The sequence below is a fragment of the Segetibacter koreensis DSM 18137 genome, from assembly GCF_000374045.1.
Lineage (GTDB): Bacteria > Bacteroidota > Bacteroidia > Chitinophagales > Chitinophagaceae > Segetibacter > Segetibacter koreensis.
Genome location: NZ_KB893323.1, coordinates 57,672 through 115,342, shown reverse-complemented (window position 1 = coordinate 115,342; position 57,671 = coordinate 57,672). Strand labels below are relative to the sequence as shown.

Genomic DNA, 57,671 nt, shown 5'->3' with positions numbered 1-57,671 from the left:
GATGATTGAGCCGTAGACGAATCTTCTTTTTTAGTCAAATTTCCCATATTAAACCTGTTGTTTTTTCTGCCGATACTGTCTAAAATGCATATTTATCCCAAAGTTATAGAACATTATAGAAGATTATTCTAAAAAGCTACTTTTGCCTTTCTGAAATAACATTTATTCAGACAAAGCCGGTAGCAGAAGAAAACCGGTAAAAACATTTATAACTATTAATTTATAATTTTTATTTTATGCCTACAGCCACAAACAGTCAGATTGATTTTAGTCTGAAGTACAAGGTAGCGGATATGAGCCTTGCAGCATGGGGACGGAAAGAAATACGCCTCGCCGAGGCCGAAATGCCTGGACTTATGAGCATTCGTGCAGAATACGGGGAAGCTCAGCCATTGAAAGGTGCCAGAATTGCCGGTTGTCTTCACATGACCATTCAAACTGCCGTTCTTATAGAAACTTTGATTGCCCTAGGTGCCGAAGTAAAATGGAGTTCATGCAATATTTTCTCTACACAAGATCATGCTGCCGCTGCAATTGCTGCTGCAGGAATAGGTGTATTTGCGTGGAAAGGTCAGAGCGTAGAAGAGGCAGAATGGTGTATAGAGCAGACCTTATTTTTTGGTGGCGAAGATCGTCCGTTAAACATGATTCTTGATGACGGTGGGGATCTTACAAACATAGTCTTTGATAAATATCCGGAGTTGATTCAGCATATTAAAGGTCTTAGCGAAGAAACTACAACAGGTGTTCACCGCCTTTACGAACGTATGGCTAATGGCACATTACCAATTCCCGCCATTAACGTAAATGATAGTGTTACAAAATCAAAGTTTGACAATAAATACGGTTGTAAAGAATCTTTGGTAGATGCTATTCGCCGCGCTACTGATGTAATGATGGCCGGTAAGGTGGCAGTTGTTGGTGGTTATGGTGATGTAGGTAAAGGATCTGCAGCTTCATTGGCCGGCGCTGGTTGCCGCGTTATTGTTACAGAGATTGATCCTATTTGTGCTTTGCAGGCAGCTATGGACGGTTTTGAAGTAAAGAGAATGAGTGATGCAGTTAAAGAAGCAGACATTATTGTTACCGCTTCTGGTTGCCGTGACTTGATAACAGGCGAACACTTCAAATTGATGAAGGATAAAGCAATTGTTTGCAACATCGGCCATTTTGATATTGAAATTGATGTTGCATGGTTGAATGATAACTATGGCAAAACAAAAGATACCATTAAGCCCCAGGTTGATATTTATAATGTAGATGGGAAAGACATTATTTTATTGGCGGAGGGACGCCTAGTTAACTTAGGTTGCGCTACAGGTCATCCAAGTTTTGTAATGAGTAACTCCTTCAGCAATCAAACGTTGGCTCAGATTGAACTTTGGACAAATCACGATAAATACGAGAACAAGGTATACGTTTTACCAAAGCATCTTGATGAAAAAGTTGCTCGTTTACACCTTGCAAAAATTGGCGTTCAACTGGATGAACTTACCGATGCTCAGTCAGAATATTTAGGTATAAGCAAAAACGGACCTTTCAAACCTGAAATGTATAGATATTAGTAGTTAAGGTATCTTGAACCTCTTTCAATATCTTCCACCAAAATAAAAACCCGCTTTGTAAAAAGCGGGTTTTTGGCTTATGTAGAAGAACTAAACCTCTTCTAATCTTCATATTTATTGTACAGCTTTCCATTAAAGCATACATGGTAAATCTACTTTTGGTTGACTTCATTCAATAGCCTATTTTAGTTGCTCATGGCAGAGATTTTAAAATCATATTATAAAATCTATTTGACTACCTTTTCGTATTTATGAGAGTATTACTGTCTGTTTTATTTTTGTTATTGTCTTTCTCCATTAATGCACAGTACGCGTTTAATAGTACCTTTTTAAACAATGTGACTGCTACACCTGATTCTAAATACTTACAATATGCTTTACAATCTTCTTCAGCTAGAAAACTATACCAACATAATACGGGGATGATCCTTGGCGTGGAACGGGGTTTAACTTCGGCTATTGAGCTAGGTGTGGAAGCGCATTGGCGAAAAATAAGCCTTCTAAAGCCTCATATTATTGGCGCCACGGCTAACCTCGCATATGATTTTAGTGATCATGTAATAGGGTATAAGGCAGGATTGTGGATGAAAAGAGGTAGGGTAAACCTAACGTATGGCGCTAACGTAAGTTATTATAATAATTTTAAAAAAGGCAGTCGGTTCGGAATTGGCCCGGCAGTAGGATTTAGGTTAATGGGATTTCATTTAATAAACGGTTATAACTTTTTAACTAAATATGAAAGTATAGAAAAAGAAAGGGCACTGCCAGTAAACTCAATGTATATAACCTTGAGGTATTACTTTCCTGTACAAAATAAATTTACCTGGGACAGAAAGACAATGAAGAAAAAAAAGGAAAGAAGAAAAGAACGCGCTAAAAGGAAAAAGGAACGGGAAAACGGTGATAAAAAAGGTTTTCGCAAGCTTTTCAGTTTTTTGTAATTAATAAACTTAAGTAAAAATGGCAAAAGGGAGGGGTATATTGTAAGCAATCCATCCAACCATACATTTAGTAAACGAGACTCCTTATTGCTCAAATCTTATAAGCAATCATAAGCAAGTTTTTTTTATATGTCAGGGTATCTTATCTTGTCCGATAATTTTTAATTTCTATAAACATTATTTATTACTTTAATTGTACAATGAAAAATTTATTCTTTTCTTTTCTCGCGATTGCGGCTTTTCTTGTTGCGTGCACTTCTTCATCTAAAACTACTTCGTCCTCTAAACCTGGGGCTTTGATTCCTTCTGCGACTGCACTTAAGCAGAATGTTTTTTATGAAATGCGTACATACTATGCGGCGCCGGGTAAACTTGATGATCTTAATGCCCGTTTCAGGAATAATACTATGCGAATTTTTGCTAAACATGACATGGTAAATATCGGTTACTGGATACCCCTTGAAAATCCCGACAATAAATTGATTTATGTATTAGCTTACCCAAGCCGCCAGGCGCGTGAAGATTCATGGAAAGCTTTTGGTGCGGATCCAGAATGGCAGGCAGTAGCCAAAGCATCGGAAGCTAATGGTAAACTGGTAAATAAAGTGGAAACTCTTTACCTTGAACCTACGGATTATTCCCCTGGCCTTACTATGGAAACTAAAGGCGAGCCTAGAACTTTTGAATTACGCACTTATACTGCGTCTCCGGGAAATATCGAAAATTTGCATGACCGTTTTCGCAATCATACTATGACGTTATTTGAAAAGCATGGGATCACCAATATTGCCTACTGGAAACCAACAGATACTGACAAAGAATCAAAAAGCAATTTACTTGTGTATTTGATAGCGCATAAGGACAAAACTTCTGGAGAAGCAGCCTGGAAAGCTTTTCGCGAAGATCCGAATTGGGTAGAGGCAAAAAGTGCGTCAGAAGTTAAAGGTGGAGGTTCGCTTACTACTAAAGTAGAGTCAGTGTTTATGCTTCCTGTAGATTACTCACCGATGAAATAATGATATTAGTATATTCAATATATTAAATAGCAGGAAAAAAATTTAGCTGTTTATTGAAACAGTTTAGTCTGGAATCCCTGTAATTTTTTTACGAGTCCTGATTTGCTTTGCAGATCGGGACTTATTTTTTTGATAACTTTCTGATCACAAAAACGGGTATTGTTAGCGAAATATCTTGATGCTTATTTTTCTTTTAGGATTCTCATGTAAAAAGTATTGATAATAAAAAAGGAGTATTGATGATAATAGATATCTTTCTGAGAGAAGTAATAGATGATATTAAATCATATCGCGCTAATACGAGGTGATATTACATAAGGCTTAAGATTACAAGCTGGAGATGTTGTAGACATAGCAGCTAATAGGTATCTTAATAAGCCACTTATCATAATTAAGAAAGGTAGAATTTTTAGAAAAAACAGATCCATTTATATTTCTTTAGCGCCAATTATTTTATTAAACTTAAAAATTTAAAGTACATTTAAGTCATGGAATCAAGTTATCAGACTCTATCAGCTATCTATGACATTGTAAAATCAGACCCTTCGCCACATACCTATTTATGTACCCCGCAAGCAATAATACTAAGGCAAACTCAAGATTGGGCTTCTATTCAAAAAAACCTTGAAATGCTGGCTGCAGAACAACTGATAACTATGAGGCAGTTGGATAAAATGGTTGTTTGTATAACTGCTGAGGGAATTACTAAGGCAAAATCAATAAGAAACAATTTTGTCAATATGAATTTCTCATTTTCTGAAGAAGAAAATACTGAATTAATTCAGAAGAGTTTGAATCCTCTTTAGACTATATATGGCCTGTAAATGAATTCTAGCCCGCCTCAAACTCAATAATACTGTTAATTCAGCGAATACAAAACTTGCTATTAATATTTTAAAGGACGAATTTTCTTAATTCTTCTATACTTCATATTCGCAAGAATGCTGGTCATTCTTCACACGAATAATTATTGGTAATAGCTGATCTGAACAGGAAATTTAGGATCTATAATCCCCAAATAAGAAGCAGCAGCATTGCTGATACGCAACAGTAATCCATTATTTTCTTTCATTTCAGGCATACTTCCCAATACTTTTGCATATACCACCTTATTTTCCGATGAGGATATTTTTAAAATTGTTCCTGGAGCAACGTCGCTCATTAGTACATAATATTTTTTGTCTTGCCAACCGCTGGTAGATTTAAAAGTTGCAGCTTCGCCGCTTTTTGTATTTAGAGATTTTTGAGAACCGGTTTGGTCGAAAAGATTTGCAAAAAAGCCATCCGTTGTATTACCTGTTTCGCTTGTTACCGAACCTGATCTTTTAATGTTAACGGTTTTAGTTGAAGGACTTTCTGCTTGTTTTACAGGTTCTTCTTTTACTGCGGGATCTGCAGTACTAGTCGTTTGTTGTGTTTCTTCAGGTATTACAGCAAGTGCTGTATCCTTTTTTGAAATGGAAGTAGTTGAACTGGCAGGAGTTTCACCCGCCGATGCTGAAGAACCATCTTGTTTTACTTCATTTGTCGCCTGTTTTGCTTCTGTGTTCTCTACAGGTTTTTCCGATGCACGCGCAATGTTATTTGTTGCGGCAGAATTACTGGTTGCTACAGACGTAGAAGCCTGGCCTGTAGTCATTTTCAAATGTCCTATTACCAGCGGAGTTCCGGGGGCAATGTTATCAGACGAAAGACTATTCCATTTTCTTATTTGCTCAGCAGTTATATTATTGTCATGCGCTATTTTAAAAAGCGTTTCACTCTTTGCCACTATATGTGTAAGCGGAATACCTGCTGTTGTGTTGTCAGCGGCATCAAAGTTTTGAGCATTAAGTGGAATTTTAATGTGTTGGCCAATCGTCAGCCCTTTTTCCATTGTTATCTTATTTAAAGCAGCAATAGTTTTAGGGGCCTGATTATATAATCTTCCGATGCTATAAAAATTTTCTTTAGGTGCAACAATATGGGTTACGTATAAATCAGGTGCAGTGCCCTCAACAGTAAGATTTTGACCTTTAGCTATTAAAATACTATTTAGAAATAATACAACTACCAGCAACTTCCTCATAACAATAAACAGGTTTCAGAATTATTAATTTTTATCAAAAAGGTATCGCGAAGTTAAGGTTTTAAAATTCTCCAGTTGGTGGGGTAATAGTTATTAACACGATTGGGTAAAACTTTTATCCACCCCAGATTGATATGCTCATACCTACAAATAGTCCAACCTTTTCTTACCTGATCCACCCTTATTTCCTGCCTTTTTAAATACAGTAAGGCATCATCTTTAGTAAGATTAACCTGTGGAATATCAGCTGATAACAAATGCGACAAAGCCAACTCATGATGCGGAATAAAATCTCTGCCTTTTACAGTTCCAACTGCAACACCAGACTTTCTTACACTCAGAGTATTTGTAACGGCAGCAATTTCTTTTTCCCATTTTTTTAAAGAAGCTATAACAATTTCTTTTTGATCGCTTAGTATATATTCTTCTGCATTTTTAAGAAAAGGCACTGCAAGTAGTGCGACCTGCTTACCCGCCGGCTTAAGTTTATTGTGATAACTATTGTATTCATCAACAATGTTTGTCTGTCGAAAACATGCGATAAAAAAACCTTCACCTTTTAGTTTATCAGGATAAAAACGAAAACCAGGAGCATGGTGTTTTTTAGAAACTGTTTCAACAATTCCCCATGAAGGGTCCACGGAAATTTTTACAGAATGCAAAGAAAATTGATCAACGATCCAGTCGCAAATCTCTTCATCTTCCTGCACGCTATAACTGCAGGTACTGTATAGCAGATATCCATCCTCACTCAACGACTCTATTGCATCAGTTAATATTCTTTGTTGGCGGTGGCTGCACATTTCTACATTTGCTTCACTCCATTCTTCTATCGCTTTCGCATCTTTTCTAAAAAGACCACTGCCACTGCATGGAGCATCCACTACCATCAGGTCAAAGAAGCCAGGCAATTTTTTAAAATCTTTGGGATCGTTATTCGTAACAATCACATTATCGTTTCCCCATTTACTGATATTTTCTGCAAGAATACTTACACGTGTTTTTATTACTTCGTTAGAAACAATAAAACTGTCTGGAAGTGCCGCAGCCAACAAAGTGCTTTTGCCACCGGGCGCAGCACAAAGATCTACCACGCGCTTGGGGAAAGATTTTTCTTTATAAATCTTTTTGATAAGATAATTAAGAAACATGCTGCTTGCTTCCTGAACATAATAGGCGCCGCCGTGAAAAACGGGGTCTAATGTGAATGAAGGTCTTTTTTGCAGATATTTTCCTTCGGCACACCACGGTACAATACTTTCACCTTCAACGAACAAGTCTTTTATTGCAGGCGAAGGCTTCAGGGGATTTAGACGAATGGAAGTTACCTGTTGTACATTTTCATGAACACTTATAAATGCATCCCTATCAAACCCTTGTATTCCATTCAATGAATCAATAAAATTTTGTGGCAATACTTGTGACAATAGTGGCGAAATTTGTTAATGTAGAATAAAGCAAATATCCGTATAAGCGAGGAAACATGAAATGATTACAAAAAACCGAAAATGGCGTTTTATTATTTTTAATGTTTTAAGTGGAGTTAGTAAAATCAATAAGTGTAGAATTACATTCTTTTCATTATTTTTAGAATTAATTATTGATAATTCTATAACCTTAATTAACTTATGAAAAAAACAATATTTGTTGCAGTTATAGTATGCTTTATTGCTACCTCTTATGCCTTTATGCGCGATGAGACTCCAAAGTACGAAAATTTAAAAGTTTTACCCAAAAACACCAACAAGCATGAGCTGGACAGTATTATGAAACATTTTTCCAGGGCATTAGGTGTAAAATGCAGTCACTGCCACGTCCGTAGTACTGAGGGAAAAAAAGATTTTATCTTTGCAAGTGATGAAAATAAAAACAAGCTTATCGCCCGCAGCATGTTTAAAATGATGAATAAGTTGAATAAAAAATATTTTAAAGAAGATAATGAGGAACACAAAAATAAAGGCGAACTGACTCCAACCATTTCGTGCTTTTCATGCCATCACGGACAGGAGCATCCTGAAAATACGCCTCCTGCTCCTCCTGACCACAAAGGATAATTTTTTTTGAAACTTGATTGAGATGTTATGAAGTTGAATGTAGGTTTCTGGTACGAATAATAAATAATTTTTGAAAAGGCTTGTTGAAACAGGCCTTTTTTAATTTGGTAAAACTGAGGCGCCAAATCGGGTAAGAAGTAGGTGGCATATCGTTTGAACAAATTCATTTAACAAAAATTATTCTATGGAGAAAAGCTCATTCTTTACCGAATTTTTTTACAAAGACAAGTTGATTTTAGCGGAGGTAAAGCCTTGCTGCCAGGAAAACAATGCTTTTTATTACGATATAGCCATAAAAAATCAATATCAGTTTACTATATCTCCAACATTTAAAGATGAAGGAATAACGTGGAAAGTTTCTTTTAAAAATGCTGATAAACAAGTCGATGCTGCGCTGATTGACATAATAGGCAATGAGATAGAAAAGCACATTCTTCAATTAAATTAATTTTTAGAGCAATTTTTCCGTCTCTTTAAATAGATTGGCAATTTATTTATAACTGCCTTTATTTTCCCTCTTAGAAATAAGCTACCAACTTTTTATTCATTTCGGTCTCTAAAATGGTAGTAAAAAAGTTTTATCTAAAAAAAATACAGGCAGAATAAAGCTTACTATTTATTCTTTTTATTCTTTGCTTGTAAATTCAGTTTTCTTAGGTTTGCTTTATCATTGATTTTAATAAATATTGTTATGCCATACCCTCATCAGATTAAAAGTTTTGAAGAATATAAAGCAGCGTATAAAAAAAGTGTAGAAGCTCCGGAAGAATTTTGGGCAGAGATAGCCGAAAATTTTACCTGGAAAAAAAAGTGGGACACCGTTTTAAACTGGAATTTTGAAGAACCTAAAATCGAATGGTTTAAGGGTGGAAAATTAAATATAACTGAAAACTGTCTTGACAGGCATTTGGAAACAAAGGGAGATCAGCCTGCAATTATTTGGGAGGCGAATGACCCCGAAGAGCATCACCGCATTTTAACCTACAAAAGGCTGCATGAGAAAGTATGCATGTTTGCGCATGTATTAAAAAATAATGGTGTAAAAAAGGGAGACAGGGTTTGTATTTACATGGGTATGATACCAGAGCTTGCCATTGCTGTTTTGGCATGTGCAAGACTTGGTGCAATACATAGCGTGATATTTGGTGGTTTTAGTGCACAGAGCATTGCGGACAGACTAATAGACGCACAGGCAGAATATATAATAACATGTGACGGGGCTTTTAGAGGTGCAAAAGATATACCGCTAAAAAGTGTGATTGATGATGCTTTAATTGGAATAAGGTTTGTAAAAAAAGTAATTGTTTACACCCGTACACATACTCCTGTCAGCATGATCAAAGGGCGCGATGTGTGGTGGGATGATGAAATTAAAAAAGTAGAGACATTAGGCCTTCATGATTTTCCTGCTGAGGAAATGGATGCTGAAGATCCTCTTTTTATATTGTACACTTCCGGCAGCACGGGTAAACCAAAAGGAGTGGTACATACCTGTGGTGGTTATATGATTTTTACCAATTACACATTTGTAAATGTTTTTCAATATCAACCTAAAGATGTACATTTTTGTACAGCCGATATTGGCTGGATAACAGGTCATAGTTATATTGTTTACGGTCCTTTAAGTGCCGGCGCAAGTTCTCTCATTTTTGAAGGTATACCTACTTACCCTGATGCATCGAGGTTTTGGAAAATTATAGAAAAGTTTAAAGTAAATGTATTTTATACAGCGCCTACAGCTATAAGAAGTTTAATGGGACATGGAGATGCTCCTTTGGAAAATGCAGATGTAAGTAGCCTCAAAGTGTTAGGAACGGTTGGAGAACCGATAAACGAAGAAGCATGGCACTGGTACGATCAAAAAGTTGGTAAAGGAAAATGCCCTGTAGTAGATACATGGTGGCAAACTGAAACGGGTGGTATTCTGATCTCGAACATGGCAGGTGTAACACCTTCAAGGCCAGGGTGGGCGACTTTGCCGTTACCAGGTATACAGCCGGTACTTTTAGATGAAAAGGGAAATGAAATTCCGGAAACAGCGGGTGAATTAACCACCGGAAACCTTTGTATTAAATTTCCATGGCCTGGAATTTTAAGAACCACTTATGGTGACCATGAAAGATGCAGGTTAACGTATTTTTCTGCATATCCCGGTTTGTATTTTACCGGAGATGGTGCATTTAGAGATAAAGAAGGATTTTTCCGTATCACTGGCAGGGTCGATGATGTACTGAATGTAAGCGGACATCGTATAGGTACTGCAGAAGTTGAAAACGCCATAAACATGCATGCGGGTGTAGTTGAGAGTGCTGTTGTTGGCTTTCCGCATGAAATTAAGGGACAGGGAATCTATGCCTACGTTATTTACAATGGTCGGGAAGACACGGATGATCGCAATCGAAAAGATATACTTGCCACAGTTACGCGGATTATTGGAGCAATTGCCAAGCCGGATAAAATTCAATTTGTGAAAAATCTACCTAAAACAAGAAGTGGTAAAATTATGCGCAGAATATTGAGAAAGATGGCAGAAGGTGACACTCAAAATCTAGGCGATACTTCCACTCTTTTAGATCCGGCAGTGGTGGATGAGATTAAAGACGGCAGGCTGTAGGTATAATAGTATCAGTCAAGGCGAGTTTTAGTAAATGTTCCTGATCCTTTGCAAATACCAAAAAATGTAGTTGTAACTATATTTTTTAATTCGAAAACCTGTTTATAAACGAAGGAAAAAATAACCTGGGTGAGATAAAAATAAATTGATAAATAACCAAGTCGGAAATAGTAAAATAAACTTCTCTAAATAAAACAGGCGTTTTACTAACTCTTTCTACTGGCCCGAAAATGGTAATAAAATATCAGGAATAAAATTCCCGCTAACATTTTAATTGGCGGGAGTTTTATTCCTGATATTTTGAAAAGCGGCCATGCATTGGAAAAGGAAAATCAAGAAATATTTTTTCCTGTTTATTTTTATTGATGGCACAGCATGAGTAAAATTAAAAGGAAGAAGTGCTTTATGTTATAATGAAGTGATAAAACGAGTGCAGTAAATGGATACGACAGCAGCATTGAAATTTAATTATCAAAAAGTAGTAACGTTTATTCGTAAGCTTCATTGGAAAGAACTGCTTGGACTTGTTTTTCTCCTGGTGGCATTTTATTTTTTCAGGCAGCAGAGAAAAGAATTAGTATCACTAAACTCTTCTTTGAAAAATACCAACTTGTTTTGGCTGCTTTCCGGTATAGCTTTTACCGGTGTATATATTTTACTGCAGGCTGGTCTTTATGTTTATAGTTTTTTGTCAATCCGGGGAAAGATATCCTGGATAAACGCTATTGAACTCTTTTTAAAAAGAAATGTAATTTCTGTATTTCTTCCTGCAGGTGGTATTACGGCATTAGCTTATTTGCCTGCCAATATTAGAAAGAGCCAGGTACAGAAACAGCAGGTTCACCAAGCTTCTGTCATCTACGGATTTATTGGTATTTTCTCTGTTTTCATTGTTGCAGTTCCTGTTCTGATGTATCTTTCTGTAACAAACGCAGCAGTGCCGGGCGCTACTGCTGGCCTTTTCACTATAGTTGCGATGTTAGTTGCGATGGCGCTTTTAGCAAGATCAATACAAACGAAGGGCAAACTATATATGTGGGTAATAAAAGGAAGACCAAAGCTTGAAAATCTTCTTACCGAGGTTTTTTCATTCGATCTCTCATGGAAGCAATTTGTGAATGCTACACTCGCCTCTGTTTTTATTGAGATTGTTGGTATCATTCATTTATACATTGCGATGCTTGCTGCAGGCGTTACACCATCTCTTGAAGCGGCTATTACAGGCTATATTGTAGCTACTATTTTTTTGATTATATCTCCTTTTTTGCGTGGAATGGGCGCAATCGAATTGTCTCTCACGGTTATATTAGGCAGGTATGGCTTTACAACTCTTCAGGCGCTGGAAATAACTTTATTATTCAGGCTTTTCGAATTTTGGTTGCCGCTGGTTGCAGGCTTGTTATCCTATGCAGCAAAAGGCCGGTATTTATTTCTTCGTTTGCTGCCACCTGTTCTTATTTTCTTCCTTGGGCTGGTAAATGTATTTTCCGTTCTTACTCCACCGGTCATGTCGCGTTTAAGGCTTTTGCGCACCTTTGTTCCAATAGCATCCATACAGGCTTCTAACTTTCTTATAATAGTTATAGGCTTAACACTCATTATTACTGCCGCATTTCTTATAAAAGGGCTGCGAAGTGCTTGGTTACTTGCCTTTAGTCTCTCTGTTATTTCATGTTTTGGCCATATTAGTAAATCTCTTAGTTATGAAGAATCGGTATTGTCGTTACTTGTAAGCATTGTATTAATAGCTACAAGAAAGCAATACAGGTTAAAGAGTAATCCTAAGTTGATGAATATAGGCATTGTGACGGGACTTGCCACCTTTGCTGCAGTACTCATTTTTGGTAGCATCGGATTTTATTATCTTGATAAAAACCATTTCCAACAAGATTTCACCTGGAAGGAATCAATATATTATGCCTTTGGAGAATTTGTTTTGGTTGGTAGCAGTGATTTAAAACCTTTAACTCATTTTGGTCATGATTTTATCTTTTTTATCAATGCATTAGGAGTAGGAGCGTGGGCGTTTCTGCTATACTGCCTGGTAAGACCACAAATTTATAAAGCATCAAGGCCCGAGGTAAAAAAGGAAGAGGTAGATTATTTGTTAACCCAATTTGGAGATTCTCCTTTAGACTACTTCAAAGTAAGCAATGATAAACTCCTGTATATTTCAGACGCACATCACGGGTTTGTAAGTTATAGAATAACAGGTGGCTTTGCTGTAGTCTTGGAAGAGCCGGTATGTGCTGAAAATAATAAAGTTGTATTAATTGAGGAATTTGAAACATACTGTAATAATAATGGCTTAAAGGTTGTTTATTATCGTGTTGACGAAGACAGTCTGTATCATTTTAATAGGTTTAAAAAGAAAAGAATTTTTATTGGGCAGGAAGCAATTTTAGATATTCCACTTTTTAAGCTAGAGGGAAAAGACAGAAAGTCATTGCGAAATGCTTTAAACAGCTTAAGTAAAAAAGGATACACCACTCAAATACACAAAGCACCAATAACCGGTTTTTTAATCCAGGCATTGGAGCAGGTATCAAACGAGTGGCTTGACACCTTTGAGATGGAAGAGATGATCTTTTCACAAGGTATGTTTGACCGCATTGAGCTTAAGAAACAGGACATAATAACATTGTCAGATAATGAAGGCAGGATTGTTGCTTTTCTTAATATTATTCCTGATTATTCTCCTGACGAATGCACTTATGACATGATAAGAAAGGCAGCAGACGCACCGGGAGGTGCGATGGATGCTTTAATAGTAAGGTTAATTGAATATGCAAGAGAAAAAGGGTACCTGTTTTTAAATATGGGAATGGTGCCTATGGCAGGGATCGAGAAGCCGGAAAACACGGCAGAGCAGGTTGTTAAATTTGCTTATGAGCGGCTAAAGCGTTTTCGCAACTACCAGGGGTTGCGCGATTTTAAGGAAAAATATGCAACAAGGTGGTTGAACAAATACCTGGTTTATGAAGATGATTTTGACCTCGTTCAGTTGCCGGCGGTATTAAATAAGGTTATGCAACCAGTGTAAATTTTTTGATGGATGAAAAGATTGATAATAATATTACTCATGGTTTTTTCTGCTATTGCAAAAGGGCAGAATATTTCATCGTTGCCTGTCGTTCCTTATAATATAAAAAACTATAATGCTCAAAAAGCCATGGTTTTATATATATCAGGTGATGGAGGCGAAAATTCGTTTTCCAAATCATTGATGGAACAGGTGAACGGTAAGGGATATCCTGCCGTTCTTTTTAATTCTCAAAAATACTTTTGGTCAAAAAAAACACCAGAACAAACTGCGGCGGATGTAGAAAAAGTTATTCATTATTATCAAATACAGTGGAGGGTAAAGAACGTGATAATTATCGGATATTCTTTTGGTGCAGATGTAGCGCCTTTTGTTGTTACAAGATTGTCTAAAGATACTTATGATGCTGTAAAAAATATTGTTCTGATGTCTCCGTCACAGGCAACTGATTTTGAAGTGCATGTTGCCCAACTATTTGGATCAGGAAAAAGTACCGGAAGTAGTGTTACGGCAGAAATAAACAAAATAAAACAAAAGCCGTTGCTGATAATTCAGGGATTGAAAGAGTCTGAGAAAATTGAGTCGACTTCACTTAAAGTAAGTTATAAACTTATAGGACTTAAAGGCGGACACAAGTATGACTCAGACACCTCAGAAGTTGCAAATACTATTTTTAAAAATTTACAATAAAGAAATTTATTGGAGAACAAGTTTGTTTTAGTAAAAATCTTAGAAGTTATTTCTAATTCAATATAAATTACCCAGCAAACATCTCCTGACCTTTATTTAATATCTTTTACATAATCAGTAGTTTCATCTGTATCGATCGCAACTTGTTTTTTCATTGCTGTTTTGTATAGCATCCACGCCATCAGCCCAAAGAATACAACTCCCAAAATATCATAACCTGCTTTGCCTAAAAGGCTGTTTAACCCATTTTCTGCACTTAAGGCTTCCAGCTTTTTGGCTATGTTATCGCTTCCTGCCGTCAAAAGGGCTACCGCAACTCCTGCCAGTGCTCCACCTGCTACAAGGCCTGTAGCAAATAAGCTTCCCCGGCCTAAATCATCGTCTTCCATTACTCCTTCTCTTTTAATTTTTTTCAGGTCTACAAGACCGCGTATGGCACCGCCCGCAAAAATGGGAAGCGTTGTTGAAAGGGGTAGGTAAGCACCAACAGCAAAGCTTAAAGATTTTATGCCGCAAAGTTCCATTGTTACGGACAAGGCAACACCCACAAATACAAATTGCCAATCCAGGTTAAATGATAATATTCCTTTTATCAATGTTGCCATCAGAGTCGCCTGTGGAGCAGGAAATTTATCACTTCCGATCGCATGGGTAATACCTTGTCTTGCCATTTCAATAGTAGGTGAATCAAGAATTTTTACTGTTAAGCCAATAACAATAGAAGAAAAAATGGCGCCTATAAACAAAGCAATTTGTTGATATTTAGGAGTAGCCCCGATAATATAACCTGTTTTTAAATCCTGTGAAGTTGCGCCGGCATTTGCCGCTGCAATGCATATCATTCCTCCTACCACAAGTACCATAGGCTCGTATGCTTTTCCACTCCATCCGATGCCTATAAAAACAAGACACGTCGCCATTACCGTGGCTATTGTCATTCCGCTGATCGGGTTGTTGCTAGAGCCTATAATTCCTACAATTCTTGACGAAACAGTAACAAAAAAGGCCCCGAATATGACAACTAATATTCCTAACAATAATTTACTTAAAATACTGTCTCCTGGTATCATAGGAATAAAAGCCATTAAAAGTATCAAAGCTATGCTTCCGAAGAGTACAACTTTAATACTCAAATCTCTTTCTGTACGCAATACGTTACCTGATGCCCGGGTATCTTTTAATGAGCCTACACTTTCCTTAAAAGAAGAAATTATAGTGGGAATCGTTTTTAATAATGTTATAAAACCTCCTGCTGCTACAGCTCCTGCACCTACCTGCCTTATATAAGCACGGTATAGGGCTGATGCAGTATCTGCGAACGTGTGTGTGACAGGGTCCCAGCTTCCCGACCCTCCGGGAGTAGTTATATCTTTTAAATAACCCAGCTTTACTAGTTGATGGGCTATAACTGTCTGGTCCTGTATCAATGTAGCTAATAACGGGTTAAATACCATCCAGCTTAGTACACCTCCCGCAACCAAAACTCCGGCAATCTTGGGTCCTATTATATATCCCACACCAAGATACTCCGGCGTTATTTCGCCGCTTATATGAGCCGCCGGAAAATATTTATTTCTTAAACTTGTGGCATAACCCGGCACTTCACTTATTACATGAAAAATTCTTTGCAGAAAAGCATATGTCAAAGCTACACCTACGCCCATAAAAGCTGTCTTTGACACCTCTCCACCTTTTTCGCCTGCTTTTAAAACAGCTGCACAGGCAGTTCCTTCGGGATAGGGCAGTGTATCATGTTCCTTTACAATTAATGATCTTCTTAAAGGTATCATCATCAATGTTCCTAAAAGACCACCAAATATTGCCAACACCAGAATGGTGATATAATTGAAGTACTGGGAGCCCACACTTTTACCATCTGCTGCTACTGATAAAAATAAAAAACCCGGCAACGTAAATGCTACTCCTGCCGCTATGCTTTCACTTGCTGAGCCAGCTGTTTGAATGATGTTGTTTTCAAGAATAGTTGTTCGAAAAAATTTTCGGCCCAACGTAATGGCAATTACAGCAATTGGAATAGAAGCACTGACAGTCAAACCAGCTTTTAAAGCGAGATATACGGTCGCTGCACCAAAAAGGCAACCCATAATACATCCCATTACAACCGCCTTTACGGTAAATTCCTTCATTTTTGTATCCGCCGAAACAAATGGTTTGAATGTTTTCTTTTCCTGCATGTTATATTATAATTGTTATAATTCTAATCTTTATCACATCGTTTTGTGTCAGGTAGCTAGTTACTGATCATAAACTTAATGGAAAGCTTTCTCATTACGGAATTACGCTTATATTCTACTGATAAGTTTGAAAACTGGTAAACCCTTTTTCAATAAACATTTATTCATCTGCCTGCGTTGCTTCGACAACTATTTTATTTAATCGCTTGGTTAGTGGGAACAATAAAATTCCGGCAACAATGGCTGCAATGGCGCTAATGGCAAAAAACACGGCTTTATTATCAAATGTATCCCAAAAACCAGCTAGTATGCCTGAAATTTTACCGCCAAGTGAAGTGGTAATAAACCACCCGCCCATAAGCAATGCTGTAAATCTTCGAGGCGCAACTTTAGATACAAGAGATAAACCCACCGGACTTACAAATAATTCACTTATAGTAAATACTCCATAGCTGCTAATGATCCACCAGCTTGAGACTTTATTTAAGTAAATATTAGTTGAGAGACACGCAACCACCATAACAACGGATGATAGACCTGCGATAATAGTGCCCCATGCAAATTTTCCAGGCGTTGAAAGTTCCCTGTTTCTCGCTTTCATCCAACCGAAAAAAGCAACAACTATCGGTGTGAGAACAATTATCCAGAAGGGATTAACTGATTGGTATATTTCAGTCGAAATTAATTTTAAATTTTGCCCCGGCGCCGGATATTTTTGTTTTTGCAGGTTCTGAAAATATAAATCACTTCCCTGCTTTGTCAATACTTTCCCACTTGAATCCAATCGCGCCCGGAACTGTTCGTCAACAACTGGCACTTCCGTCGGTTTTGTATTCACGGTCTGCAAAAAACCAAAAGGTGTTAGTATTGGCTGAACAGCTTTTGGAGCTTCACGATCAGTATAAGTTTCTGCCCAGATTGTTAATGCAGTAGAATTTTGATTATAAATGTTCCAAAAAATAATTGCGACACCAAAAAGAATTAATAAAGTGCCCACACGTTTCCTGTCAAAGCCTCGGGCACGATACCAAATGCTAAAATAAAAAATGATAATAGGTACACACGCAAAAATGAAAGCATCGTTGGAATCCGAGCCAATTAAATTTCCCGGTATAAACCAACCAATAGCTCCTGCAACAATAGCCGGAACAAAAACATATAGAAGGATTTTTCCAATAGACAGATCTTCTGGTTTTTTCGGTTTTATTACATCTGCATGCTTGACATGTTTTAAACCAAAAGCAAGCCAGATCATGCTTAAAACCATGCCTACTCCGGCCGCATCAAAAGCTGCGCCCCATGTTATATTATTGCGTAGATAAGCGGCAACGAAATTGCATACAAACGCTCCTATATTTATACCCATGTAGAAGATATTATAAGCAATGTCTTTTTTAGGTTTTAGATCTTTACGGTTATAAATGTTGCCCAGCAAAGTGCTGATGTTTGGCTTGAAAAATCCGTTCCCGATTATAGCAGTCAGCAATCCCGTATACATCACAGCATCACTGCCATTAATGCCAATTAAAAAATAACCAAGAGCCAACAAACATCCACCTAAAAAAATAGACTTGGTATATCCTAAGACACGATCAGCAATCAGACCTCCTATAAAAGGCGTTAAATAAATTAAAGCTACATAGCTGCCTACAATATCCACAGCATTCGCCGTATCTAAACCACGTCCTCCATTTTTCGTTGTATCGGTCAGATACAGAAAAAAAATTCCTATCATCAGATAATATCCAAAACGCTCCCACATTTCAGTAAAAAAAAGCACATATAAACCTCGTGGATGTTTTACTTTTATAGCCGGTGTTTGATCCATTTATCGATTAATATTAATTACGATGAAAATAAGCAGAAATTTCAATAAACGACTTTCAAAAAATTTCATACCGTAAATAGTTTCTACTTTCGCTCTCATTTAGTTGCTTATTAACTTTTACTATGAACATACTTATACTAGGCGCAGGTGGACGCGAACATACTTTTGCATGGAAAATAAAACAAAGTTCACATTGTTCTCAGTTATTTACCGCTCCGGGAAATGCCGGAACGGCCTTATGTGGGGAGAATATAAATGTATCGGTAACGGACTTTGATGCAGTAAAAGAAATTTGTTTGAGCCGGAAAATTGACATGGTTGTCGTAGGGCCCGAAGATCCACTGGTAATGGGCATATATGATTATTTTAAAGAAGATGAATCCCTGAAGAATATAATACTTATTGGTCCATCTGCAGCTGCAGCTCAACTGGAAGGAAGTAAAGCTTTTTCTAAACATTTTATGCAGCGTCATAATATACCCACAGCATCTTATGCAGAGTTTACGGATGCTAATTTTGAAGAAGGTCTTCAATATTTACAGCAACATAGCCAGCCAATTGTTTTAAAAGCTGATGGTCTCGCGGCCGGCAAAGGGGTGGTTATTTGCGAAACGGTTGCTGAGGCACAAAAAGTTTTTACGTCAATGATTAAAGAAAGGCAGTTTGGGGAAGCAAGTGCCAAAGTTGTGATTGAAGAATTCCTGCAGGGAATAGAGGTAAGTGTTTTTGTATTGACAGATGGAAAGGACTATAAAATTATTGGTCATGCAAAGGACTATAAGCGAATAGGAGTGGGAGATACCGGATTGAATACAGGTGGAATGGGTTGCGTTAGTCCTGTTCCGTTTGTTAATGATGTTTTTATGAATAAAGTTGAAAAAACGATTATTGCTCCTACGATTAAAGGAATACATGAAGAAAAGCTTGATTATAAAGGTTTTGTATTTTTTGGGTTGATAAATGTAAACAATGAGCCATTTGTAATAGAATATAATTGCCGGATGGGAGACCCCGAAACAGAAGTGGTACTGCCAAAACTAAAAAATGACTTTGTTGAGTTGCTTAAGGCCGTTGATAAAGGTGGCTTGCAAACATGTACAATTGAAACCGATGAAAGAGCATGTTGCACAGTAATGGCGGTAAGTGGTGGATACCCGGGAAATTACAAAAAGGATATTAAAATAACCGGATTGGAAAATGTGAAAAAAGAAAATGATATTTTAATTTTTCATGCAGGCACAAAGCAAAATAATGGTGATATCCTTACGAATGGGGGGCGGGTGTTAGCAGTTTCTTCATTTGGAAAAAATATAAAAGAGGCAGTGGATAAATCAACGGAAGTTTTAAATGAAATTTCTTTCGAAGGAATGTATTTCAGAAAGGATATTGGCTACGAGTTTTAAGAAAAGTAGCAGGAAGAAGATCAGGAAAATGTTTAAATATAAAAAGAACTATTACTAAAAAAGTATCAGAATATAAAAGATTGGCTTGTTTTCTCAGCTGGTAAACTCCACACATTTTATTTCCGGAGGCTGGCACAAAACTTATCTTTATCACATTAATGTAAAATTCATAATTATGACAAAAATTGCTGTAGCCAAAGGGGATGGAATAGGACCGGAAATCATGGAAGCAGTACTTCATATTTTCAGGGCGGCCAATGTGCCGCTAGAGTATGAATATGTAGATATGGGTAAATGGGTTTTTGATAAAGGGTATAGCAATGGCATGACGCCGCGGGCGCAACAAACAATAGAAAACTTAGGCATTTTGTTTAAGGGACCTATGGAGACTCCTAAAGGGAAAGGAGTGAAAAGTGTTAACGTAACTGCACGCAAAACATGGAATACCTATGCTAACAAACGCGTTTTTCAGACGCTGCATGGAGTAGATACCGTTTTTTCGAAAGCAGGAATTCCCATTGATATTACAATTGTCCGTGAAAATATTGAAGATACTTATGGAGGCATTGAACATATGCTTACCCATGATGTCGCGCTTAGTCGCAGGTTTATAACTCATCCCGGCAGTTTGCAGGTTATAAAATATGCTTTCGAGATGGCTAAAAAGAAAGGTACGAGGAGGATAACCTGCGGACACAAAGCCAACATCATGAAGCTTACAGACGGGCTGTTCCTTCAAACTTTTTATGAGGTTGCAAAAGAATACCCGGAGTTAAAGGCGGATGATATAATAGTCGATGACCTTTGTATGAAATTGGTCACTCGGCCAGATGCATTTGACGTGGTAGTTTTAACAAACCTGCAGGGAGACATTGTTTCTGACCTTTGCGCGGGGCTTGTCGGCGGCCTTGGTTTTGCTCCTTCTGCAAACATTGGCGATCATATTTCTATTTTTGAGGCAGTTCATGGTACCGCTCCTGATATAATGGGGAAAAATATTGCAAACCCTACCGCATTATTGCTTAGTGGTATAGCATTGTTAAGGCATGTGGGACTAATGCGCAGTGCTGCTACTATCGAAAACGCTTTATTGTACACATTAGAGCAAGGTGACCATACCGGCGATTTCGGAGATAAGTCAGTCCCCGCTCTCAACACTACTCAATTTGCAGATGCCATTATAAGTAACTTTGGCAAGGTTCCCGCCAACAATCCGAAGCCTTTGCTCGAGAATATGCCGGTTACTCCAACTGTCTTTAAGCTCGATAAAAATCCAATGCTGGAAAATCGGGAAAATACCAATGAAACTATTATCGGTGTAGATTTTTTTATAGAAAGCAATGAACAGCCTTCTGTTGTCGCAGCCAAATGCCTTGCCCATACATTTGGATTATTTAAACTCGTTACTATCAGTAATCGAGGTACACAGGTCTGGCCAACCGGCAGTATGTTTACCAACCTGGTTAACACTTATGCCTGCCGTTTTGAAAGTGTTGGTGAAGTTTCCATTACACAAACTGATGTTATAGAGCTTTACCGTCACCTTGCTCAGGAGTTTAAAGTATGCTCAACAGAGCTTCTAAATGTTTGGGACGGCAAAAAAGCCTATTCCCTGGCTGCAGGACAATAAATTGCGAACCAAATCTGAGCGTGATCTTATTTTGTTAGCCAGCTTTATAATCACATTGAAGCTTTGATTTGATCTTCAATACAAATAGTAAAATAACAACAAATTTGAAAGTTTGTTGCTTATAAAAAGGATTGTTAGCATTAATACTAACAATCCTTTTTATTTTAATTTTGGAGCAAAATTGAGGCAGTTATTATAAAAGAAATAGTAACAATTAATAGATTATGGCAGAACCAAAAGAAAAACTACGAATAGATAAATATTTATGGTCTATACGGATCTTTAAAACCAGGAGCCTTGCAGCCGAAGCTTGCGAAAAAGGCAAAATAAAATTGCACGGAGATTCGGTAAAAGCTTCCAAACCTGTTAACGTCGGCGATGAATATGAAGTGAAGACTGAAGCAAAAAAATGGATAATAAAAGTGACGGGGTTACTTGCAAACAGGGTGCAATATAGCGAAGCAATAAAACATTATATCGACTTAACCCCCGAAGAAGATCCTGACCTTATAAAAACCCAGGCAGCATCTTTTCATACCGGTAAAAGATTAAGTAAAATTGGACGCCCTACAAAAAAAGAAAGAAGAGATTTAGATGATTTTGTTGAAGACGTATAAAATTTAAAATATCTAAAAATCTGTTAGGATCCAATATTACTAAATTTGCTTAATGAAAATTGACATTCTTAGTGTGGTTCCTGCTTTGCTTGATAGCCCTTTTTCACATTCGATTTTAAAAAGAGCAAAAGAAAAGGGTTTATTTGAAGTGAATGTTATTAACCTGCGCGATTACAGTACTCACAAACAGAAACAGGTAGACGACTACCAGTTTGGTGGCGGAGCCGGAATGGTAATGATGTGCCAGCCGCTGGCGGACGCCATAGAAAAATTGCAGGAGAATTGTAAATACGATGAGATTATTTATATGACTCCCGATGGCAGCCGTTTTGATCAAAAAACTGCTAACCGCTTATCTTTAAAGCAAAATCTTCTTATTATTTGTGGTCATTATAAAGGAATAGATGAACGGATAAGGCAACATTACGTGACAATGGAAATTTCGATAGGAGATTATGTGTTGAGCGGAGGTGAACTTGCGGCGGCAGTAGTAGTGGATGCAATCGGCAGGCTGATACCTGGAGTTTTAAGTAATGAAACGTCTGCCCTTTTTGACTCTTTCCAGGATGATTTACTGGCTCCGCCCGTATATACACGTCCTGCTGACTTTAAAGGGTGGAAAGTACCTGAAGTACTCATTCAGGGAGACCCTAAAAAAGTAGATGAATGGCGGACAGAACAATCAGTAGAGCGAACAAAACAAAGAAGGCCTGACTTATTAAGTGATTAATAAAATCGAATTTTTCTTAAGTTATGTCCGATTGGGGCATTTCAAAACCTTACTGAACTTTAAGATGTAAGAATAAAGGGCATAACTTTGAATCATCAAATACGAAGTACCCTTGATATTTGATATGGCCCCGTTTTATCCAATTTCCGAAGAACCAAAGAAATCCAAAAGAATCCTGAAAGCCAGGAGACAACAATTTTCCTATTACCTTGAAAAACCATGAGGTTAACGGAAAAACAAAAAAGCTGACCCCGCAAAAAAAAGGCGGGGTTAATTGTTTTAGGTTTAATACAGTCTTTTAAATTAATTTAAATAATGTCTTTATGGAGCATTATTTTACCTTCTATAGATAACGCCTTTCAAATTAATTGAGATATTTGCACAAGAACAAGTGGTCGTTACTAACCTATTGAAGTGAATTTGTATTTTCTAAAAGATTTTTAAATTGTAAAAATCTTCTAAAAAGTCTTCTTACCGGAAGACTTTTTTAGTTTTACTACTCCCACAAACAAATTTCTTTTTACCATATGGGTTCTCTCTGCCACGAACTTTATTGGTGGCAATAGTTTCAGACAAGGCTTAAATAGGTTAATTTTAATTATTTATAACTTCATTTACAGTAATTGGCAAAATAATCCTTGTATTTTCTATTTAAATAATTTGAGTATGGTTAATGAATTTACATTTTCTGTAAAAGGCAATCTTGTTGATATACCAAATGAAACAATATATGCTGCGACGATTGAAATTGAAAACGGAATAATAAAAACCATCTCAAAGCTGGAAAATGAAACAGTGAAAGGTTTTATACTGCCAGGATTCATTGATAGTCACGTGCATATAGAAAGCAGTATGTTAGTACCTGTTGAGTTTGCACGGCTTGCCGTTGTGCATGGCACCGTTGCAACAATAAGTGATCCACACGAAATTGCGAACGTATGTGGTTTAAAAGGGGTTGAGTTTATGATCAACAACGGCAGACAGGCACCGTTTAAATTTAATTTTGGTGCTCCAAGTTGTGTACCTGCCACCATTCACGAAACAGCCGGAGCTAAATTAAATGCAAATGACGTAGAAAATTTGCTTGAACGGAATGATATTAGATACCTGAGTGAAATGATGAATTTTCCCGGCGTGTTGTTTAAAGATGAAGAAGTAATAAAAAAAATAGCATCAGCACATAAACTAAATAAGCCTGTAGACGGTCATGCTCCGGGCTTGCGCGGAGAACAGGCAAAGCAATATATTGAAGCCGGTATAAGTACTGACCATGAATGTTTTACAGCAGAGGAAGCTCTCGATAAACTTCATTATGGAATGAAAATTCTTATCAGGGAAGGTAGTGCAGCTAAAAATTTTGAAGTGCTGGCAGATTTACTTCATGAAAATGCAAATAATATAATGTTTTGCAGCGATGACAAGCATCCCGACAGCCTGGTGGAAGGACACATAAATACATTATGTGCAAGGGCTGTAGCAAAAGGCATTGATGTTTATAAAGTTTTACGGGCAGCATGCATAAACCCTGTATTGCATTATAAACTCGACGTTGGGATGCTTCGTCCCGGCGATCCTGCTGATTTTATTATAGCTGAAGACCTTGTAAAATTTAATATTTTACAAACATATATCAATGGAAAACTTGTCGCGGAAAACGGGGTAACAAGAATATTGTCTGTTGCTGCAGAAAGTATAAACCACTTTGATTGTGCACTTAAAGTAGTTGCAGATTTTGCAGTACCTGCAAAGCACAATGCAGATGATGAAATTTTTGTTATAGAAGCATTGGACGGCCAGCTTATTACAAACAAATTAGCCGTGCCTGCCTCAAGGCTTACCAAAGCTAGTGGTTTTTTATACAGTAACATTGATGAAGACATATTGAAAATAGTCGTTATTAACAGGTATAAAAATGCGCCTGTTTCTATTGGCTGGATTAAAAATTTTGGTTTTAAAGAAGGAGCAATAGCATCAACCGTCGCACATGACAGTCATAATATTATTGCCGTAGGGGTAGATGATGAAAGCATTGCTACAGCAGTAAATCTTGTAATAAAAGAAAAAGGTGGAGTAAGTTGCGTCAGCAAAAATGCTACAACGGTCTTAGGCCTGCTAGTCGCAGGTTTAATGAGCGATAAAGATGGTTACCTCGTGGCAAAAAAATATACTGAGATTGACAAGATGGCTGCAAGCCTTGGTACAAAATTATCCTCTCCATTTATGACGCTTTCTTTTATGGCGCTTCTGGTTATACCTCATTTGAAGCTAAGTGATAAAGGATTGTTCGACGGTGACAATTTCGTTCTTATAACACACTAGTATTAACCCTGTGTAAAGTTTCATAAGAATTTGGATGAAAAAGCAATATAATTTTTTATTATCCGCAATAGTGTCTAATAGTGCTTGTAGCACAAAAATATGAAAATGGAATTTTTATACAGCAACAACAGCACTCTATTGCTAATAGATATTACATAGCTCTTGTATATCACTACCTGCCGTATTTTTACGAAGTGAATATCCTATACCATATATAATTCCTTAAGTTATCTTCGGCACATGAGATTTATGAAGCGATCTGAAATACAAGTCCCTTTTTCTTTTATGGTAATGAGCATTGTCTGGATAATTTTCAGTGATAAGTTTTTCTTACATCGTCAAACAAATATCTCTTCATTTCAAATAACGCATATACAAACTATTAAGGGCTGTTTTTTTGTTTGTGCTGTTACCGTTTTTTTGCATCTCATGATTAAATCTTCTAATAAGCAACTTCGGCAATCGCAGGCAGAATACAAAGATTTGTTTTACAATACTCCCACACCGATGTTGTTATATAATTTGGAGACAAAAAAGTTTACCAATGTAAATAAGGCGGCTTTAGAAAAATATGGGTACACAACAGAGGAACTTGCACAAATGTCAATTGATCAATTACGCCTAACAACCGATAAAATAGATGGAAAATGTAATATTCATAAACATCAAAAGAAAAACAAAGAAGTAATTATTTGCCAGGAAACAACAAGAGAAATTGCATTAAAAAATGCACAATCAATACTCTTGTCAGCATATGAAATTACAGAACTGGAAAATGCTAAAGCTGAATTAATCCGGAGAGAAAAACAACTAAGACTTATTCTTAATAGTATTACAGATGGTTTTTTTATACTTGGTTATGACCTGACAATACAAAAAGCCAATGAATTGTTTAAAAGCATGGTAGAAGTGTCGGTAGAAAAAGTTGAAGGTCATAAGTTATTCAATCTTTTTCCGAGTATGAAAGAGAAATTTTTATACAAGCAATATTCATTGGAGTTACAAAAAAGCCGGACACTGCACTTTGAAACATATTATGAAAGAACAAAGGCCTGGTATCGTATATCGGCATATCCTTTTGAGAAGGGAGGATTTTGTGTTTTTTTTAGAGACATTACCAGGCAAAAAGAGGATGAACTAAGGATTTATCAAAACGAGCAAAACCTTTCTGCTTTGATAAACAATACGCAAGATCTTATCTGGTCAATTGATTGTGACTTCAGGTACTTTACTTTTAATGAGCCCTTTAGAAAATGGTATAAACATTATTTTAGCGAAGAAGTATGGATCGGGAAAGTCGCGTTTTGTAATGACAAAGAAAATGCGTTTGATACCAAATGGAAAAGTCTGTATGAAAGAGCTTTGAAGGGTGAAAAATTTTCTGTTGATATGGACTTCGAAATTGATAATAAATGTCGGCATACGAGACTTAGATTTAATCCTATTTACAATGCATCTGGAAAAATTTTTGGTGTAGGTTGTTTTTTGCAAAACATAACAGAAAGTAAACTGCATCAAAGAAAAATTGAACAGCAAAATGCGCAGCTAAAGGAAATAGCCTTTATCACTTCGCACAAAGTAAGAGTTCCGTTGGCGAATATACTGGGACTAACAGAAATTCTGGATATTGAAGACCCGGTCAGTTCATCCAACGTTAAAATAATTGAATACATAAAAACCTCTGCGAAAGAACTTGATAAAAGCATCATAAACATGGTGCAACAAACAATGAAAGCCAATAATTAAAGTTGAACTTCATTAAGAATATTATGAATGGTTTTATAAGTTTTTACCCCAATTATTTACTGAAACTATTGGCTGTCATAATTTTTGTTACTCACTAATTTCCAATTTTTTACTGTTTTTAAAGAAAATCTCTTCTGCTTTCAGCTTTAAGATTAGCGATTTACCTTCGCTCCATGAAATTTTTGATTATTCGCTTTTCTTCTATTGGTGATATTGTTCTTACTACCCCTGTTGTCCGTTGTCTTAAACAACAAGTTGAGGGTGCCGAGATACATTACTTAACAAAAAGAAGTTTTAAAGAAATTATTGAAAGCAATCCTTATATCAGTAAGGTTCATTTACTTGCCGATAATTTAAACGGATTAATCGATGATTTAAAAAAAGAGAATTTCGATTATATTATTGACCTTCATAACAACCTACGCACGCTAAAAGTAAAACGGGCTTTAAAAGGTATTCCTTCTTTTTCGTTCAATAAGTTGAATATAGAAAAGTGGCTGTTGACTGCGGTAAAAATAAATGTGATGCCTAAGGTGCATATAGTTGATAGGTACCTGGCTACCGTAAAAACTTTTGGCGTAAAAAATGATGGAAAAGGTCTTGATTATTTTATCCTGGAAAAAGATATTGTTCCTGATAATGATATACCAGCAGCACAGTCGTTAGGATATATAGGTATTGTAATAGGAGCAGCACTTAATACCAAAAAACTTCCCATACATAAATTGAAAGAGCTGTGTAAAAAAGTAGATCATCCTATTATTTTGTTAGGAGGACCAGAAGATCAAGAGGCTGGTAATGAAATAGCTTCAGTTGACCCTGTGAAAATATATAATTCCTGCGGTAAATTCAGCTTAAACGAAAGTGCTGACCTGGTGCGAAGGGCAAAGCTGATAATAACACACGACACTGGTCTAATGCATATAGCCGCCGCATTTAAAAAGCCTGTTTTAAGTATTTGGGGAAATACCGTCCCTTCTTTTGGTATGACCCCTTACTACGGTAAAATAATGGTTGCAAATGATTTATTTGAAATTAATGGATTGTGGTGTCGGCCATGTAGCAAAATCGGCTACAATAAATGCCCGTTAGGACATTTTAAATGCATGGAAAATCAGAATATTTCAGAGATAGCAAAAACTGTTGAGGAAAGTATTAAATGATGATAACATCTTATTTATTCATTACTGATAAATGTCTTATAAATTGTAAAAATGTCTTTCTTTCTATCATTCTTGCTCCCAGGCTCTCGAGATGCTCTGTATAAACCTGGCAATCTATTAATTGCACACCCTCTTTTTTCAACATACTTACATATTTTATAAATGCATACTTGCTCGCGTTGCTAACATGGCTAAACATACTCTCACCAAAGAAAATATTGCCCATTTTAATTCCGTATAAACCACCCGCCAACTCCTCATTTAGCCATACTTCTGCGCTATGTGCATATCCGGATGTATGTAGTTGTATGTATGCTGATTCTACGTCATCTGTTATCCATGTTCCAGGTTGCCCGATGCGTTGTTTTTCTTTGCACGCTTTTATGACTTCGGTAAAAGCTTTGTTGACAGTAAATTCAAATGCATTCCTTTTTAAAAGAACTTTCATGCTTTTGCTTACTTTCAGTTCATCAGGAAATAGAACAAACCTGGGGTCAGGACTCCACCACATAGGCACATCTCCATCGAACCATGGAAAGATGCCCTGCCGGTAGGCCAGTAATAATCTCTCTACCGACAGGTCTCCCCCAATAGCAAGTAAGCCATCAGGCAAAGCCTCCGTGACAGGGGGAAACCAAAGATTTTTATCAACAACGTACAAAGGCATACAACATGTTTGGTTTTAAAGATTAGAAGGAATATAATTTACAATAACTCGGCCTAAGAAAGCAAAAATCTTTTATAAAAATAGAAAACGTGATTTATAGAATATTCCAATAAAAAAAACGATAGCGAGGTGGCGCTATCGTTTAAAAATTATATCGAACATTAATTATACAATCATCATTTCCTTTTCCTCCTCATATTTCTTTCGTCCGTAGCCCGGTATCACGTGCTTCTCGCTGTGGTATGAAGAACGAACAAGCGGCCCACTTTCTACGTAATCGAAGCCTAATTCGTATCCTATTTCTCTTAATTCAGCGAATTCAGTTGGATGAACAAATCTTTCAACAGGCAGATGCTTTTTTGTTGGCTGAAGATATTGACCAAGTGTCAGTACATCTACGCCTGCGGCTACAAGGTCTTCCATACTTTGAATGACTTCTTCTTTTTTTTCGCCTAGGCCAAGCATTATTCCGGTTTTTGTTCTCATTCCACCTTCCTTCAACATGCGAAGTACTTCCAGGCTTCTGCGGTATTTTGCCTGTATACGAACCTGCCGGCTTAGCCTTTCAACTGTTTCCATATTATGGCTTACCACATCTGGCGCTGCATCTATTATTCGCTGCACCTGGTCTGCGTAGCCTTTAAAATCAGGAATTAGAGTTTCTAAAGTTGTACCAGGATTTAAAGCTCTCACTGCTTTAATAGTATTGTACCATATAATTGAACCGCCATCTTTCAGTTCATCACGATCAACACTTGTTAAAACTGCATGTTTCACTTTCATCAGATGAATCGCTTCTGCGACCCTTTGAGGTTCATCCCAATCAACAGGGTCAGGCCGACCCGTAGCAACGGCACAAAAGCCGCAGCTACGGGTACAGGTATTTCCCAAAATCATAAAAGTTGCAGTACCTTCTCCCCAACATTCACCCATGTTAGGGCAATTGCCACTTTCACAAATGGTATGAAGTTTATGCGTATCTACAAGTCCACGAACATGTTTATAGCTTTCACCAATGGGTAATTTTACCCTAAGCCAATCCGGCTTTTTTATTTTTGAGGTTGTTGTGTCTATTTTAGCTACTACTGGTAATTCTTGCATGGAATACCTATAAAATTAAAAATGAATTAAAATTATTATCGAGCGGTATACTTCTGCCCACTCAATAAATGAATAACAAAGGTCTTACATTTAAATATAAAAAGCTCAAAGTGTGACAAGCGAAATGAACTTTAGCAGATTAGTTTATAACAACAGTTACGAGCATTTACAGAGGAAAAAGAAGAATTCACTAAAAAAAGAATATCTAAAAAATTATATTTATGCAATTTAATTTCCATTCAAACATTTCCTTTTCTTTAACTTCAAACTCCGGCCCCTCCTTATTAACTAATCCAACAATGCACTTATTTTCTTCTTCCAAAGGCAATAGCTGCATAAGCATTAAAAAATAATTGCTTGTCTTTATTCAACAACATCATCGGAATTTTTTTTGAATAAACTTCTACATGCAGGCCCACTTCAATTGCGCTTACGAGTTCATTATAGCGTCCGTAGTCAAAGCGCATAGCAGTTTTTACAAAGGCGCCTGGCGTAAATTTCATTTCACCAAAACCTTTTCCAAAACCTGCAGCGCCTAAAACTAAATTCTGGTTATCTAAAAAAACATCATCATTATTATTGTATTTCACATCTGTGACTTCGTTACTATTAGGATCAGCAACTTTTAGGTAATATGGCTTTAATAAAGCTGCACTAAAGCCTCCACCATAAATTGCCGAGACAGCTACACCATTTTTATTTCCTTTATTTCCAATTAAACGCTGCTGCGCATATCCCAATTTAGCATAGTAAAAGTTGTTAATCTTTCCGAAAATATAGGGATTACTCAAGTAGCCCCCCTGCGCTGATGTGATTTTTTCCTCTTTAGAACTTTTTCTTTCTCCCAGCTCTAAACTAAATAAGTTTGATTTTCGTGCAGTTTTAAAGCGTGCAAACTCTAAAAAAGCTCCATAACCATCTGTATTAAGCTTAACTCCAAAAATAGTCTGCTTTTGATAGATGATGGCCCCCTGCTCTTCCTGCATCATCATCTCCCTTAACTTTTCTTTTTTTTCTTCCTTTTTCTGCTGGCGTATATCTTTGCCCTGGCTGTAACCTAAAGTTATCACCATTGTGCACAATAATGCAAAAACTATCTTCTTCACTTTTATGTAATTAGTTACGTGTAAATTTAATGCAAAATTACTATCAATGACATCACAGATATTATACGAAGGAAATTTAAGAACAGTTGCTACACACCTGCAAAGCGGAACCGTAATTGAAACAGATGCACCGGTTGACAACCAGGGTAAAGGTGAACGGTTTTCACCAACAGATATGGTAGCTACAGCGCTCGGGACATGTATGTTGACGATAATGGGGATAAAAGCAAGAGACATGGGTGTACGGCTGGAGGGAACCAAAGTAGATATTACTAAAATAATGTCTGCTAACCCAAGAAAAATTGGAGAAATTAAAGTTGTGATAAAATTTCCTGAAGATGTACAGACAGATGAAAAACAAAGGACAATTTTAGAAAGAGCAGCGATGACTTGTCCTGTTTTTGAAAGCCTGCATCCTGATATTAAAAAGGATGTAGAGTTTAAGTGGAATAATTAGGGCACAAATTATCGCACGAAAGTTGGAACGGGAGTAAGAATGTAGATTTTTAAATTACTAATTGAGAATTTAAGCACAATAATGGCAGAAAGTAATATACATCCCTCCGTTACCGGAATGAAGACTACTTTAATAGGCATAGCAATAAGTATAATTCTTGTTTTTGTAAAGGGTATAGCAGGACATTTAGGACACTCCTACGCACTTATTGCAGATGCTACGGAGACAGGTGCAGATATTTTTAGTTCTGCACTTTTGTGGATAGGGCTTCGTATTGCTTTAAAAAGTCCCGATGAAGAACATCCATATGGGCATGGCAAAGCCGAGCCTTTAGCCGCAGTAGTAATTGCACTTTTTTTAATAGGTGCTGCTTTATGGATAGCCTATAATTCACTTCAATTTATAACTACCCCTCATGAGTTGCCAGAAAAGTTTACTTTATACATACTTATTATTGTAATCATTATTAAAGAGACAATGTTTAGGTATGTTTTAAACGTTGGAAAAAAAATTAAAAGCCAGGCCGTAAAAGCAGATGCTTATCACCATCGCAGCGACGCGATTACTTCGGTTGCCGCCTTTATAGGCATCAGCATTGCTTTAATCGGTGGCAGAGGTTTCGAAGGTGCAGACGATTGGGCCGCCCTTATTGCCGCAGGATTAATTATATACAATGCGATAGGTTTGCTGAGACCAGCCCTCGCCGAAATAATGGATGCTGCTCCTTCAAATGAAATTGTTATGAAGGTAAGAAGACTTGCAGGAGCAGTACCTCATGTAATCGGTATAGAAAAATGTTACGTCAGAAAAATGGGTTTCGATTATTATGTTGATCTGCATATTGAAGTAGATGGAGAATTTAGCGTTACCGAAGGTCACCGGATATCGCACCTGGTAAAAGACGCACTGTTAAAAAGTGATCTAAGAGTTACGAATGTACTGGTGCATGTAGAGCCATATGAAGAAAGTAATGAGTAAATAATTGAATAAATAACCTGTTTCTGTTTAGATTTTTTTAGAATAAATAATCGTTTAAATCATTCTCCGGGTTTTACTGAAAAAAACCGTTTTGCGACTTCGCTTTATACAATCACAATTTTAATGATGAAGTGGCGTTTTATAGGAAATCTATAAAAATGTATAAAAAAAGGAGCTTCCTATTTTCGGCTTTTTCGGTATTGACTGCTTTAGCTTTATTTTCTGCTTGTAAGAAAAGTAATGAAGCAAATACTCAATTAAGCGTAAAACTTACTGATGCACCTTACAACGCACAGGAAGTAAATGTAGACATCAAAGAAGTACGGGTAAATTTTGCCAAAGATACTTCCGCCTGGGTTTCTCTGAATACCAACGCTAAAGTGTATAATTTACTTAAGTTTCAAAATGGCGTGGATACTGTGCTTGCAACCGGATCATTTCCTGGCGGTACCGTACAGGAAGTCCGGTTTATATTAGGGAATGCCAATTCAATAAAAATTGACAATATTGTTTATCCATTATCTGTGGCAAGCGGAGATGAAACCGGCCTTAAAATTAAAGTAGCTAAGAATTTAAATGCTACGCTTGATAATATTATTATTGACTTTGATGCAGACGTATCAATTATTAAAACAGGATCGGGAAGTTATAAATTAAAGCCGGTTCTAAGGGTGAAATAAAAGAATTTTTTAGATTAAAAAAGCATGAAATGGGGTAAAAGCCTTTCATGCTTTTTTGTATTAAAACTGTATTTCAAATATTCTGCTAATTATAAAATTAATAGTAAAGTTTTTATTATCTTGTATAATCAGAATTGAGTGGCGATACAGTGTTGGAGTTGAATGACAGGCATTTGCCCTACGGGCATGATTATGATAGTAATGTTCATTTAATGTCTGATACAAATCTTTCTCAAACTAATGCCTGCCAATATTTTAGTAAAATCAGTTATTGTATTTTTGGGAGTTTCTGGTGTGGTCCTTTCTGCATGGGGACAACAAGTGAAGCCACAGACAACTATGGACCTTATTGAGGATACAACAAGGCAGATTGACATTATAGATATAGTGAAATCTAATTTTCAACTTAGTCCGAAAAAACTTAAAAGAAGCCCTGGAAAAAAAGTTTACTTTTCATTATTACCTGTCTCGTCGCCCATACCAGGTGGAGGTAAAGCATTAATTACGTCTACTTCTGCCGGTTTTTACCTGGGCAACCGGCGAAATACTTTTCTGTCAAACGTTTCTTTTTCTCCTTATCTCAACTTTAAAGGACGTTATTCATTGGCCTTTCGTTCAAATATCTATACCAATAAAAATACCTGGAATATACAAGGTGATACAAGGTTTTCTTTATATCCTGAATATATATACGGCACTAAAAATAATGTTTATAAAAATGACAAATTATTAGTCAATTATAAATATATCCGGTTTTATCAAACAGTATTGAGACGGGTAAAGCCATTTTTTCTTGTTGGCCTTGGGTACGATCTTGATTATCATATTAACATCAATACTGTTAATGACACGATAGGTTTAGCAAAATTTACGGGCTATAATTACGGCACCGGTGCCAATGAAAATTCTTTATCTTCCGGTATTACGTTTAACCTTTTGTACGATTCACGTGGCAATCCTATTAACCCTTTGCCTGGTGCGTACGCAAATTTTATTTACCGTACAAATCCATACTTTTTAGGAAATGGAGTCCATACCTGGAACTCTCTTTATGTCGACGTAAGAAAGTATATATCAATACCAGACAGAAAAAGAAAAGTTGTGGCCCTGTGGTCCTACATCTGGACTGCCCTTAATAACAACGTACCCTACCTTGATTTACCAGGTATCGGATGGGATTCTTACCAGCGCTCAGGACGAGGAATAGAGCAAAACCGTTACCGGGGAAAATCAATGTGGTATGTAGAAGGTGAATACAGAAGAGATATTACTATTAATGGATTATTAGGCTATGTTGCTTTTGCCAACTTTAATACTATTACAGACCCTGCTACCAAACGACTTCGGGGACCGCATCCGGCAATAGGTGGAGGATTGCGACTTAAATTCAACAAAAGGTCAAATACTAATATTGCTATTGATTATGCCCTTAGTAAAGGTTACTCAAGTATTTATCTTAATTTGGGTGAAGTTTTTTGAAGCTGAAATTAAAATTTTTGACATTCTTCATGTAATATTAGACGCTGTTTCATTTTGTATTATTATTTTTATGCACGCTATCGCTCGCCGGTAAGAATGCTTTATAACTTAATCGTAAAAAGAAAACAACGGTTGCTCAATAAGATACCCAAATACAGCTTTCAAATATTACTTCTATTATTATTTGCATCTTTTCCTTACGCATGTGCGTTTACCCAGTCTTCATCCTCCGCTAATGACAGCGTATTTATGTTTTGTTATTTTAAAAACAATGGAGAGGACGGTCTTCATTTTGCCTCAAGTAAAGATGGTTATAATTGGAATGCTTTGTTTAACGATAGCTGGGTTTTAAAACCTTTGGTGAGTAAAGACAAACTTATGCGCGATCCTTGTATTATCAGGGGCAAGGATGGCAGGTTTCACATGGTTTGGACTGTAAGTTGGAATGATAAAGGCATTGGATATACTTCATCTGCTGATTTGCTTCACTGGTCACCCCAGCGATTTTTACCTGTTATGCAAAACGAGCCGGCAACGAAAAATACATGGGCGCCTGAAATATCGTACGATGATAAAAAAGGTTTTTACATTATTTACTGGGCATCTACTATTACAAATCGTTATCCTCAAAAAGATACTGCTGCAGAAGGCAAATACAATCATCGCATTTATTATACAACTACCAAAGACTTTAAAAATTTCAGCCAAACCAGACTGCTATACGACCCATCATTTAGTGTTATAGACGCCACCATTCAGAAGGATAACGGGCGTTATGTGATGTTCCTGAAAAATGAAACGAGGCACCCTGTCGAGAAAAATTTACATGTTGCTTTTGCTAAAAACATTACGGGACCATACAGCCAGCCGGGAAAATCAATAACGGGCGATTATTGGGCGGAAGGGCCTACGGCGATAAAATCGGGAAATGAATGGATTGTTTATTTTGATAAATATACTTTGCACCAGTATGGTGCAGTGTCTTCAACAGACCTTGTCCGTTGGAAAGATATTTCAGACGAAGTTCATTTTCCGGAAGGCACAAGGCACGGAACAGTTTTTAAAATATCGGGTGAAGAATTTCAAAAACTTAAAAATGGGAAGGCCGCAGAATGATCGTCACTAGGCGAAAGTAAGGAAACAGGTAACTATGTAACAGTTAGTAACTTTTAAAATTTATAATAAAAAAACTGCCAATGTTTAAGTTAGACGGGAAAATAGCTGCCGTTACAGGTGGAGGAAGTGGGATAGGAAGAGCTGTTGCAAAGGTTTTTGCAAAGCAGGGAGCGACTGTTCATATTATAGATCTTTCAGCAGAAAATGCACAACAGGTTTTAGGCGAAATAGAAGCGGCTGCAGGAAAAGGTTTTACTCATGCCTGCGATGTCAGTAACCAGCAGCAGGTAAATGAAATATTTCAGAAGATTGGGAAAATCGATATTTTAGTAAATAACGCAGGCATTTCACATATAGGAAATGTTGAAAATACAACTGAAGAAGATTTCGAAAAAGTATTCAGGGTAAATGTAAAAGGTGTTTACAATTCTCTGCACGCTGTTGTGCCCATTATGAAAGCCAATGGAGGTGGTGTAATTGTAAACCTTTCTTCGATTGCCGCGCTGGTAGGGCTAAGTGATCGTTTTGCTTATAGCATGAGCAAGGGTGCTGTTCACGCCATGAGCCTATCTGTTGCCAGGGATTATCTGCATGCAAATATTCGCAGCAATACTATTTCTCCGGCCAGGGTGCACACTCCTTTTGTTGACGGCTTTATCGCAAAAAATTATGCTGGTAAAGAACAGGAAATGTTTGAAAAACTTTCAAAGTCGCAACCTATCGGAAGAATGGGAAATGTAGAGGAAATAGCAAATCTTATTTTATTTCTTTCTTCTGACGAAGCCTCGTTTATAACAGGTAATGACTATTCTATAGATGGTGGTTTTGTTAAGTTGAATACCTGACACTATTTCAATTAAACGAAAAGGGAAGCATTTTTCGCCACCATCATTTACTTAGCAATGCATCGCCCGTTGTGTCATTCACTTGTACTGTATCTTTTTTCGGAGAACTATTATAAAAATAATATTGCTAACAGATTGGTATTTTAAAAAAGATGGTGTGAAAAGGTTCAATAGAATAACCAAAAGTTGAACTGAGCGTAGCAACGATGCCGACCCTAGCCGAAATGCCTGTAACAAAAAAATTCTGTATTTAAATAAAAAAACCAATGAAATTAATTCGATTTAGAGAAGACGGCAAAGTAAAACCTGGAGTTATTATATACGATGCTTTTTATGATGCATCAGCTTTTGGAGAAGATTATAACGAACAGTTTTTTGAAAATGACGGTTTAAACCGTTTAAAGAAATTCGTTGAAGAAAACCAGGATCAATTAAAACCTCTGCCACATAATGTAAGTCTTGACAGCCCGGTTGCACGTCCTTCAAAAATTATTTGTATTGGTCTCAACTATGCAGATCATGCAAAGGAAACAAATGCAAACGTACCAACTGAACCTATCATTTTTTTTAAATCAACTTCGGCTATCGTTGGTCCTTTTGATGATGTTGTTATACCAAAGGACTCTGTAAAGTCTGATTGGGAAGTTGAGTTGGCGGTAATAATAGGAAAAAAAGCTTCTTATGTAAATGAAGCTGATGCTATGGACTATATAGCGGGTTACTGCCTGCATAATGATCTTAGCGAACGAGCTTTTCAACTGGAAAGAGGTGGTCAGTGGGTGAAAGGAAAAAGCTGTGACACTTTTGCTCCCTTAGGCCCATTTTTGGCAACCAAAGATGAAATTAAAGATATAGATAATCTTCGGTTGTGGTTAAAGCTGAATGATAAAATCATGCAGGATGGCACAACAGCTAACCTTATTTTTAAAATTCCTTTTTTGGTTTCTTATTTAAGCCAGTTTATGACATTGCTTCCCGGCGATATTATTTCTACCGGTACCCCAGCAGGAGTAGGCCTGGGAATGAACCCGCAGGTTTATTTAAAAGCAGGCGACGTGATGGAGTTGGGAATTGTAGGTTTAGGTTCGTCAAAGCAAAGAGTAGTTGCTTACGGTGCATAGCGGTCAAGGGTTAAGCAGTTTGAAATCACGTCATTTGAAAAATTATATTAATGATTAAAATCCATGTAAGGGTTATTTTCTTTTTTTTATTCATTTCCTGTTCCTTTAACGTGGCCTATTGCCAAAATGATAGTAAGCAGGAAGATTGGGTGTCGTTGTTTAATGGTAAAAACCTTGAGGGATGGAACATAAAAATTGCAGGTCAAAAGCTAAATGATAATTATAAAAATACATTCCGAGTAGAAGACAGTATGCTTCGCATTGTCTACGATGATTATAAAACTTTTGATGACAAATACGGGCATCTTTATTATAAGAAACCTTATTCATACTATATTTTGCGTTATCAATACCGTTTTAGAGGTGACCAAACACCAGGTGGAGAAACATGGAATGTACGGAACAGCGGTGTTATGATACACTCCCAATCAGCTAAAAGCCTTACTATTAACCAGAACTTTCCTGTTTCTCTTGAGGTGCAACTGCTTGGCGGACTCGGCAAAGGTGAGAGACACACAGGCAATTTATGTACTCCCGGAACACAGGTACATGTAGATGGAAAAATCAGTGAAGCCCATTGTATTGATTCAAAATCAAAAACCTACGATGGAGACCAATGGGTGAGTATGACTGTGGTTGTGCTGGGTGACTCCGTTATAAAGCACATTGTAGAAGGAGATACCGTTCTTACATATGAGAAGCCTGAAGTTGGAGGTGGATTTGTTGGAAAGGATGCAGATTGGAAATGGGGGCATGTAGACAATTATCAATATTGGGAAAGCCGCCAGAATACTCCATTGAAAGAAGGTTACATAGCTTTACAGGCTGAAAGTCATCCAATAGATTTTAGAAGAATAGAAATTTTAAATTTAGAAGGATGTACAGACCGAAAAGCAAAGAACTACAAAGATTACTATATAAAATCAGATAACAGGAAGTGTCTATATTAGTATGACACTTTTTAAGTGATTTTTCAAAAATGATGAACCGTAAGCGATTTTCATCAAACGTTTGCGTAATAAGTCAATCAAACCGATACCTACATTTGGTAATACCAGTAATAAAACCCACTAATCATGAACTCTTCATATGATCGTCGAAAGTTTATAAAAGACTCAGCTATGGCGGGCATTGGCGCATCGTTGTTACATACTCCTGCACAGTTATTTGCAAATGAAAACAAATCTGTTGTTCGTGTCGGGATGATCGCAGTCGGGTTACGTGGCCAAACCCATTTGAATGAAATGCTCAAAAGAAACGATGTTCAGGTAATAGCAATGGCTGATCCTGATAAGAAAATGATGGGGATGGCTCAGAAAGTTGTTCAGAAGTATAATAAAAAAGTCCCGGTTGAATATACAAATGGACCACATGATTACAAAAATTTACTAAAGCGGAACGACATAGATGCTGTTATCATTGCTTCTCCCTGGGAATGGCACATGCCTCAAAGCGTAGATGCAATGAAAGCTGGTAAAATAGTAGGAGTGGAAGTTTGCGGCGCCATTAAACTGCAGGACTGCTGGGAGTTTGTTGACACGCATGAAAAAACAAAAGTTCCGATAATGGTTCTTGAAAATGTTTGTTACAGGCGTGATCTGATGGCCGTACACAACATGGTAAAAAAAGGGATGTTCGGAGAAATACTCCATTTAAGAGGTGGCTACCAGCATGACTTGCGTGGGGTTTTATTTAATGATGGCATAGCAAATAATCCAGGGGTTGAGTTTGGAGACAAAGGTTTTAGTGAAGCAAAATGGCGCACTCAACACTACATTGATCGCAATGGAGATAATTATCCTACCCATGGCCTTGGCCCCATTGCGACTATCATAGATTTAAATCGTGGTAACAGGTTAACCACTTTATCATCCATTTCTACCAAAGCCAGGGGACTGCATCGCTACATTGTTAATCATCCAAAGGGTGGGCCTAATCATCCTAATGCGAAAATAAAATTTAAGCAGGGTGATATCGTAACTACCCAAATGCAGACTGCTAATGGTGAAACAATAATATTGACCTTGGATACAAGTTCACCAAGAGCTTACAATTTAGGATTTAGGGTACAGGGAACGGATGGATTGTGGCAGGAACATCATGACGGGGACTTTAAAGAGGGAAGGATTTACCTGGAAGGTAAGAGCCCGAATGACCAGTGGGAGAACCCCGAAAAAATGTTGTCAGAATATGATCATCCATTGTGGAAACGATATGCAAGTGATGCAGCAGGTTCAGGGCATGGAGGAATGGACTTTTTTGTCGATAATGCTTTTATAGAATCTATTAAAAGAAATGTCCCTTTCCCACTTGATGTGTATGATCTTGCTACCTGGTATGCAATTACTCCTTTGAGTGAAAAGTCAATTGCTGAAGGTGGTCAATTGCAGCAAATACCGGATTTTACAAGAGGAAAATGGCAAACAGCTAAGCCTGTATTCGGGCTAAGTGAAGAGTTTTAAAGAAGATTTAATAAAAAATAGAAACAGCGTACAGTTAGAGAATTAACTCTGGCAGTACGCTGTTTTTTTGCCGAGGTCATTCCTTAAACACTTTTTTAAGACGATACGAACGTCACGCGTGCTCTAGTTCTTTATTAAACAATTCTATGACTTCTTTCCAGGTGTTGATGCGTGTGTGCCTTTCAATGCCCATATTGTGACCGGCCGTAAATAAAATGCAATTTCCGCTGTACCCGTCCAGGTTTTTGACATGGTCGTCTATCATATAGTCAGTACCAATTATACTCTTGTCTCCACAAAAAATAATGTTTTTCCATGATATAAAGGGAAAGTTTTCCTGTAGCCATTCATATTTCTCAGCCAAAGACTGCGGAAATTCCACAGCTGCAGAAACAATATAAACATCGAAGTTTTTCGTAAGTTCCAACACAGCTTCTTTTGCTCCCTCCATCACCGGAATGGTTCGAAAAAATCCCGGCATATACACAAACTTTCTAACTGCCCCATTAGGAAGTCCTTCGCTTTCAGGTACACCATGAAAAGCTTCTTTTTCTATGCGTTCTCCAAATTCTCTTTCATACCAAATAATAAATTGCGCAACTGTATCGGCAATCACTCCATCCATATCAATTGCTATAGTTTTCCTTCTGCTCATTTTGAAATAATTGTGCACAAAAATAGTTTTCTCTACGATTTTTTATTGCAGAATTTATGATACAAGTAATGAGGAAAGCAGTATTAAAGCAAACAGATTTTTTATGTGCGTTAATTATTTTTTGTTACCGGCTTATTTGGCACGAAAAGCATACTCAAAAATCTTGGTCGATAATGTGGTCGGGTTAAAGGGTTTTAAAACATAATCTGTTAAGCCGAATGTATTAATATGATTGTCAGAATTAAAAAGGGCATCTGCTGTCATTGCTATAATTGGCAAAGTCTTTTTTAATTCTTGTCTTATATATTTAGTCGCTTCATAACCATCCATTTCAGGCATTTGTAGATCCATCAAAATAAGATCATAATCTTCCTTAGATACTTTATCAATGGCTTCTAAACCATTGATGGCAAAATCTGCATTTACTTCCCATTTTTTTAAAAATCTTTCAATCAGAACTTTATTCATTTTGTTGTCTTCTGCCACTAAAACTTTTAAGTTCCGTAATTTACTTTCTTTCCCGGTACCAGATATTGGAGACGAACTATAGGTTGTTTCTGGTTTTACATTTTCAACGGTTAAAATAAAAGAAAAGCAGCTTCCAAGATCCTTAGTCGTGTCCACGCGAATTTGTGAATTCATCAATTCAAGTATCTTTTTAGTTATTGCAAGTCCTAAGCCTGTTCCTCCATAAATTCTGGTTGTATTTGAGTTTGCCTGGAAAAACCTTTCAAAAATATTTGTCAACTTATCTGCTTCTATACCAATACCTGTATCTGTTACTTTAAAAAGCAGCGATAATGTATCAGTATCTTTATTGTATAATTCAACATCTATTTTTACCGATCCCTTTTCTGTAAACTTTATAGCATTGTCTGTTATATTATTTAATACCTGTTTTATTCTTGTCGGATCTCCCATCACCATCGTGGGGAGGCGGGAATCAATAAATGTAGTAAAGTGTATAGCCTTCTGCTTTGCCTTTAATTGATGTATTTTTTCAATTTCGGAGATTACTTCATATATATTAAAGGCAGTTTTTTCAATTTTGAGATTGCCTGACTCTATCTTATTGTAATCTAATATATCGTTGACGATATGCAGAAGGTTTGCTGAGGCAGATTTCAAAAAATCGATATCATGTACTTGATCCGGGCGAGGGGAATTTTGTGAAAGTAAATCAATCATACCAATAACTCCATTTAGAGGCGTTCTTATCTCATGGCTCATGGTAGAGAGAAACTGCTCTTGCGCCTTCGATGCTTTTTCTGCTTTTTCTTTCAAAAGCTGTTGTTCAATTGCCAGCTCCTTTAATAACTTATTTTTTCTTTTCAGTTCCAGTAGTGTTGAAGCATGCCGTGCCAAACTGGAAAGAATATCAATTTGCTCCTTAGTTAATTTTTTTGGTTTAGAATCTGCCACACATATGGTGCCTACTGGAAAATTATTTTCTGATTGAATTGCGGCTCCCGCATAAAACCTGATATGGCCATTACTTACAGAAGGGTTATCAAAAAATCTATCATCTGCCCGGGCATCCTCAATTATAAATACTTCTTTCTCAAGTATTGCATGAGCACAAAAAGAAAATTCTATCGGCGTCTCTGTTTCACTTATGCCTTTTTTTGCTTTAAACCATTGCCGGTGTTTATCAATTAAAGTCATTGACGATATATCGCATTGGCATATATAACTGGCTAATTGTACAAGCTCATCAAAGTCTGTTTCATTTTCAGTATCTAATATGGCAAGTGAATACAGTTCTTTTAGCCTCATTTCTTCATTAAGAGCCAATGGAGCTTTTTTCATAAAATAGTAAAAAGTTTAAAAAGAAGTTGTTTTTGTTTATATTAAACTCCGTTTTATTGAATTTATTATAAACGGAATGGTGCTTTCGAATAATGTTAATATTGGCGACAATTGTTTTTACTGATTTCAAACTTATAAATAACACTTCCTTTTCTAACTAATAATGCTTTTAAAAAAATAAGGAAAATAACTGCGGAGAGTTAAATAATAAGGATATTAAGAATATAAGTATAAAAAAATATATACGTAAAAAATTACTAAATGCGGTGTTACAACTTTACCTAAAATTTCTGTGTTAATACTAAACCCAGTTAATTGTGCGTTTCTTTATTATAGCTGTTGATTTCTTTTGTAAAAGCACGGCCAAATGAGGCCTGCCAAAAGAATTGTATTAATAGCATTGAGTAGTATATAATTATTTAAAAAGTATCGTGTGAGCAACACAATGTTTTTTAATTATCATTTGAAATGCAATTAAAGAAGTTAAATGAAAACCAGTAAACACTTAATTATATCATTTGTATTGATATTGATTTTCGGTTTATACTTTTCTATTTTATCTTATGAAAATAAGAAGCAGTCAGAGCATCTGAATGATTGGGTTAGTCATTCGCACCAGGTAATTAAAGGGATTACAAATTTAAATACTTTATTTACCGAATTTGAAGCTGAGGATCAAAGTTTTGTAATAGCAAACAAAAAAGATATTACAGAAGTTGCCAAAGAGCGTAAAGTAAAAGCGTCTTTTCAATTTAATAAGTTGAAAAGCTTAACTGCTGATAACGAGGTACAACAAAAAAATCTTGAAGCTTTAAATACAATTATCAATGCAAAAGTTCAATATGTAAATCATGTTTTTGATGTTTTACAAAAGTCTCAGCCGGAGGCATTGTTTTTATTATCAAGGCCAGAGTCAAAAAGATTGTATGCCCAATTAAAAGGCATACTAAGATCTATGCTGCAAGTAGAAAACGAACTACTAAATCAGAGGACTGTCCGCGATCAGGAAGTATCTGATAAAAGATTTATATACTCAAGCGCATTCGAGATTTTAGTATTGATCTTACTTTTAATCGCTTTATATAAAATTTACAGAGAAAGTATAAACAGGAAAATAGCGGAGGAAGAAGCCCACAAGAGTGAGGTGAAATACAAAGGATTAATAGAAAAATCTTCTTTAATAATATTTACTACTGATCTGCACGGACATTTCACTTACATGTCTGATAAGGGTCTCGAGTTTACAGGCTATAAGATGGAAGAATTGATAGGAAAGCATTTTAATATTTTGCTTGCTGACAATCATAAAAATGAAATTGCTAAATTTTATTTGAGCCAATACAAAAATTTTATAAAAGACCTGGTAGAGGAGTTTGAGATCAAGACGAAAGATAACAAGATAAAAGTTATACAACTAAGTACGGTACTGATAGAAGAAAATAATAAGATTGTTGGATTTCAAAGCATAGCAAAAGACATAACTGAGGTTAAATACGTTGAAGGGTTAATTAAAGAATCAAGAATAAGATTACAACAACAACAAGAGGAATACAATCTTCGGATGCAATCAGTTCTTGACAATATTCCTATGATTCTTTATATTAAAGATCTTGAAGGAAAATACTTAATGATTAATAAAAATTTCACCGAGATTTTTGGAATAAGCAGTGAAGCGATTGTCGGCAAAAAAAATAATGACATTGATTTATTGAAAAAAAGAGCTGAATTCTTTGAAACCATTGATCTACGGGTAAAAAACACCGGTAAGCCAATTGAATTTGAAGAAGTCATGGTTACAGGGCAAGGCAGGAAAAACTTCCTGGTTACTAAATTTCCCTTATTTGATAAAAACAATAACATTTTTGCAATCAGCAGCGTTGCTAAAGATATCTCCGATTTGACCTATCAACGGCAACAACTAATAGATGCCCGGTTAAAAGCTGAAAAGGCGGAACAACTGCAGGAATCCTTTTTAGCAAACATGAGCCATGAGATCAGAACGCCAATGAATGGAATAATGGGTATGACCAATATGCTGCTCGATACAGAACTCGACATTGAGCAAAAAGAATATGCTGAGCTAATTAAAAAATCTTCTGATGCTTTGTTAATTCTTATAAATGACATATTAGACTTATCTAAAATAAAGGCGGGCCGAATGGAACTTGAAGCGATAGATTTTAACATTAGAGAAGCGGTGCAAAACGTATTGCAGCCAATGAAGATGAGCCTGAGAAAAAATGTAGTCTTAAATTATTCAATAAATGATGCGGTTCCTGAATGTATAAATGGAGACTCTCACAAATTGTTTCAGATATTAAATAACCTTTTAAGCAACGCAGTCAAATTTACAGAAAAGGGAGAAATCAAAGTCTATATAAATGTTATTGAGAAAAATGATGAAAAAATTTATATCGCGTTTGATGTTTCAGATACGGGCATTGGTATTTCTTCAGAGCATATAAATAATATTTTTGAAAGTTTTACACAGGCGGGCAACGATACTGTAAGAAGGTTTGGCGGAACAGGCCTGGGATTAGCAATTATTAAGAGATTGATTGAGCTTCAAAACGGAACCATATATGTACAGAGCGTGCCAGGAGCCGGAACAACTTTCCACGTACAAATACCTTATCTACCTGCTACCACAAAACAAGCACCTTTACGTAACGATAATAATAACGATATTAATATTTATAGAGACGGAATAGAGAACAAGAAGATATTGATTGTGGAAGATAATGTAGTTAACCAACGAGTACTGACAAGTGTGTTGCAAAAAATGAAAGCTCAGTGGGAGATAGCAAACAATGGAAAAGAAGCAGTTGACGCATTAGAAAGCGGAAAACATTTTGATCTGATCATTATGGATTTACAAATGCCAGTAATGAATGGTTTCCAGGCTACAGAGCATATTAGAAAGCAATTAAAAATTGATACACCTATCATTGCAATGACAGCAAGCACTTTAAGAAATGAGAGAGTGAAATGCTTTAATATTGGTATGAATGGATACCTGGCCAAGCCTTTTTCTCCTAATGATCTTATGAAACACTTATATAATCTTATAGATCCTATACACATAAAAGAAAAACAAATGGAACAGGAACAAATGTCAGCTGAGAAACTATATGACCTAAGCTACTTGCATCAGTTGGAAGACAATGAATACCTAATAGAAATGATAGAGCTGTTTTTTGAAACTACTTCTGAAATGCTTGAGGAGATTAGGGAGAATATAAAAAAGAAAGATTGGGATGCGGTGAGTAAAGCATGTCATAAGCTCAAAAGTAGTCTTGGCCCTTTGCAGATAAGCAAAATGACTGCTATTGCTTCTACAATGGAGGAAAATTCAAAACAGGGAAAGAATTTAGAAGAAATTGTTTATTTAAATAAGGAATTGCTTAATCAGTATAACATAGTTAAACCATTAATTGCATCAGAGTTGGCAAAAGCAAAAAAAATAAGCAACGGATTTGTAGCGCCTGCCGTTATATAGATTACCAAGATCTTTAATGTAGGGTAAATTTAAAAGGTAATAAGTGCTTTTCACTTTATATGTTTTAAATTGATATTCTTATAGTTCAACAAAAATGTAGTTATTGTTATTTTTTCTCATTCAAATTTTATCTTTTATATATTTTCATCAAATGAAATACGAAAAGTCGTATTTTTATAATGGATATATCTCCAGCCGATAACACATGATAAGAGTAAGGAATTCTTCGCCAGCCAAATCAGCTTAAGTTAATAAGTTTATCTTTTTCACGATGGTTTTTGCGACTACTTTAAATCTATTTTTCTAACCAGTGTAATCTGATATGTTATGACAAACCTCGTAGTTATTACCGCGGCGATGCATAAAGTTGCTGATCTCTTTATCAATGTAAAGTATCGGTGTCCGGGAAATGTGATAAAATATGTGCCTGTCAAATTTGAGGTATTCAGGGAAGGCGAATATTTTAAAGCATTACCAGTAGAAACAGCTGAAAGTAACAGACTTACAAATCTTCCAAAGCAATTATTGTTTCAGATTGATTCGGGAAAGGTGTATACTTTTGATAAAGCAGACAAAGAAGACGTGGTGGAGGATATTGCGAACAACCTGTATAAGATGAATATAGTTGAATGTCCACAAAAACAAGTTACGGAAAAAGTTTTTCCTGTTTCTTCAGATAAATTAAACCAATGGGTGCGAAATTTTAAAAGAGGAGAGGAAAAGCCAGTTTTCTTTGCATAATAATTTATGAACCTATGGCGTCCACTATTTTGAGATTAGCCCGAGCGAGATAAAAGAATCAGACGAAATACGCATATTCATCAAAACAGTTGGCAGATACTCTCACACCCCTTTTTCATTTTACTTATTAAATCTGTACCCTCGGAGAAAATCTTCAATGCCTATCCTTTTTTTTCCTTCCAGTTGAATTTCGGTAGCGTGAATGTAGCCATCTGAAGTGGCAAATTTTAAAAATGTTTTGCCATCAGTTGCAAAGGTTCCTGCAGTATGTTTTGGAGTAGTTTTTTCTTTAGTGCTGCTGTAAATTTTTAAAATTTTGCCTTCTAAGGTAGTAATAGCGCCTGGATAAGGAGATAATCCTCTTATAAGGTTATGTACTTCATCGCATGTTTTATTCCAATTAATAGTACAATCTGTGGTGAATAACTTAGGAGCGTGTTTTAATTCACCGCTAACCTGTTGTACCGCTTCTGATTGAGCCGTTTCCTGTAGAGAACCGTCTTCAATTCCCTTTACTGTTGCCACAAGCAAATTCGCACCAATTTCTTTCATTACATCATGTATGTACCCTGCGGTATCATTTTCACCAATAGGTATTGTTTCCTGTAATAAAATATTGCCTGTATCAATCTCCTGCTGCAGTTTGAAAGTAGTAACCCCTGTTTCTTTTTCACCGTTTATAATTGCCCAGTTTATAGGCGCCGCGCCGCGATATTGAGGAAGAAGTGAACCGTGAAGATTAATAGTTCCATAGAGGGGCATATTCCAAACAATTTCAGGTAGCATACGAAATGCAACAACTACCTGCAAATTGGCTTTTAGTGCTTTTAATTCTGCAAGAAAATCAGGGTTTTTTAATTTTTCCGGTTGTAATATATGTAATCCCTTTTCAACAGCATATTTTTTTACCGCGCTCTCAGTCAGTTTCAATCCTCGGCCAGCAGGCTTATCGGGTGCAGTAATAACTCCTACAATATTAAAACCTGCTTCTACCAGCGCACTTAAAGACGCAACGGCAAACTCCGGTGTTCCCATAAATACTATTCGTAGCGCAGGAGTTTGGGATAGAGGAGAGCTGAAATTTTCCGACATATATCAAAAGTAAAAGATTATTTCTAACCTGTTCAAAACGACTGCCTACTTTAATATTGATGCGTATCCTGGTACAATAGATACTTTTTCCTTATTTTTTTAAATGCTGATAACTTTGGTTCCCAACTTTTCCTGATCTCTGCTTCACTTTTTCCATCGATAATTTGTTGCATCAACTCAGCATTACCTGCAAGTTTGTTAAAAAAATAATCAGTGGGTTTGGCGTTAGCTTTCCGGGCTTTTATAAAAAAATTTTCTTTGTCAGGAAAAAGTTTATAAGCCTCAAGCAAGTACTTTATCTGGATGTGATTATTGATCTCTTTTAGTATTTGTTCATTACTACCAGAAATGTTCCATCCGTAGCACAACTGGTTTTTAAGTTTTGGGTCACTTGCACCGGCATTGGCAACAGGGGTAAAGGAATATAAATTTTGGGGTAAAGAAGGATGACCGAAAATTTGAAAAGGTTTATCCGTTCCCCGACCTTCACTTAAAACAGTTCCTTCAAAGAAGCAGATGGACGGATACCAGTAGACCGACCCGGCGTCAGGAAGATTGGGCGAAGGCTTGTCGGGTAACACATATTTACTACTGTGAGTATAGTTACGACATTTTATAACTGTCATATTTAGGCCCTTGTTTTTTTTTGTAGAACCTACTGTAGAAGTTGTATCCCTGTTGAGCAAATTTTCTCCAACAAGAAACTTGGCATATTCTCCAATGGTCATACCATAAACAACAGGAACGGGTTGCATTCCAACAAAGCTTCTGAAAGCGGTATCAAGCACGGGACCATCAACATAAAAACCATTAGGGTTTGGCCTGTCTAAAATAATAAGAGGCTTACTATATTGCAGCGAACTTTCAATAAATTCTTGTAGAGAAGATATGTAAGTATAAAACCGAACTCCTACATCCTGTATGTCAAACAGCAATACATCTACATTTGACAGGTCTTCTTTTGAAGGTTTCCTTTTTTTGCCATATAAAGAAACTACTGGTATGCCTGTTTGTGAGTCGGTATAACTATCTACTTTCTCTCCTGCATTTGCTGTACCGCGAAAACCATGTTCCGGACCAAATATTTTTGTAATATTTACTCCCAGTTTTTGAAGTGAATCGACCAAATGAGTTTTACCAATCATCGCCGTATTATTTGCAAACACGCCGACACGTTTTCCTTGTAGAAGCGGTAAATATTCTTTTGTCTGGTATGCGCCCGGCAAAATTTTTCCGTCTTGAGTGTGGGAATGAATATTTTTCAAGGCAACTTTATTTGCAGTATGGACCGGCTTTTGCGCAATAATAAACGCAATGGGCAAAAAGAAAATAAAAATCAAAAGCCAAGTTTTTCTCATTTTTTGTAATAGTTCAGGGGAGTGCATAACGCAAATTTAATTTGCCATTTCTTTATTAATCATTTTATTTTGTTGTCTTTTGACAGAAATTGTATTGTAAAAAATACTTATTGTGGCAAGTGTTTTGTGTTTTGTATAGTAGTTTTAAGTTGTTTTTAGGGTATAAAATAGAGAATTATAAGGCACAATCTGTACATTTAATCCAGTTTTAATTTAAACCAACAAATATGCAACAAGTAAAAAGTGGTGATACCGTTAAGGTTCACTATCATGGAAAATTAACCGACGGCACAACTTTCGATAGTAGTGAAGGGCGTGAACCACTTGAATTTGAAGTGGGAAGCGGAAGTGTGATTGCCGGTTTTGACAGCGGTGTTACAGGTATGACTGTGGGAGAAAAGAAAACTATAAATATTCCTGTAGATGAAGCGTACGGGCAAAAACAGGAAGACCTTTTTATGGAATTTCCCCGCGATCGTTTCCCTGAAGACGTAACACCTGAAGTGGGTATGCAGTTGAATATGAGTAATGGCTCGGGACAAAATTTCCCGGTAATTATAAGAGAGGTTAAAGAGGATGCGGTAATACTTGACGCAAACCACCCTTTAGCAGGTGAAGACCTGACTTTTGACCTGGAGCTGGTAGAGATCATAGGAGGAAAGAGTCCGCTGATTATAATGCCATAATCATTTATAAGCAATCTATTAATAACTAATAACAGGTTGGTGGTTTACGCTGCCAGCCTGTTCTGTTTATGTGCTTAGCAGCGGCAACCTACTCAACATTCTTGTGTCACTCACTTGTACAGTTTTTTCTCAATTCAACATGTTAATTATGCAGGCTCTTTTACAGAAGGTTTTATATTCTGGTTAACCCTGAATAAATTATCGGGATCATACTTACTCTTGATCTTCACTAACTTTTCATAGTTATCACCATACGTTGCTTTTATCCGGTCTTCACCCTCATCATCCATTAAAAAGTTAACGTAAGCCCCCCTGGTAGAATAAGGATGCACTGCTTCCCAATAATCTTTAGTCCAGGACGTTATTTTCTCTTTGTTAGCCGGGTCAGCATCGACGCCAACCATAACCATTGCCCATGTAGCATCGCGGTTACTCCATGCCGTCTCATTATTGCCTACGCGAGATGCGGCTCCATTGATGGGATACATATGCATGGTTGAATGCATAGAAGGAAGTGTCTCGGCAAAACGAAGATGTTCTTCAATAGCATTATCAGTTAAGTCCTTAACAAAATCAGCCCTCCAGTACCATTGCAATCCGGGGGGATAAAGTGCATCAAACATGCTTTGCAAAGCAGGGTGTGGTATTGGACCAACGAAGTCAAGAGCAGGAGTTTTAAATGCCCTTATAGGTTTAAATGTTTCTTCAGCTTTATCCATAGGTCCTGTATAGGTCCACACTATACCACACATTTTTTTTAGATGAAGATGCTGGGGAAACGGAGGTGCCGGAGGAACAGTGAGAAAAGCAAAAAAGCCGTTTAAATCATCCGGTGCTGTTTTTATCAGTTTATCGTACCACTTCATCACCTCTCTTGCTTCACTTAGTTCCCACAACATTGGCCCTGCATAGACAGTGTCAATTGGGTGAAGCTTGAATTTGAAATCTGTAATTACTCCAAAGTTTCCGCCTCCGCCTCTTACAGCCCAGAACAGGTCATTGTTTTGTTCCTGGTTTGCTGTAACAAAACTTCCGTCAGCCAGTACCATATCTACGGACAAAAGGTTATCAATGGTAAGGCCGCACTTGCGGGTTAGGTACCCAATGCCACCACCTGAAGTCAATCCTCCAACACCCGTAGTCGAAATAATGCCGCTGGGTGTAGCCAAGCCAAATGCATGGGTTGCATGGTCAATATCTCCCCAAGTGCATCCTCCACCTGCAACTACTGTTCTGGCTTTTGGATCAATTAGCGTATACTTCATGAGAGAAAGGTCAATTACCAGTCCCTCATCACAAATGCCTAACCCACCCGCGTTATGGCCTCCGCTGCGAATGGAAAGAAGAATATTATTTTTTCTTGCAAAATTTACTGCCTGTATTACATCTCCGACATCTGCACAAAGTGCAATTAAAGCGGGATTTTTACTAATCATTGCATTGTACACTTGCCGGGCATTCTCATAATTTTGGTCTTGAGGTTCTATTAACCGGCCTCTTAAATTTGCCCTGAATTCCTGAATAGAAGTTTCATTGAGCATAGTACTTTTTTTAAGGGTGAGAGATACTAAATACATTAACCCATTGGCAAGGCGAATAGTGTGAAGATGTGAGATGCCTGCCTGAACCAAAAACGTCAGCCAAGTTAATCAAGAAAAATATAAAATGCAATAGGCAGAGATAAATAAAGCGTTTTTTGTGCTTTTTGAAGAAGAAGTTTTAAACAATTTGTAATGAATAAAAGGCTTTTTTTTCATTACAAGACCTTTAATTAAAAGTCTGTCCATATCGTTTTGTAAAAAAGAATGAAAAAGTTAAAACGGCAACAATAAATAATAAAGGGCACAGCAATGAACCTTCGAAACCAAAAGGCCCACCAGTCAAGGCTTCAGGTCCGGATATAGATTGTTGCAACAGGCTCGTAAGTTTTAATCCGCTTACTTCGTATCCTAATACCGGTCCCTGAAAATAGTTCCAGGCAAAATGGAAGAAAATGCCAAACCAAAGATTCTTTGTGAAAATATAATTTATGCCTAATAAAATTCCGGCTAAAAAAATGTTTATAACAGCAAACAGAGAGATATCTGGGTTAGAGCCATGAAACAATGAAAACAAAGCTGCAGTGATACTCAGTGCTCCCCACTTATTCACTGATTGCATTAAATTGTTTAGTAAATATCCTCTGAACAACAATTCTTCTACAAAAGCAACTACAAGCATAATAACAATTCCTATCAACAAGCCGCCTGCATCAAAATTTACTGAAATGAAAGAAAGGTAACCTGTTACAATTAATATAACAGAGCCGACACCTAGCAAGGCAAGCGCAGAAAAAAAACCGAGCCCGGCTTCATTAGAATAACCTTTCCAGGAAAAGCCAAGGGAGGAAAAAGTTTTTCTATCTATAAATTTTCTTGATAGCCATGTATAAAGGAAAATCAGTAACCCCATTAGAGAATACAGTATTCCAAACTGCAGTACATTTTCGTCTCCTTTTTCCGTACCTGCTTCAAATTGGCTTATAATATTACTGCCGAAATTTGAAAAAACATACACTATTGTAGATATCGCTGCAAAATAAATAAGAGCACGGAGCCAGCCTTGTTTTATAAGTGCTTTTTGTTTCATTTCCATTTTATGACTTTAAAATACTGTATTTATCTTTGGCTAAGATCAGCAATCGTTGCTTATGCAGAATAAAGATATAAAAGTACAAGAGTGCGACGCAACAGAAGCGCAATAGTAGTAAATAGCAAGGATCATAAAAAAATCTTCGGATGCAGGCTTACGATAAACAGAAACGGTTACCCTTTAACATTTGTACTTCAGTTTTTTTCCATCAGTCCTAATAACTAATTTGCCTAAAATTAGTAAAGATGTTTGATAGTTATAAGTTTACATGCGTTGAAAGATTTTTGAGATATGTGCAGGTTGATACACAAAGTAATCCGCAAAGCAATGCTTCGCCCTCTACTGAGAAGCAGAAGAATTTGAGTAATATACTTGTAGAAGAATTATTGTCGATGGGAGTAAGCGATGCGCATGTAGATGAGTTTGGATATGTATATGCAACAATTCCTTCAAACACCACTAAAGAGGTTCCGGTTATTTGTTTTTGCAGCCACGTAGATACTGCCCCTGATTGCAGCGGTACTAATGTAAAGCCTATTCTTCATGAAAAATATGATGGAAAGGATATTGCTCTTCCCGATGATACTACCCAGATTTTGAGTGTGAAAGAATTTAAATATCTGAAAGAACATATAGGAGAAAGTATTATAACTGCAAGCGGCACTACCTTGCTGGGAGCAGATGATAAAGCAGGAGTGGCAGAAATAATGGATATGGCAAATTTTTTAATGACTCATCCTCATGTAAGCCATGGAACGATAAGGATATTGTTTACCCCGGATGAGGAAATAGGAAAAGGAACCGCTAGGTTAGATATGAATAAATTGGCTGCTGATTTTGGGTACACACTAGATGGCGGTGAATTAGGTACTCTCGAAGATGAAACATTTAGTGCAGATGCAGTTACGATAACGGTTCATGGCGTGATTGCACATCCCGGTTATGCGAAAGGTCGGCTGGTAAATGCATTGAAGATCGCAGGTGAAATTTTAGCTGCCCTTCCTAAAAAAGAATTTAGCCCGGAAACAACTAAAAAGCGCGAAGGTTTTGTTCACCCCGTGCGTGTGGAGGGCTTGGCAGAGAAAGCAACCATTGAATTTATTGTGCGTGATTTTACGAGGGAAGGTTTACAGCATAACACAGAGCGGTTGAAAAAAATTGCAGAAAACGTTCTGCACAAACATGCCAAAGCTAAAATGGAGTTTACCATCGTCGAGCAATACCGTAATATGAAAGAAGTGCTGGAAAAATATCCGCAGGTGGTTGAGTATGCAAAAGAAGCTTACAAAAAAAGTAAGCTGAAGGTGCACAGGCATAGCATACGTGGTGGTACCGATGGAAGCAGGCTTAGTTTTATGGGTTTACCATGTCCTAATTTATTCACAGGTATGCAAGGCATACACAGCAAAAAAGAATGGATTGGAGTAAGAGATATGAAAAAGGCTGTAGAGGTCATGGTTAATCTTGTACAGGTATGGCAGGAGAGGGGTTAAGTGGAGTTCGAGAAATATTAAAACAATAGTTAGCGTAATTATACACAATTTGACAAAGGTAATTTAACCATGGTCTGCTGCATGAAAAGCTTAGAGGTTCACCTCATATGGTTATAGGTAGTCAGCTTTATTTTGTGGTCTCGTGTGTGAAAGCCGACTACCTATACCTATTAATGATGATACTTTTAATTTAAATCAATTCTTTTTCCTATTGTTTTAATAGTATTATAGAGGAGTAAGGTTTTATAACGATGCTTTTTGAATATGAATTATTGTTAACGTCTTTATAATTGCCTGCTAAAGATACCGTTTTGTCTGCCGCTGTTCCGTTGTATTCGAAACGAACGTAGTCATCAGGATTTATATTTCTTCTGCCTTGCATTGAAAGTATGTGTGAAGAAGGATCTTTTCCCCGAAGAGTCTTCCAATCATTTAAAGAAAGCGCTTCAGATACCTTTTTACCTTCAACGTTTTTATAAGTTTGTTTAAATACCCTGTCATTACCCAAAGGACGTCCATAATAATTATTGTCTATAGTTCCTAGTACATTATCTACATCATTACCATTGGTGAATATTTCAAAAGGTTGCTGGGTAGGAAGTTTCGAAAAGAAAGTGTTGTTAACTATCGTGTTGTTTCCTAGGTGACCCGCATGCTGCATATAGCATGCCGTTTGATTATTGAATGAAGTGTTATCTTTTACTATTATGTTAAAAGCGTTGTTCACAAAAATTCCCCGAAAAGTATTTGCAACTGTATTGCCGGTAATTTCAACTCCATTTGCGCCATCCATATAAATACCGTTGGCTGCAGAGTTTGGGGAGTTTGTACCAGCCTGTGCACCTGTGCCATTTAATACAATGTTTCCAATCACCTTTCTATTAGAAAAAATAGTATTTGCGTTCCCGGCCCATGTATAAATTCCGCCACCGTCGTCTTTTACAAATCCAAATGTGTTAATTACATTATTCTTTATGGTTTGATTATTACCATTAAAATTAATACCTATGTAACCAGAGCTATCAATCTCATTGTTTTCTATTACGTCATCTGATCCACCAAATTCTAAACCTTTATACGGTGCGCTATCGCTTTCTCCCATACCTGCTATAGCACCTGAATTTCGAATAACATTATTTTTAACAATTGAACCTGTAGTATTTCCGAGTTTCATTCCCCAGCTATTTGAGTAAGCTACGGTGCAATTTTGTATGTTAAGGTTTGATGAACTTGTTCCGAAGGATATACCTGTATTTCCTGAAAAAAGGATATCGCAATTTTGTATGGATACATTAGTACAATTATTAATTCTAAAGCCATAAGCATCAGCTCCCTGAATAGACAGATTGTCGAAAACTAAATTGCTGTTATTATTTGAATAAATCAAAGCCGCAATTGTTGATGCCTTTACCGAATACGAAGATGGAGGTTTTTGGCCAAAGTAAACATACATCTTCTTAGAAGAAGGGTCGTAATACCATTCTCCAAATTGATCGAGAGTCTTTACATCATTTTGAATAAAATAACCATAATTATCTGTTGGTGTTGATTTTGAAAAAGCTTTATAAGTAATAGTATTTCCTTCATGTGAAATAATTTGTTCTTTGTCTAGTTTCCACCTCGCCATACGGATAACAAGTTGCGCTCCTGTCCAGTTTGGAGTAGGGGGCAGTTCGTTATCGGTAATAGAAATATTGCTATTATGAGATTTGATAGTGAGGTATCCTTTATTTGGAGCGTCAGCATTGGGATAGCGGCCTAACTGCTGTAAAACATTGTTTACTAAAAGAATACTAACGCTTTTGCCTAAAGAAGCGTCAGAACTTTCGTATACGCCTTTATAACCGGCAGTTGGAGTCCAGTTAGTAAGATTTACCAAACTGGTTATAACAGGTTTTTCCCCGGTGCCATAAGTAGAAAATACAATAGGCATATCTGGTGTACCTGATTTTTTTAGTGTTATTGATCCGTAAAAGGTTTCACCTCTTTTGAATAATATGTGATCTCCCGGCTGGAGGTCGCCGGAAAAAGAATTTAATTTATTAAGTGTTTTCCATGGAGTAGAAGGGCTTTGAGCTTCTTTAGCCGTTCTGTCATCATTTCCAGAATTATTAGAGAAATAATAATTTGTCGCTTTTGCATTACTTATAAAAAATAGAGATGCTAATAGAAACAATAAGGTTTTCATTTGGTGATTTATTAGGTATGTGTTTTTGGGGAATTTAAAACGAAACTTCTAAACGTCATCTTGTTACGATTTCAAGCGAACTATTTTTTAGCTAAGTTATTCTTGAAATAGTTAAGCTATTGTTTATTTTAAAGCTTCTGATAATTTTAAACACTTCGTTTTGTCTGGCGAGGAACTTAAAAGTCAAATTATAAAAAAAGCTGTCCTTTTTAGACAGCTTTTTAGTGTAAGTCCGATAGTAATTTATGACTTTAAAAAGACCGTATAGGACGTGCGCCTTGTACGGTAGCTTTATTTACCGAGGTTGTAGTACCGGAGGCATCAAAAGTGTGAGACCAGGCGGTATTTGCATCTGTTTGTGACGAACTCCAACGTGGTGCATTATTAAAACCAATTAGATCACGATACTTAAACATTTCAGCTAATTCATCTCTTGATGGTAAATACCAATCAGTAAATCCATACCATTTTGAATCGTCGCATAGTTTAGCAACATTCACCGTATTTCCGCAGGCATCCAAAATAGCTTTGGTATTAGCTTTTCCGCTACCTATTTCTGTTTTTGTACCCGGTACATCGACAGCACATCCCCATACGCCTGAAATATCGTTACCGGCTTTCGCTGCAATCAATCCATGGCGGCCTGTTGCATCAAGGTAAAAAACAATTCCTCCTTTAAACTCGTCTCCTATTTTAACTGGAGGAATAGAAAAAGTGATTTCGTTGCTATAGCTTGTGCCTGAACTGTTAGTTGCGTAAGCACGCACATAATATTTTGTATTAGGACCAAGGCCGTTTAGCTTTAGTGAAAACGCTCCCATTGTTGCGCTATCTGACTTTACCACCATTTTTGAAACTGTAGGACTGGGTAAAGTATCATAGCACACCCCACGTTCTGTTAATTGAGACGCTCCGGTTGAAGTTACATTCGCTTTAATTACAGCATTAGGGGTAGTTGTTCCTATTATAGTAACAGAAGTATCAGCAACAAGAGTTGGAAGTTTGCTTTGATCCCCCTTGAGATCTTTGCTGCAACTAACTAAAAAGATTGAAAAAAAGGCAATAACAATAACTGTGTACATCTTAATTATACTCATCATTTGAATTTTTATTTTTTAGAATACTGGTGACATGATTATTATAAGCGAATTATAAAAGGAAGGCAAGTTAACTTAACGAAATCTTTAAAAAGATTATTGTTCATATATATTAAATTTTATTTTTTGCCTAGTTATAGTTTTTAAAATGCTGATGCTATTGTAAATGTTACATTTCCAAATCCCTAAAGGTTGTACTCCTTTTTCAAATTTATAGCCACACCTTGTTAATGACTTGCAAAAATTTCTCCGTGTTTTTGTTAATAAGTTGTAAAAATATTTTTCAGATTAAACTTTTAATGGCATGGATTTTGGTAGTTGCAGGTTTCTTTAAATTATTTAATAAATATGGGTATTTATTTCCATATTTCTTTTTTAAACATGCTAAATTCTACTTTATGAAGGCATCATTAACTTTACTTTTAGTTTTTTTTCTACACTCTGCATGGGCCACAACTTATTATTTCTCGACTTCTTCAGGAAATGATTCCAGAAGTTCATCTGAGGCTCAAAATCCTTCTACTCCATGGAAAACAATCAATAAACTTAATTCCTTTTTTAGTAGTCTTAATCCCGGTGACGCTGTACTTTTTAAACGGGGCGAAACATTTTACGGATCAATTACGATAAATAAATCCGGTACTTCCGGTTCGCCTATTCTTATTGGTGCCTACGGAACTGGAAACAGGCCGGTGATCACTTCCCTGGTTACCCTTTCAGGATGGACAGCAAATTCTTCATACAAAGGTGTTTATGAATGCAGCGCTAACTCAGCCTTTGGCGCGGCT

Annotated in this window: 46 protein-coding genes (2 of these 46 cut by a window edge); 30 read left to right on the top strand and 16 right to left on the bottom strand. The window is 36.7% G+C overall.

The window, feature by feature from the left end:
- A protein-coding gene (locus B154_RS0110185) for an Lrp/AsnC family transcriptional regulator (protein WP_018613912.1) crosses the window boundary here: on the bottom strand, positions 1–47 show its beginning. It extends 454 nt beyond the left edge of the window; only the first 47 of its 501 coding nucleotides appear in the window; the start codon lies at positions 45–47; the stop codon falls past the left edge of the window.
- A gap of 189 nt (positions 48–236) precedes the next feature.
- Between B154_RS0110185 and ahcY the strand changes: the two genes are divergently transcribed.
- The 4 genes from ahcY (at position 237) to B154_RS0110160 (ending at position 4,328) form a co-directional block, all read left to right on the top strand.
- Positions 237–1,565: an adenosylhomocysteinase gene (gene ahcY, locus B154_RS0110180; protein ID WP_018613910.1), complete on the top strand. Its 1,329-nt coding sequence runs from the start codon at positions 237–239 to the stop codon at positions 1,563–1,565.
- 251 nt (positions 1,566–1,816) lie between these two features.
- Complete coding sequence (locus B154_RS0110170; RefSeq protein WP_026260096.1) at positions 1,817–2,506, top strand: hypothetical protein; 690 nt, start codon at positions 1,817–1,819, stop codon at positions 2,504–2,506.
- A 200-nt stretch (positions 2,507–2,706) separates the two neighbouring features.
- Positions 2,707–3,522: an NIPSNAP family protein gene (locus B154_RS0110165; RefSeq protein WP_018613904.1), complete on the top strand. Its 816-nt coding sequence runs from the start codon at positions 2,707–2,709 to the stop codon at positions 3,520–3,522.
- Positions 3,523–4,010: 488 nt separating this feature from the next.
- Positions 4,011–4,328 carry a hypothetical protein gene (locus tag B154_RS0110160; protein WP_018613902.1) on the top strand — a complete coding sequence of 106 codons (318 nt, stop codon included), beginning with the start codon at positions 4,011–4,013 and terminating at the stop codon, positions 4,326–4,328.
- A 161-nt stretch (positions 4,329–4,489) separates the two neighbouring features.
- On the opposite strand, the gene B154_RS0110155 is transcribed toward B154_RS0110160, so the two are convergent.
- Positions 4,490–5,590 (bottom strand): LysM peptidoglycan-binding domain-containing protein, encoded by a 1,101-nt coding sequence (locus tag B154_RS0110155; RefSeq protein ID WP_018613901.1) that lies wholly within the window; start codon positions 5,588–5,590, stop codon positions 4,490–4,492.
- A 53-nt stretch (positions 5,591–5,643) separates the two neighbouring features.
- Positions 5,644–7,017 (bottom strand): methyltransferase RsmF C-terminal domain-like protein, encoded by a 1,374-nt coding sequence (locus B154_RS0110150; protein WP_018613898.1) that lies wholly within the window; start codon positions 7,015–7,017, stop codon positions 5,644–5,646.
- A 201-nt stretch (positions 7,018–7,218) separates the two neighbouring features.
- On the opposite strand from B154_RS0110150, the gene B154_RS28200 reads away from it, so the two are divergent.
- The 5 genes from B154_RS28200 (at position 7,219) to B154_RS28195 (ending at position 13,991) form a co-directional block, all read left to right on the top strand.
- On the top strand, positions 7,219–7,644 hold the full coding sequence (locus B154_RS28200; protein WP_018613896.1) for a c-type cytochrome: 426 nt from the start codon (positions 7,219–7,221) through the stop codon (positions 7,642–7,644).
- 184 nt (positions 7,645–7,828) lie between these two features.
- Positions 7,829–8,092, top strand: coding sequence for a hypothetical protein (locus B154_RS0110140; protein ID WP_018613894.1), 264 nt, complete (start codon positions 7,829–7,831; stop codon positions 8,090–8,092).
- 243 nt (positions 8,093–8,335) lie between these two features.
- Positions 8,336–10,258 (top strand): acetate--CoA ligase, encoded by a 1,923-nt coding sequence (gene acs / locus B154_RS0110135; protein WP_018613892.1) that lies wholly within the window; start codon positions 8,336–8,338, stop codon positions 10,256–10,258.
- Positions 10,259–10,697: 439 nt separating this feature from the next.
- Entirely contained in the window at positions 10,698–13,301 is a 2,604-nt protein-coding gene (locus B154_RS0110130; protein WP_018613890.1) for a phosphatidylglycerol lysyltransferase domain-containing protein, read from the top strand.
- A 12-nt stretch (positions 13,302–13,313) separates the two neighbouring features.
- Positions 13,314–13,991, top strand: coding sequence for an AcvB/VirJ family lysyl-phosphatidylglycerol hydrolase (locus tag B154_RS28195; protein WP_083934946.1), 678 nt, complete (start codon positions 13,314–13,316; stop codon positions 13,989–13,991).
- Positions 13,992–14,083: 92 nt separating this feature from the next.
- Here the strand turns inward: B154_RS28195 and B154_RS0110120 are convergent, their stop codons facing one another.
- A complete protein-coding gene (locus B154_RS0110120; protein ID WP_018613887.1) occupies positions 14,084–16,186 on the bottom strand; it encodes an OPT family oligopeptide transporter in 2,103 nt (700 codons plus the stop codon).
- Between the two features lie 160 nt (positions 16,187–16,346).
- Positions 16,347–18,014 carry a peptide MFS transporter gene (locus B154_RS0110115; RefSeq protein ID WP_018613885.1) on the bottom strand — a complete coding sequence of 556 codons (1,668 nt, stop codon included), beginning with the start codon at positions 18,012–18,014 and terminating at the stop codon, positions 16,347–16,349.
- A gap of 122 nt (positions 18,015–18,136) precedes the next feature.
- On the opposite strand from B154_RS0110115, the gene purD reads away from it, so the two are divergent.
- The 7 genes from purD (at position 18,137) to B154_RS0110080 (ending at position 27,622) form a co-directional block, all read left to right on the top strand.
- Positions 18,137–19,417 carry a phosphoribosylamine--glycine ligase gene (gene purD / locus B154_RS0110110; RefSeq protein ID WP_018613883.1) on the top strand — a complete coding sequence of 427 codons (1,281 nt, stop codon included), beginning with the start codon at positions 18,137–18,139 and terminating at the stop codon, positions 19,415–19,417.
- A gap of 175 nt (positions 19,418–19,592) precedes the next feature.
- Positions 19,593–21,047 (top strand): NADP-dependent isocitrate dehydrogenase, encoded by a 1,455-nt coding sequence (locus B154_RS0110105; protein ID WP_033411544.1) that lies wholly within the window; start codon positions 19,593–19,595, stop codon positions 21,045–21,047.
- 224 nt (positions 21,048–21,271) lie between these two features.
- Complete coding sequence (locus B154_RS0110100; RefSeq protein ID WP_018613879.1) at positions 21,272–21,664, top strand: RNA-binding S4 domain-containing protein; 393 nt, start codon at positions 21,272–21,274, stop codon at positions 21,662–21,664.
- A 52-nt stretch (positions 21,665–21,716) separates the two neighbouring features.
- Complete coding sequence (trmD, locus tag B154_RS0110095) at positions 21,717–22,394, top strand: tRNA (guanosine(37)-N1)-methyltransferase TrmD (RefSeq protein ID WP_018613878.1); 678 nt, start codon at positions 21,717–21,719, stop codon at positions 22,392–22,394.
- Positions 22,395–23,060: 666 nt separating this feature from the next.
- Positions 23,061–24,713 carry an adenine deaminase gene (gene ade, locus B154_RS0110090; protein ID WP_018613876.1) on the top strand — a complete coding sequence of 551 codons (1,653 nt, stop codon included), beginning with the start codon at positions 23,061–23,063 and terminating at the stop codon, positions 24,711–24,713.
- Between the two features lie 249 nt (positions 24,714–24,962).
- Positions 24,963–26,459: a PAS domain-containing protein gene (locus B154_RS0110085; protein WP_211217476.1), complete on the top strand. Its 1,497-nt coding sequence runs from the start codon at positions 24,963–24,965 to the stop codon at positions 26,457–26,459.
- A gap of 173 nt (positions 26,460–26,632) precedes the next feature.
- Positions 26,633–27,622: a glycosyltransferase family 9 protein gene (locus tag B154_RS0110080; protein ID WP_018613874.1), complete on the top strand. Its 990-nt coding sequence runs from the start codon at positions 26,633–26,635 to the stop codon at positions 27,620–27,622.
- A 10-nt stretch (positions 27,623–27,632) separates the two neighbouring features.
- On the opposite strand, the gene aat is transcribed toward B154_RS0110080, so the two are convergent.
- The 3 genes from aat to B154_RS0110060 form a co-directional block, all read right to left on the bottom strand.
- Entirely contained in the window at positions 27,633–28,289 is a 657-nt protein-coding gene (gene aat, locus B154_RS0110075) for a leucyl/phenylalanyl-tRNA--protein transferase (RefSeq protein WP_018613872.1), read from the bottom strand.
- Between the two features lie 165 nt (positions 28,290–28,454).
- Entirely contained in the window at positions 28,455–29,390 is a 936-nt protein-coding gene (lipA, locus tag B154_RS0110070; protein ID WP_018613871.1) for a lipoyl synthase, read from the bottom strand.
- Positions 29,391–29,695: 305 nt separating this feature from the next.
- A complete protein-coding gene (locus B154_RS0110060) occupies positions 29,696–30,496 on the bottom strand; it encodes a hypothetical protein (protein WP_157580644.1) in 801 nt (266 codons plus the stop codon).
- Between the two features lie 46 nt (positions 30,497–30,542).
- Between B154_RS0110060 and B154_RS0110055 the strand changes: the two genes are divergently transcribed.
- The 9 genes from B154_RS0110055 (at position 30,543) to B154_RS0110015 (ending at position 39,634) form a co-directional block, all read left to right on the top strand.
- Positions 30,543–30,953 carry an OsmC family protein gene (locus B154_RS0110055; protein ID WP_018613868.1) on the top strand — a complete coding sequence of 137 codons (411 nt, stop codon included), beginning with the start codon at positions 30,543–30,545 and terminating at the stop codon, positions 30,951–30,953.
- 81 nt (positions 30,954–31,034) lie between these two features.
- Entirely contained in the window at positions 31,035–31,931 is an 897-nt protein-coding gene (locus B154_RS0110050) for a cation diffusion facilitator family transporter (protein WP_018613865.1), read from the top strand.
- 158 nt (positions 31,932–32,089) lie between these two features.
- Positions 32,090–32,611 (top strand): DUF4382 domain-containing protein, encoded by a 522-nt coding sequence (locus tag B154_RS0110045; RefSeq protein WP_018613864.1) that lies wholly within the window; start codon positions 32,090–32,092, stop codon positions 32,609–32,611.
- 240 nt (positions 32,612–32,851) lie between these two features.
- The gene (locus B154_RS0110040) at positions 32,852–34,090 is read left to right on the top strand and encodes a BamA/TamA family outer membrane protein (protein WP_018613860.1); all 1,239 of its coding nucleotides are present in this window, start codon (positions 32,852–32,854) and stop codon (positions 34,088–34,090) included.
- Positions 34,091–34,222: 132 nt separating this feature from the next.
- A complete protein-coding gene (locus B154_RS0110035; RefSeq protein WP_245542578.1) occupies positions 34,223–35,206 on the top strand; it encodes a glycoside hydrolase family 43 protein in 984 nt (327 codons plus the stop codon).
- An 80-nt stretch (positions 35,207–35,286) separates the two neighbouring features.
- Positions 35,287–36,051 carry an SDR family NAD(P)-dependent oxidoreductase gene (locus tag B154_RS0110030; protein WP_018613856.1) on the top strand — a complete coding sequence of 255 codons (765 nt, stop codon included), beginning with the start codon at positions 35,287–35,289 and terminating at the stop codon, positions 36,049–36,051.
- Between the two features lie 266 nt (positions 36,052–36,317).
- Positions 36,318–37,172, top strand: coding sequence for a fumarylacetoacetate hydrolase family protein (locus tag B154_RS0110025; RefSeq protein WP_018613854.1), 855 nt, complete (start codon positions 36,318–36,320; stop codon positions 37,170–37,172).
- 50 nt (positions 37,173–37,222) lie between these two features.
- A complete protein-coding gene (locus tag B154_RS0110020) occupies positions 37,223–38,122 on the top strand; it encodes a 3-keto-disaccharide hydrolase (RefSeq protein ID WP_018613852.1) in 900 nt (299 codons plus the stop codon).
- A 126-nt stretch (positions 38,123–38,248) separates the two neighbouring features.
- Complete coding sequence (locus B154_RS0110015) at positions 38,249–39,634, top strand: Gfo/Idh/MocA family protein (protein WP_018613850.1); 1,386 nt, start codon at positions 38,249–38,251, stop codon at positions 39,632–39,634.
- A gap of 112 nt (positions 39,635–39,746) precedes the next feature.
- Here B154_RS0110015 and B154_RS0110010 read toward each other — a convergent pair whose 3' ends face one another.
- Together B154_RS0110010 and B154_RS28190 are read right to left on the bottom strand one after the other, a co-directional pair.
- Positions 39,747–40,289 (bottom strand): 5' nucleotidase, NT5C type, encoded by a 543-nt coding sequence (locus tag B154_RS0110010; RefSeq protein ID WP_018613848.1) that lies wholly within the window; start codon positions 40,287–40,289, stop codon positions 39,747–39,749.
- Between the two features lie 132 nt (positions 40,290–40,421).
- Entirely contained in the window at positions 40,422–42,098 is a 1,677-nt protein-coding gene (locus B154_RS28190) for a GAF domain-containing hybrid sensor histidine kinase/response regulator (RefSeq protein ID WP_018613847.1), read from the bottom strand.
- Between the two features lie 487 nt (positions 42,099–42,585).
- On the opposite strand from B154_RS28190, the gene B154_RS0110000 reads away from it, so the two are divergent.
- Both B154_RS0110000 and B154_RS0109995 read left to right on the top strand, forming a co-directional pair.
- Positions 42,586–45,597, top strand: a complete 3,012-nt coding sequence (locus tag B154_RS0110000; RefSeq protein ID WP_018613846.1) for a PAS domain S-box protein — start codon at positions 42,586–42,588, stop codon at positions 45,595–45,597.
- 327 nt (positions 45,598–45,924) lie between these two features.
- Positions 45,925–46,338, top strand: a complete 414-nt coding sequence (locus B154_RS0109995; protein WP_018613845.1) for a hypothetical protein — start codon at positions 45,925–45,927, stop codon at positions 46,336–46,338.
- A 120-nt stretch (positions 46,339–46,458) separates the two neighbouring features.
- Here the strand turns inward: B154_RS0109995 and fmt are convergent, their stop codons facing one another.
- Both fmt and B154_RS0109985 read right to left on the bottom strand, forming a co-directional pair.
- Positions 46,459–47,430, bottom strand: a complete 972-nt coding sequence (fmt, locus tag B154_RS0109990) for a methionyl-tRNA formyltransferase (protein WP_211217475.1) — start codon at positions 47,428–47,430, stop codon at positions 46,459–46,461.
- 50 nt (positions 47,431–47,480) lie between these two features.
- Positions 47,481–48,788, bottom strand: a complete 1,308-nt coding sequence (locus tag B154_RS0109985) for an exo-beta-N-acetylmuramidase NamZ family protein (RefSeq protein WP_018613843.1) — start codon at positions 48,786–48,788, stop codon at positions 47,481–47,483.
- A 227-nt stretch (positions 48,789–49,015) separates the two neighbouring features.
- Here B154_RS0109985 and B154_RS0109980 point away from each other — a divergent pair, with 227 nt between their 5' ends.
- Positions 49,016–49,474, top strand: a complete 459-nt coding sequence (locus tag B154_RS0109980; RefSeq protein ID WP_018613842.1) for an FKBP-type peptidyl-prolyl cis-trans isomerase — start codon at positions 49,016–49,018, stop codon at positions 49,472–49,474.
- Between the two features lie 146 nt (positions 49,475–49,620).
- Here B154_RS0109980 and B154_RS0109975 read toward each other — a convergent pair whose 3' ends face one another.
- Together B154_RS0109975 and B154_RS28185 are read right to left on the bottom strand one after the other, a co-directional pair.
- Complete coding sequence (locus tag B154_RS0109975; protein WP_018613841.1) at positions 49,621–51,015, bottom strand: FAD-binding oxidoreductase; 1,395 nt, start codon at positions 51,013–51,015, stop codon at positions 49,621–49,623.
- 226 nt (positions 51,016–51,241) lie between these two features.
- Complete coding sequence (locus B154_RS28185) at positions 51,242–52,108, bottom strand: CPBP family intramembrane glutamic endopeptidase (protein ID WP_018613839.1); 867 nt, start codon at positions 52,106–52,108, stop codon at positions 51,242–51,244.
- A 242-nt stretch (positions 52,109–52,350) separates the two neighbouring features.
- Here B154_RS28185 and pepT point away from each other — a divergent pair, with 242 nt between their 5' ends.
- Entirely contained in the window at positions 52,351–53,598 is a 1,248-nt protein-coding gene (gene pepT, locus B154_RS0109960) for a peptidase T (RefSeq protein WP_018613838.1), read from the top strand.
- Positions 53,599–53,806: 208 nt separating this feature from the next.
- Here the strand turns inward: pepT and B154_RS0109955 are convergent, their stop codons facing one another.
- Both B154_RS0109955 and B154_RS0109950 read right to left on the bottom strand, forming a co-directional pair.
- On the bottom strand, positions 53,807–55,786 hold the full coding sequence (locus B154_RS0109955) for a right-handed parallel beta-helix repeat-containing protein (protein ID WP_018613837.1): 1,980 nt from the start codon (positions 55,784–55,786) through the stop codon (positions 53,807–53,809).
- A 251-nt stretch (positions 55,787–56,037) separates the two neighbouring features.
- Positions 56,038–56,886: an Lcl C-terminal domain-containing protein gene (locus tag B154_RS0109950; protein WP_157580641.1), complete on the bottom strand. Its 849-nt coding sequence runs from the start codon at positions 56,884–56,886 to the stop codon at positions 56,038–56,040.
- A 395-nt stretch (positions 56,887–57,281) separates the two neighbouring features.
- Between B154_RS0109950 and B154_RS0109945 the strand changes: the two genes are divergently transcribed.
- Positions 57,282–57,671 carry the 5' portion of an Ig-like domain-containing protein gene (locus B154_RS0109945; protein WP_157580638.1) on the top strand. The gene runs 2,802 nt beyond the window's last position, so the window shows 390 of its 3,192 coding nt (coding positions 1–390); it begins with the start codon at positions 57,282–57,284; its stop codon lies beyond the right edge, outside the window.

Coding starts and splice junctions, on each gene's coding strand:
- B154_RS0110040 (WP_018613860.1), top strand. CDS start 32,852: ATGCCTGCCAATATTTTAGTAAAATCAGTTATTGTATTTTTGGGAGTT.
- purD (WP_018613883.1), top strand. CDS start 18,137: ATGAACATACTTATACTAGGCGCAGGTGGACGCGAACATACTTTTGCA.
- B154_RS0110045 (WP_018613864.1), top strand. CDS start 32,090: ATGTATAAAAAAAGGAGCTTCCTATTTTCGGCTTTTTCGGTATTGACT.
- B154_RS0110155 (WP_018613901.1), bottom strand. CDS start 5,590: ATGAGGAAGTTGCTGGTAGTTGTATTATTTCTAAATAGTATTTTAATA.
- B154_RS28200 (WP_018613896.1), top strand. CDS start 7,219: ATGAAAAAAACAATATTTGTTGCAGTTATAGTATGCTTTATTGCTACC.
- B154_RS0110020 (WP_018613852.1), top strand. CDS start 37,223: ATGATTAAAATCCATGTAAGGGTTATTTTCTTTTTTTTATTCATTTCC.
- B154_RS0110015 (WP_018613850.1), top strand. CDS start 38,249: ATGAACTCTTCATATGATCGTCGAAAGTTTATAAAAGACTCAGCTATG.
- pepT (WP_018613838.1), top strand. CDS start 52,351: ATGTTTGATAGTTATAAGTTTACATGCGTTGAAAGATTTTTGAGATAT.
- B154_RS0110130 (WP_018613890.1), top strand. CDS start 10,698: ATGGATACGACAGCAGCATTGAAATTTAATTATCAAAAAGTAGTAACG.
- B154_RS0109955 (WP_018613837.1), bottom strand. CDS start 55,786: ATGAAAACCTTATTGTTTCTATTAGCATCTCTATTTTTTATAAGTAAT.
- B154_RS0110080 (WP_018613874.1), top strand. CDS start 26,633: ATGAAATTTTTGATTATTCGCTTTTCTTCTATTGGTGATATTGTTCTT.
- aat (WP_018613872.1), bottom strand. CDS start 28,289: ATGCCTTTGTACGTTGTTGATAAAAATCTTTGGTTTCCCCCTGTCACG.
- trmD (WP_018613878.1), top strand. CDS start 21,717: ATGAAAATTGACATTCTTAGTGTGGTTCCTGCTTTGCTTGATAGCCCT.
- B154_RS0110025 (WP_018613854.1), top strand. CDS start 36,318: ATGAAATTAATTCGATTTAGAGAAGACGGCAAAGTAAAACCTGGAGTT.
- B154_RS0110010 (WP_018613848.1), bottom strand. CDS start 40,289: ATGAGCAGAAGGAAAACTATAGCAATTGATATGGATGGAGTGATTGCC.
- fmt (WP_211217475.1), bottom strand. CDS start 47,430: ATGTCGGAAAATTTCAGCTCTCCTCTATCCCAAACTCCTGCGCTACGA.
- B154_RS0109950 (WP_157580641.1), bottom strand. CDS start 56,886: ATGATGAGTATAATTAAGATGTACACAGTTATTGTTATTGCCTTTTTT.
- B154_RS0109980 (WP_018613842.1), top strand. CDS start 49,016: ATGCAACAAGTAAAAAGTGGTGATACCGTTAAGGTTCACTATCATGGA.
- B154_RS0110115 (WP_018613885.1), bottom strand. CDS start 18,014: ATGGATCAAACACCGGCTATAAAAGTAAAACATCCACGAGGTTTATAT.
- B154_RS0110105 (WP_033411544.1), top strand. CDS start 19,593: ATGACAAAAATTGCTGTAGCCAAAGGGGATGGAATAGGACCGGAAATC.
- B154_RS28190 (WP_018613847.1), bottom strand. CDS start 42,098: ATGAAAAAAGCTCCATTGGCTCTTAATGAAGAAATGAGGCTAAAAGAA.
- ade (WP_018613876.1), top strand. CDS start 23,061: ATGGTTAATGAATTTACATTTTCTGTAAAAGGCAATCTTGTTGATATA.
- B154_RS0110170 (WP_026260096.1), top strand. CDS start 1,817: ATGAGAGTATTACTGTCTGTTTTATTTTTGTTATTGTCTTTCTCCATT.
- B154_RS28195 (WP_083934946.1), top strand. CDS start 13,314: ATGAAAAGATTGATAATAATATTACTCATGGTTTTTTCTGCTATTGCA.
- B154_RS0110000 (WP_018613846.1), top strand. CDS start 42,586: ATGAAAACCAGTAAACACTTAATTATATCATTTGTATTGATATTGATT.
- acs (WP_018613892.1), top strand. CDS start 8,336: ATGCCATACCCTCATCAGATTAAAAGTTTTGAAGAATATAAAGCAGCG.
- B154_RS0110100 (WP_018613879.1), top strand. CDS start 21,272: ATGGCAGAACCAAAAGAAAAACTACGAATAGATAAATATTTATGGTCT.
- B154_RS0109975 (WP_018613841.1), bottom strand. CDS start 51,015: ATGCTCAATGAAACTTCTATTCAGGAATTCAGGGCAAATTTAAGAGGC.
- B154_RS0110160 (WP_018613902.1), top strand. CDS start 4,011: ATGGAATCAAGTTATCAGACTCTATCAGCTATCTATGACATTGTAAAA.
- B154_RS0109995 (WP_018613845.1), top strand. CDS start 45,925: ATGACAAACCTCGTAGTTATTACCGCGGCGATGCATAAAGTTGCTGAT.
- B154_RS0110030 (WP_018613856.1), top strand. CDS start 35,287: ATGTTTAAGTTAGACGGGAAAATAGCTGCCGTTACAGGTGGAGGAAGT.
- ahcY (WP_018613910.1), top strand. CDS start 237: ATGCCTACAGCCACAAACAGTCAGATTGATTTTAGTCTGAAGTACAAG.
- B154_RS0110050 (WP_018613865.1), top strand. CDS start 31,035: ATGGCAGAAAGTAATATACATCCCTCCGTTACCGGAATGAAGACTACT.
- B154_RS0109985 (WP_018613843.1), bottom strand. CDS start 48,788: ATGAGAAAAACTTGGCTTTTGATTTTTATTTTCTTTTTGCCCATTGCG.
- B154_RS0110120 (WP_018613887.1), bottom strand. CDS start 16,186: ATGCAGGAAAAGAAAACATTCAAACCATTTGTTTCGGCGGATACAAAA.
- B154_RS0110140 (WP_018613894.1), top strand. CDS start 7,829: ATGGAGAAAAGCTCATTCTTTACCGAATTTTTTTACAAAGACAAGTTG.
- B154_RS0110165 (WP_018613904.1), top strand. CDS start 2,707: ATGAAAAATTTATTCTTTTCTTTTCTCGCGATTGCGGCTTTTCTTGTT.
- lipA (WP_018613871.1), bottom strand. CDS start 29,390: ATGCAAGAATTACCAGTAGTAGCTAAAATAGACACAACAACCTCAAAA.
- B154_RS0110085 (WP_211217476.1), top strand. CDS start 24,963: ATGAAGCGATCTGAAATACAAGTCCCTTTTTCTTTTATGGTAATGAGC.
- B154_RS28185 (WP_018613839.1), bottom strand. CDS start 52,108: ATGGAAATGAAACAAAAAGCACTTATAAAACAAGGCTGGCTCCGTGCT.
- B154_RS0110055 (WP_018613868.1), top strand. CDS start 30,543: ATGACATCACAGATATTATACGAAGGAAATTTAAGAACAGTTGCTACA.